Source organism: Kluyvera chengduensis, assembly GCF_044197065.1.
Lineage (GTDB): Bacteria > Pseudomonadota > Gammaproteobacteria > Enterobacterales > Enterobacteriaceae > Kluyvera > Kluyvera ascorbata_C.
This window is the reverse complement of record NZ_JBIQOI010000003.1, coordinates 1-57,671: the sequence shown is the minus strand read 5'-3', so window position 1 is coordinate 57,671 and position 57,671 is coordinate 1. Positions and strand designations below refer to the sequence as shown.

Sequence of the window (57,671 nt, the reverse complement as noted above, 5' to 3'; positions counted from 1 at the left end):
TGTTGTGGCAGTATCTGACTCCCGTTGAAATTGTGGCTGTTCATGACGGTAATACGATACTTGTCAGGCATTTTCCGTACCTGAAAAGCCGCCAGATAGCCTGGTGGGAAACCAATCGAGACATTATCCAGGCTAAGTATGGGATACCTCACAAATACGGTGATGGTAGTTATGGTGTTGTAATTATGGACTTTGGGGATGGATATCGTATCGACAGAGGTACGGACCAGGATTCGGATCTGCTGTGCTTCGATGAAATGGCCGTAGATGCACGATGTATCGAAAAACATCCTCGTCTATGGATTGATAGGAGCCCAAATACAGGGCTGCTTTATCGATAGGTGCACACTTTTCAAAAAGGATCTTCTTGAGATCTTTTTTTCGCGCGTAATCTCTTGCCCTGTAAACGAAAAAACCGCCCAGCAAGGCGGCTTTTTCGAAGGATCTTAGTGTCAGCAAACACTTTGAATCTGTGATAACTGGCTTGGTGGAGCGCAGATACCCAATACTGTCCTTCCAGTTCTGGCACGATCTGGCAGCTCCGATTGCGGTGGGAATTATCACCCGCGCGATTCTGAACTGGTGGCGTAACCGGAAATAACGTCAGCTGACGGGCGTCTGTCCGCCGCAGTGGCAGCATGCGCCGAACCGGGCCGCAGGGATAAAACCCTGCGGCCTTTTTCGTTTACTGCGGGTATGGCACCCAGGAACCGCCGTTCAGACGAACGTATGGTTTACCCTGATACTGAACGACGACGGCGTTAGAGTTCTCTGACACCGCGGCGGTCTGCGGCAGGTTGCCGGTAAAGGCCGACCAGTCGACGCTATCTTCGGTGAAGATTTTGCCGTCTACCGCACGGGCAACCAGTTCGGAAACTGCCAGGTAGCTGCTTGGTTGATTAATATCGATAGAGGCGCCCTGATGGGGTGCTTTCATCCCGAAGAATTTAATCGCCGCCGGTACGTGGGTAATCGACGGGCTTGGGATGTCGCGCAGGCCAGAAACCTGCATTTTATCGCCCTGCAGCGCCGCGCCGTGTTCCGGCACCACGACGACCATCACTCTACGACCAGACTTCTCCAGTTCGGTAAAGAAGGCGTCCAGTTCATCAAACAATTTTTGCGCGCGGGTCTTATAGTCCGCGGTTTTGCTCTGTCCTGGGTAATGGTTACCGTCGTGCAGTGGGAGAATATTGTAGAAGGTCGCGGAGCGCCCACCAGCCGGCATATCCGGTGATTGCAGCCAGCGGTCGAGTACCGCCAGATCGTCATACACCGGTGAACCATCGAAGGAGAGCAGGTTGACCGGCAGTTTGCTCTGGTCCATCAGTGGACTCTGCATACCGCCATTTTCACGCACCTCTTTGAGGAAATCACCGAACACGCCGTTGTGGTCCAGCATCAGGTGCTGCGTGAAGCCCAGTTTAGACAGGTTATCAAACAGATAGCATTGGTTACCCGCAGGCTGATATAGGTTGGTGTGTGACGGTTGGCCGCAGCTAGCGCGCAGCAGGCGAATCGCTGCCGGGCCGCTGTATGAGGTCGCGGAGTTGAAGTTGCTAAAGCGAATATCAAAGTGTGACCACAGCGGATGCTGCATCAGACCTGCGGCTTCTACATCGGAATTAGCCAAAGAGCAGATGTTGATAACCAGCAGGTCAAACGGCTGAGCATCTTCCGGTAGCTGTGCCGGGAAGGTGGTAGTCCGTTTGTTTTCAGAGGCATAAAAGCTGTTCAGCCAGGCGTTCAGGTTATCTGACGTTGGCGCAGCGGTCTGCGCGGGCATGTCACCGTTTGCTGCTGCGCTACCTGCCGCCGCGGCAGGTGCCGTGGTGGTAGCGGCGGTCGCATTCGTCGCTTGCCCCGTAGACCACAGGTTAAAGGAAGGGAGCAGCGGGCTGATGTTAACCCATACCATTGCGGCGACGACAAAAACGGTAATACGGATCCACTGATTTAAGAACAACCAGGCCACCACGAGCACAAAGAAGGCGCCGACCATCTGCCAGTTAATAAAGCGGGTGACGAGATCCCAGATGTAGTCAGCGCTAAAGCCTGCAATCTGCGACCCCTGGCTCATAATGCTTTCCGGGCCTGGCAGCCAGGTATCGTGCCAGAACAGCGCAAAGCCGAGTGGGATGGCTATCCAGTTACGCCAGCGGTGCAGCCGGCTGTTTGGCAGCGGGAAGATCAGGAACGCCATGAACACCAGGTTCATCATCGGATGAAAATTAAGGTATCCCGCCCACAGCAGGCCAAATTTGACCAGGAAATAGAGGTTCCAGCCAGACAGGCCCCGCCAATAGTGCCAAAGCGGTGAAGGGGTAGCGGCGTCTTTTTTCGTCGATTTAGTCATTTTTTGATTTTGCCCTGACGGCCAGACAGATCCCGGCGCAATACGCCGACGGGTTTAACATAGCGAGGTTTTAGAAACATCAAGCGGAACGTGTTCTCAATACGACGCTGATAATGACGCGCCAGATAACCCAGCGGGAAAAAGATCAGCGCGCAGAGGATCACGAGTTGAATAATATCGCTTATCGACATCATGATGATGTTCCTTTGGCATCCGTAGACAGGCGGCACGGCTCGGGATAGCGGCGCCAGCTGTTATCTTCGTAGGTCGCATTAATCACGTTTTTTGGCTTCGGCGAGATCCGCAGCGGCGGCGTCCAGAGCTCCTGCTTCACGTCGCGCATATCAACCAGTTCTGCGGCAATCTGCTTATCTTCGAACCAAATCATGCGGTTAGAGAATATATCCCCGGTTGGCAGCGGGAAAATATGGTTCAGGGCTTTGTCGAGGTCGTTGACGCGACAGAAGGAGAGGAACAGCACCAGGCGGCGATCGGCAATGGTCACGATATCACCCATACGGTGCGGACGGCATAGCGTCAACGCCTGCTCAACACGCAATCCCGGTGTGGGCCTTAGCGCCACCATCACGCCTTTACTGTCCGCAGGCAGCAGCGTGTTGTTGATGACTTTTTGCACCGCGTCGCAGAATACGTCCCACTTCTGGTAGCCTTTGAGCTTCAGCGGCTCAGTGTTGGCCAGCAGCGTCGTTAAATCTTCCGGTACGTGACGACTGAACTGCTGCGACTGAACACTTTCAATTAAGGTCAAGCTACGTGAGAGGGGCGCGCTGGCGGAGATAACGATGTTAGCCCCGCAGCTTAACAGCAGGCGTTCATCGGTGGCGCGCAGGCTAGGAGTAGTCTCTCGGACAACAATTTTTAATGCGCTGCCGCGCTGTCGACGCAGCGTATGAATATATCGGGCAAGCTGCTCTATCTGACTATTCTGGTTAAGCGAAAATATGACGGTTGCAGCCTGAGCGGTACGTGCAGCATTAAAAACGGCATCGTTGGTGTCGAATAAAGTCCAGTGCTCAGAAAGCGCTGGAGCACCTTCAAGAATAACAATGTTGCTGAGTACTTCTTTTTCGTCGCTACGTGGCTGGACGTTTGCAACCTCTTCTTGCGCTAAATGCCAGCCGTTGTCGTTCTGTTTAATTAAGAGCTGCTGGCGGGCGCTAACGCCTTTTTCATTAGACCAGTAAGATATATCAAATAGTTGGCTATCGCCCTGGTAACGTAAACTTGCCAGGCCAGAAAGGGCGCGATATTCGCCGAGTAAAACGGAAGTCTGGGCATCGGCATTGTTACCGGGGCTGAGTACCAGAAGCGTGCAGCCATAGTATTTCGCCCATTTTTGAGACTTGTTTACCCAATCGTGGATTTTATCCGCAGGAATATTTTCCCAGGCATTGTGGGCACATAGCAGAATGACGAAATAACCGTTGGGTTCTAGCGTGCGCAGCAGGTCGCGGCGCATAAAGTATAAACTATCTGCGCTACCCGGCATGGTAAACAGTGATATTTTTTCAGGGCCGGAAATTCCCTTTAATTCTATAAGGTTATTGGGGTTTTGGCCCATGCACACCACCGCCACTTTCGCCGTATCTTGCTGCACGGAGAGCGTCTGGTTGAGCAGGCTTACGGCATCTTCATGACGGTCAGTATTAATCCACCACACGCCGCCCGCAGGCATATGGCTCACTTCATCCCAAAGTGACTGGATACCAATAGAAAATATGGGGTTCATCGCGTCCCTCTTATCGACGATAATCCTGCGTCTAAGTTTACTAGTGTAAGCGCTAGAATAAACCTAATATTGAAATTAAATAGCATCAGATTTAGCATGTATACTCTTCATTATTAGAGTTATCGTCAGGTGATAAGAGAATCAACCCCCTGAAATCTGCATAACTATGTAGTTGATATGAGTAAATGCGAGATCATTCACCTACAATCTGAAGTATGACGAGTATAAACGAATTTCATGGAAAGGTTGCCCTTCGCGTGATGGGGTGCATTCGTACTTTGAATTCAGAGGGAGAAAAAAATGTCAGATAATGAACCGGTGACATCAGTTGATTCTCAACTTGGCTACACTTTCCAGAATGATTTTCTCGCACTAAGTCGAGCTTTCTCTCTACCCAATATAGATTACACTGATATTTCCCAGCGTGAAAAATTAGCCGCAGCGTTTAAGCGCTGGCCTTTGCTGGCAGAGTTTGCAGAACAAAAAGCCGAACAAAAATAAGGAAGCCATAATGGCTATTCTGGGATTACAGGGCGTACGTGGCGGCGTAGGTACAACGTCGATCACGGCGGCATTAGCGTGGTCATTACAGCTGCTCGGGGAGTCGGTGTTGGTCATCGATGCGTGCCCTGACAATATGCTGCGTCTGTCATTCAACGATGAGATTGGACGTCAAAGCGGCTGGGTGCGGGCGACACTGGACGGCCAGGACTGGCGCGACGCCGGTTTGCGTTACACCTCTCTGATTGATGTTCTGCCATTTGGTCAGCTTCAGCCGGGCGAGCTGGAACATACCGGAGCGCTGGGCGACACCCTATCGGTGATAGCGTCTCTGGTTCAGACCCTGGAGCGTGAAGGCCACTACCAGTGGATTCTGCTGGATCTTCCCCACGGTTTTTATCCCTGGACCGCACCGCTTGTCGAGGCCTGCCACTTTACGCTTACGATTCTTAAACCGGATGCGAACTGCCATATTCGCCTGCATCAACAACCTCAGCCTGCGAATACCCATCTTTTGATCAATGGGCTACGAATGAGTAGTCCGTTGCAGGAAGATCTTTACCAGGTCTGGCTGCAAACCCAGCGACGTCTTCTACCGGTGGTCATCCACCTCGATGAAGCGATGGCTGAAAGTCTGGCCAGCAAGCAACCACTGGGCGAATACCGCCATGATTCCCTCGCCGCCGAAGAGATGATCACCCTCGCGAACTGGTGTCTGATGCACTACGCAGGTCAGCATCCGGTATCGGAGCGCGAAGCATGATTCGCCTCGGTAGCTGGATTTTCGTTCCACCGGTGTATGCGCGATTACGCGCACGTTATCTTGGCTATCGACAGGCGGGGTCATCCTGGCTTTCCGCAACGTTGACCTGCCTGTGGGTGGGGTTGGCGTGGCTCTTTCTGCCGTTGGAGAACCCTCGCTGGCAGGCGCTAAGTGCCCGCCAGGATGAACTGTTCCCGCACATTAATTTTTCCCGACCGCGTCCGCTTGACCCGCTGCGCTTTGCGCTGCAGGCGGTCTGGCTCATCGCCACAAAACCGGCAGAACAGCGCAGCGCCCGCACCTGGCGGCCGTTGGCCGGCATTGACTGGATACGCGAGCGTTACAATCGCTGGGCAGACGAACTGCCAAGCCGCATGAACGCGCAAACCGGCCATCTCGATGCGAAAAAAGAGCTCGCGCACATCAACCCGCACCTCCGCCGCCTGATTCTCGGCGTGGTGGTCACGCTTTCGCTCATTCTGGCGCTGGTCTGTATTACTCAACCGTTTAACCCGCTCTCACAGTTTGTGTTCTTGATGCTGCTCTGGGGCGTGGCGCTGCTGGTGCGGCGCATTCCTGGGCGCTTCTCGGCGCTGATGCTTATCGTGCTCTCGCTGACGGTCTCCTGCCGCTACATCTGGTGGCGCTACACCTCAACGCTCAACTGGAATGACCCGGTCAGCCTGGTGTGTGGTCTGATCCTGCTGTTTGCCGAAACCTACGCCTGGATTGTCCTGGTGCTGGGCTACTTCCAGGTCGTCTGGCCGCTGAATCGACATCCGGTGCCGCTGCCGAAGGACATGAGCGAATGGCCTTCGGTCGATATCTTCGTACCGACCTATAACGAAGACCTGAATGTTGTCAAAAACACCGTTTACGCTTCGCTCGGCATCGACTGGCCAAAAGATAAGATAGAAATCTGGATCCTCGATGATGGCGGCCGCGAAGAGTTTAAGCAGTTTGCCAAAGACGTGGGTGTTCACTACGTGGCGCGTACTACGCATGAACATGCAAAAGCGGGGAACATCAACAACGCGCTGAAGTATGCCAAAGGCGAGTTCGTGTCGATCTTCGACTGCGACCACGTGCCGACGCGCTCGTTCCTGCAGATGACCATGGGCTGGTTCCTGAAGGACAAGAAGCTGGCGATGATGCAGACGCCGCACCATTTCTTCTCGCCTGACCCGTTCGAACGTAACCTGGGCCGTTTTCGTAAAACGCCGAACGAAGGCACGTTGTTCTACGGGCTGGTGCAGGACGGTAACGACATGTGGGATGCGACCTTCTTCTGCGGCTCTTGCGCCGTGATCCGTCGTAAACCGCTGGATGAAATTGGCGGTATCGCCGTGGAAACCGTGACCGAAGATGCGCATACCTCGCTGCGTTTGCACCGTCGTGGCTACACCTCTGCTTACATGCGTTTGCCGCAGGCGGCGGGGCTGGCGACGGAGAGTCTGTCGGCACACATTGGCCAGCGTATCCGCTGGGCGCGCGGCATGGTGCAAATATTCCGTATGGATAACCCGTTGTTTGGTAAAGGACTGAAGCTACCGCAGCGGCTGTGTTACCTCAACGCCATGTTCCACTTCTTGTCGGGCGTGCCGCGGCTTATCTTCCTTACTGCACCGCTGGCCTTCCTGCTGCTGCATGCCTACATCATCTATGCCCCGGCGCTGATGATTGCGCTGTTCGTGCTGCCGCACATGATTCACGCCAGCCTGACCAACTCGAAAATTCAGGGTAAATACCGCCACTCCTTCTGGAGTGAAATCTATGAAACGGTGCTCGCCTGGTACATCGCGCCGCCGACGATGGTGGCGCTGTTTAACCCGCACAAAGGCAAATTCAACGTCACCGCGAAAGGCGGGCTGGTAGAAGAAGAGTACGTCGACTGGGTTATCTCGCGCCCGTATATCTTCCTCGTACTGCTGAACCTGGTGGGCGTGGCGTTTGGTATCTGGCGCTATATGTACGGCCCGGCGGACGAAACGCTGACCGTCTGGATAAGCCTGGTGTGGGTGTTCTATAACCTGATTATCCTCGGCGGCGCGGTGGCGGTGTCGGTGGAAAGTAAACAGGTGCGTCGTTCGCACCGCGTTGAAATCAAAATGCCGGGGGCGATTTCCCGTGAAGACGGGCACCTCTTCTCTTGTACGGTGCATGACTTCTCTGACGGCGGCGTGGGTATTCGTATCAACGGTGACGCTCAGGTGTTGGAAGAGCAGAAGGTCAACCTGCTGCTCAAACGCGGCCAACAGGAGTATGTCTTCCCAACGCAGGTGGTGCGCGTGCTGGGCAGCGAAGTGGGTCTCAAGCTGCTGCCGATGAGCACCCGTCAGCATATCGATTTTGTACAGTGTACGTTTGCGCGTGCGGATACGTGGGCGCTCTGGCAGGACAGCTTCCCGGAAGATAAACCACTGGAAAGCCTGATGGATATTCTGAAGCTGGGATTCCGTGGTTATCGCCACCTGGCCGAATTTGCGCCACCGGTGGCGAAAGAGATTTTCCGGTCGCTCACCTCGCTGGTGGCGTGGGTGGCTTCGTTCATTCCGCGCCGTCCAGAACGTGAGGCGGTAATCGAGCATCCGCTATCGGCTATGGCTCAACAATAATGATGATGAACCAATGAAAAGAAAACTTTCCTGGATTTGTGCAGTGGCGGTGGGCATGGGCAGTTTACTGCCGCTCACGACGCATTCAGAACCGACAACAGAGGTGGCGGTAACGCCGGCTGTTCAGGACAACGCAGCGGCGCCTGCTCCTGCCGATGCGGCAACCACGTCGCCAGTGGTGGTGGAAGACGCGCCATCTCGCAACGTAAAGCTTTCTTTTGCCCAGATTGCGCCGCCGCCGGGTAGCATGGTCCTGCGTGGAGCGAATCCTGACGGTGGCATTGAGTTCGGCATGCGCAGCGACGAAGTGGTGTCGAAGGCGCTGCTGAATCTGACCTACACGCCGTCTCCATCATTACTGCCGACCGTCTCTCAGCTGAAGGTTTATCTTAACGATGAGCTGATGGGCGTGCTACCGGTTACCAAAGAGCAGTTGGGTAAAAAGGTGTCGACGCAGATCCCAATCGATCCGCTCTATATCACCGATTTTAACCGCGTGCGCCTGGAGTTTATTGGCCACTACCGCGACGTCTGTGAAAACCCGGCGAACACCACCGTCTGGCTGGATGTGGCGCGCAACAGCTCGCTGGATTTAACCTACCAGTCGCTGAAAGTGCGTAACGACCTGTCGCATTTCCCGGTGCCGTTCTTTGACGCTCGCGATAACCGCGCGCTGAATCTGCCGATGGTCTTTGCTGGTTCTCCGGATCTGCCACAGCAGCAGGCGGCCGGTATTGTTGCTTCATGGTTTGGCGCGAAGGCCGGCTGGCGCGGTCAGACCTTCCCGGTAATGTTTAACACCCTGCCGGAAAGTAACGCGATCGTTTTTGCTACTAACGATCATCGCCCAGACTTCCTGCGCGATCATCCGGCGGTGAAAGCACCGACGATCGAAATGATCGACCATCCGAATAACCCGTACATGAAGCTGCTGGTGGTCTTTGGTCGTGACGATAACGACCTGCTGAAAGCCGCTCAGGGCATTGCGGCCGGTAATATTCTGTTCCGTGGTGACAGCGTGACGGTGGATGAAGTTAAACCGCTGCTGGCTCGCGCGCCGTACGACGCGCCAAACTGGGTGCGTACCGACCGTCCGGTTACCTTCGGTGAGCTGAAAACCTACGAGCAACAGCTACAGTCCACCGGGCTGGAGCCGGCCTCTATCAACCTGTCGCTGAACCTGCCGCCGGATCTCTATCTGCTTCGCAGCACCGGTATCGACATGGATCTGAAATACCGTTACACCATGCCGTCGGTGAAAGACAGCTCGCGGATGGATATCAGTCTGAATAACCAGTTCCTGCAGTCGTTTAGCCTGAACAGCACGCAGGATGTGAATAAGCTGATGATGCGTCTGCCGGTGCTGCAAGGTCTACTGGACGGTAAGAATGACGTCAGCATCCCGGCACTGCGTCTGGGTGCGATGAACCAGTTGCGCTTCGACTTCCAGTATATGAACCCGATGCCTGGTGGCTCGGTGGATAACTGTGTGACCTTCCAGCCGGTACAGAACCATGTGGTGATTGGCGACGATTCCACTATCGACTTCTCGCACTACTATCACTTCCTGCCGATGCCGGACCTGCGTACGTTCGCCAATGCAGGCTTCCCGTTCACCCGAATGGCCGACCTCTCTGACACCGTTATTGTTATGCCGAAGCAGCCGTCTGAAGCACAGGTGAGCACGCTGCTGAATACCGTGGGCGTGATTGGCGGCCAGACCGGTCTGGCTGGGTCGAACATGACCATCGTCGATGACGGTAGCAAGATTCAGGACAAAGACGCCGATCTACTGTTGATTGGCTCTATCCCGCAACAGCTCAAGAACGACAAGCAAATTGACCTGCTGGTGGATGCGACCCAGAGCTGGGTGAAAACGCCGATGCGCCATAACGATCTGCCGAGTATCTATCTGGATACCGACGATCGTCAGGCTAGCGTCCAGGCCGGGATCACCTCTTCTGGCCCGATGGCTGCCGTGGTTGGCTTTGAATCACCGTATTTTAAACAGCGTAGCGTCGTGGCGCTGCTTGCCGATAGCGCCAGCGGATATGACCTGCTGAACAACGCGCTGAACGATAGCGGTAAACGTGCGGCGATGTTTGGCTCGGTGTCGGTGATCCGTGAGTCCGGTGTGAACAGCCTGCGTGTAGGCGACATTTACTATGTTGGTCACCTGCCGTGGTTCGAGCGCGTGTGGTTCGCACTCTCTAACCACCCGGTGTTACTGGCTATCTTTGCGGCGATTAGCATCGTGCTGCTGGCCTGGGTACTGTGGCGTCTGCTGCGTATCATCAGCCGTCGTCGTCTGAACCCAGAAGACGAGTAAGCCGCGATGAAAATGCTTCGCTGGATAGTTCTGCTATGCGCCCTCGGCGGTCAGGTACAGGCCGCCTGTCACTGGCCTGCCTGGGAGCAGTTCAAGCAAGATTTCGTGAGCGCGGAAGGCCGCGTTATCGATCCCAGCGATGCCCGTAAAATAACCACCTCGGAAGGGCAAAGCTATGCGCTGTTCTTTGCCCTTGCCGCGAACGACCAGCAAACTTTCGCCACGCTGCTGGGCTGGACGCAAAACAACCTCGCGCAGGGCTCGCTGCGCGAGCACCTTCCGGCGTGGCTGTGGGGCAAAAAGAGCGATGACGAGTGGACGGTGCTGGACAGCAACTCGGCCTCTGATTCCGATATCTGGATTGCCTGGACGCTGCTGGAAGCCGGTCGGCTGTGGAAAAACGAAGATTACACGGCAACGGGTAAAGCGCTGCTGGCGAAGATTGCTGATGGCGAAGTGGTGAAAGTCCCGGGTTTGGGGCTGATGCTGCTGCCCGGCCGAGTTGGCTTTGCCGAAGAAACGCGCTGGCGCTTCAATCCAAGCTATTTCCCACCGCAGGTGGCGCAGTATTTCAGCCGCTTTGGCGCGCCGTGGACGACGCTTCGCGATACCAACCTGAAAATGCTGTTGGATACCGCCCCGAAAGGCTTTTCGCCGGACTGGGTGAGTTATGACAAAAAAAATGGCTGGCTGCTGAAAGAGGCAAGTCTGGTCGGCAGCTACGATGCTATTCGTGTCTATTTATGGGTGGGCATGATGCACGATGCCGACCCGCAAAAAGCGCGTCTGCTTAAACGCTTTAACGCGATGGCGGCACAGACCGTGAAGCAGGGCGTTCCCCCCGAAAAAGTGGCGACGGCTACCGGGGCGGTGACCGGCGATGGTCCGGTCGGTTTTTCAGCTTCGCTGATTCCATTCCTACAAAATCGCGACGCGCAGGCCGTTTTGCGCCAGCGCGTGGCTGACCATTTTCCCGGCGCGGATGCTTATTATAATTTTGTTCTGACCCTCTTTGGTCAGGGCTGGGATCAACACCGTTTTCGCTTTAGCGCCCGCGGCGAATTACTACCTGACTGGGGCCAGGAATGCGCAAGTTCACATTAAGTTTAATCACCCTCTCTCTGGGGCTGACGCTGGTACAGCCGGGCTATGCAGACACCTCGGCAGAAGAACAGCTGCTCAACCAGGTGCGCCTTGGAGAAGCCAGCAAACGGGATGATTTGGTACAGCAATCGCTGTATCGGCTGGAGCTGATTAATCCCAACAATCCACAGGTGCTTGCAGCGCGTCTGCGTTACCTGCTGCGCCAGGGCGATACCGCTGGCGCGCAAAAGCAGCTGCAAAAACTGGCGCAGGTGGCACCAAATTCAACGGAATACAACACCGCCCGCGTGGAGATTGGCCTGAACACTGATGCCGGTCGTCAGGCGCTTCAGCAGGCACGTTTGCTGGCGACAACCGGGCATGTTCCAGAAGCGCTGGCTGACTATGAAAAAGCCTTTAACGGTGCGCCGCCGGACGGTGACTATGCGGTAGAGTACTGGACTACGGTCGCCAAAATTCCGGCGCGACGCGATGAAGCGCTTAAACACCTGCAAACGCTGAACAAACAGAACCCCGGTAACGTTGGCCTGCAAATGACGCTCGCCAATATGCTGCTTGCCGCTAACCAGCGTGATGACGCGTTTAACGTGCTGGAACAAATGGCAAAATCGTCAAGCGGGCGCGGACCGGCGAGTGACCTGTGGTTTAAGTCTATCAAAGACCAGGCCGTCAGCCCGTCCAGTGTACAGGCCCTGCAGCGCTATCTGATGATTTTCAGCAGCGGTGAATCGGCGGACAGCGCCCGGGCGATGCTGGCCGAACAGCAAAAACAGATGGCGGACCCGGTTCTGCGCGCTAAAGCGGTAGAACAGGAAAAAGTGGCGCAGGCCGCAGACAACACGCCGCAGACCTGGCAGCTCTACTGGCCGCTGATTCGCAAAGGCGACGCGGCGCTCAAGGCCAACAATCTGGCTCAGGCTGAAGGTTTCTACCAGCAGGCACGTAAGCTTGATGCAACGGACAGTTATGCAGTGCTGGGGCTGGGCGATGTGGCGATGGCGCGTAAAGATAGCGCCTCGGCAGAACGTTTCTATCAGCAGGCGCTGCGTCTCGACCGTGGCAACAGCAGCGCGGTGCGCGGGCTGGCGAACATCTACCGCGCCGAGTCGCCGGAAAAAGCCACTGCCTTTATCAACGGTCTTTCTGCGAGCCAGCGTCGTAGCATTGACGATATCGAGCGCAGCCTGACCAATGATCGTCTCTCTCAGCAGGCTGAAGCGCTGGAGAATAAGGGCAATTGGGCGCAAGCGGCTGAAATTCAACGCCGTCGACTGGCGCTCTCGCCGGATGACGTGTGGATAACTTATCGCCTTTCCCGTGACCTGGTGAGCGCCGGGCAGCGTGGTGAAGCCGACAATTTGATGCTTAATCTGGCGCGTAAAAAGCCAGCCGATGCCGATCAGGTCTACGCCAACGGGCTTTATCTTTCTGGCAATGGCCAGGACCAGGCCGCACTGGCGCATCTGGCGGCGCTGCCGCAGGCGCAGTGGAGCGATAACATTCGTGAGCTTGACCAGCGTCTGCGCAGCGACCAGTTGATTGCTCAGGCCAACCGTCTACGCGATGGCGGCCAGGAAGCGCAGGCGATTGCGCTGTTAAAACAACAGCCTGAATCCGCTCGTATTCACTCAACGCTCGCCGACTGGGCGCAGCAGCGGGGCGATAATGCCGCTGCGCTTACGGAATATAACGCCGTGCTGGCGAAAGACCCGCATAACGAAGATGCGCATCTGGGCATGGCGGAAGTCTATGCTGGCGAGGGCAATACGCTGGCCGCACGCCAGCAGTTGGCACAACTGCCTGCCGAGGGCGAACGTTCACTCAATACTCAGCGCCGTATCGCGCTGGTTAGCGCAAAACTAGGTGATACCGCCGCGGCTCAGCAAATGATGACCGCCCTGATCCCGCAGGCAAAATCGCAGCCACCGTCAATGGATACCGCGATGGTGCTGCGTGATGCCGCCCGTTATCAGGCGCAGGATGGCAACCCGAAACAGGCGCTGGAAACCTACAAAGATGCGATGGTGGCCGCGCAGGTTACGCCAACGCGGCCGGTGGATAACGACACCTTTACCCGTCTGACGCGTAACGACGAGAAAGACGACTGGCTCAAGCGCGGCGTGCGCAGCGATGCGGCGGATTTATACCGTCAGCAGGACCTGAACGTCACCTTGCAGCATGACTTCTGGGGTTCAAGCGGTACGGGCGGTTACTCCGACCTGAAAGCGCATACCACCATGTTCCAGGTCGATGCACCGCTGGCCGATGGCCGGATGTTCTTCCGCTCGGATCTGGTGAATATGGACGTCAGTAACTTCGAGACCGACAGTAAGAACCAGTACAACAACCAGTGGGGGACCTGTAACTTATCCGCCTGTCATGGTTCAACGCACCAGAGCGACAGCGGCGCCAGCGTGGCGATTGGCTGGAAAAATGACACCTGGAATGCGGACATTGGTACCACCCCGATGGGCTTTAACGTGGTGGACGTTGTCGGTGGCCTGAGCTACAGCAGCGACGTCGGCCCGCTGGGTTACACGGTTAACGCGCATCGTCGCCCGATCTCTAGCTCGCTGCTGGCATTTGGTGGGCAAAAGGATAACGACAATGGCGCGCATCCTGGCACCACTTGGGGCGGCGTGCGGGCGAACGGCGGCGGCATCAGCCTGAGCTACGATAAAGGTGAAGCTAACGGCGTGTGGGCGTCGCTGGGCGGCGACCAATTGACCGGTAAAAATGTCGCCGACAACTGGCGCGTACGCTGGATGACCGGTTATTACTATAAGGTTATTAACGAGAATAACCGCCGGGTGACCGTTGGCCTGAACAATATGATTTGGCACTATCAGAAGGATCTTAGCGGCTACACCCTGGGTCAGGGGGGCTACTACAGCCCGCAGGAGTATCTGTCATTTGCCATCCCGGTTAACTGGCGTCAGCGTACGGAAAACTGGTCGTGGGAGTTGGGCGGCTCTGTTTCCTGGTCGCATTCACGCTCCAGTACGGAACAGCGTTACCCACTGATGAACCTGATTCCGCAGGTCTGGCAGGATGACGCCAGCGACGATAAAAATCATGCGAGCAGCAGTACGGGTGTGGGCTACACCGCGAGAGCCATCATCGAACGGCGCGTGACCTCCAACTGGTTCGTGGGCGCAGGTGTCGATATCCAGCAGGCGAAGGATTACACCCCGAGCCACGCGCTGCTTTATGTGCGTTACTCTGCCGCCGGCTGGCAGGGCGACCTCGATATGCCACCGCAGCCGCTCACGCCTTACGCAGACTGGTAATCCTGCCGTTCCGAATATAGGTATTCGTCTTATATAACCCGGTACTACACCGGGTTATAATTATTGCGGCGGAGTCTATTTTGACTTTGCCGCCAGCCTCGTTATTCTCGATGCCTGAGCAATACGTTCGTATCAGTGGAGAGCTCTTTTGCGCGTTAGCCGTTCCCTTACAATAAAACAAATGGCCATGGTGGCGGTTGTTACCATGTTGTTTTTGTTCGTCTTTTGCTTCATCTTATTGTTCCACTTTGTCCAGCAGGATCGCTATAACACCGCGACGCAATTAGAGAGTATCGCCCGCTCGGTACGCCAGCCGCTGTCAGCGGCCATCCTTAAAGCCGATATTCCCGAGGCAGAGTCCATTCTCGGACGCATTCAACCCTCGGGCATCGTGAGCCGTGCCGACGTGGTACTGCCAAACCAGTTTCAGGCGCTGCGGATGAGCTTTATTCCAGAGCGCCCGGTTCCGGTTAACATCACGCGCATTTTTGAACTTCCGGTACAGATTTCACTGCCGCTGTATTCGCTGGAGCGTCCGGCAAACCCGCAGCCGCTGGCCTATCTGGTGCTCCAGGCCGACCCTTATCGTATGTACAAGTTCGTGATGAGCGCGCTGGCAACGATAGTGACCGCTTACTTTTTGCTCGTTTTGATGCTGACCGTGGCGCTGACCTGGTGTATCAATCGGCTGATTGTCAGGCCGCTGCGCAGCATTGCCTATGAGATTCACGACCTGCCGGGGGCCGATCGCATTGGCCATCAGCTCTCGCTACCGCGTCTTCATCACGACGATGAAATCGGTACGCTGGTGCGAAGCTACAACCGTAACCAGCAGGCGCTGCTGCGCCAGTATGACGAACTGAGCGGTCAGTCGACCCGTTTCCCGGTGTCAGACCTGCCGAATAAGGCTTTCCTGTTAGGGCTGTTGGAGCAGAGCCTGGTGCGTAAAACGCCGGTGGCATTGCTGACCATTGCCTGTGAAACCTTGCAGGACACCGCGGGCGTACTGAAAGAAGAGCAGCGAGAAATGCTGCTGCTGACGCTGGCTGAGAAGATTAAACAGGTGATTTCGCCGCGCATGGTGCTGGCGCAGGTGAGCGGCTACGACTTTGTGATTCTGGCCTACGACGTCAAAGAGCCGTGGCATGCGATCACATTAGGTCAGCAAGTACTCACTATCATTAATGAACGTTTGCCGTTGCAGGGTATTCAGCTACGCCCGAGCGCCAGCGTGGGTATTGCGATGTACAACGACGGGTTAACGGCAGAACAGTTCTATCGTCGCTCGCTCTCAGCGGCTTTCACTGCCCGCCGTAAAGGGAAAAACCAGATTGAGTTTTTCGACCCGGAGCAGATGGTAAAAGCGCAGAAGCGCCTGACTGAAGAGAGCGATATTCTGACCGCGCTCGATAATCAGCAGTTCTCTATCTGGCTGCAGCCGCAGGTGGCGACCACCACGGGCAAGGTGTGCAGCGCGGAAGTCCTGCTGCGTCAGCGCCAGCCGGACGGAAGCTGGGCGCTGCCCAACGATCTTATCGATAGCATTGAGTCCTGTGGTCTGATGGTGACGGTCGGGCACTGGGTGCTTGAAGAATCCTGCCGCCAGCTTGCCGTCTGGCAGTCGCACGGCATTATGTTGCCGATTTCAGTCAACATTTCTGCGCTACAGCTTCTGCATCACGATATGGTTTCTGACATGCTGGCGCTGCTCAACCGATACCGCATCGCGCCGGGTACGTTGATTCTGGAAGTGACGGAAAGCCGACGTATCGACGACCCGAAAGCCGCGGTGGCGATTTTACGTCCGCTGCGTAACGCTGGGGTCAGAATTGCGTTGGATGATTTCGGCATGGGCTACGCAGGCCTGCGTCAGCTACAGCATATGAAATCGGTCCCCGTGGACATTCTCAAAATTGACAAAATCTTTATCGACAGTCTGCCGGAAGATACCAGCATGGTGGCGGCTATCATTCAGCTTGGGCGGAGCCTTAACCTGAAAATGGTTGCGGAAGGTGTTGAAAGTAAAGAACAATATGCGTGGCTGCGTGCGGCGGATGTCGATATCCTGCAGGGCTTTTTGTTTGCGCGCGCCGTACCAATCGACGTTTTTGAACAAGATTATCTGGGTAAGGACAATTCACTGCTTCCGGGAGATCAGAGTTAGCGATTGTGCGTGTCAGCTCAAATTTTTAACAATTAAGTATCAAATTAACGTACAAATATTTCGATTATGTTTCTTGGATGTTATTTTGTGCCAACAGGTAAAAATAATCCCTACATTTCCTGTGGCTATAGCTTAAGGACATCCTATGAAAACCTCTTTCTTCAAAAGCCTCTATTTCCAGGTGCTGACGGCGATAGTGATCGGTGTGTTGCTCGGTCACTATTACCCGGAATTGGGCGCGCAAATGAAACCGCTTGGCGATGCCTTCGTTAAACTGATTAAAATGGTGATTGCGCCGGTTATCTTTTGTACGGTAGTCACCGGTATTGCGGGCATGGAAAGCATGAAAGCGGTAGGGCGCACTGGCGCCGTGGCGCTGCTCTACTTTGAAGTGGTCAGCACCATCGCGCTGATTATTGGCCTGGTCATCGTTAACGTGGTTCAGCCTGGCGCGGGCATGAACGTTGACCCGGCTACGCTTGATGCCAAGGCGGTGGCGATGTACGCCGAGCAGGCCAAAGACCAGGGCATCATTGCCTTCCTGATGGATATTATTCCTTCCAGCGTTATCGGTGCCTTTGCCAGCGGCAACATTCTGCAGGTGCTGCTGTTTGCGGTGATGTTTGGCTTCGCGCTGCACCGCCTGGGCAGCAAAGGCCAGCTTATCTTCAACGTCATTGAAAGCTTCTCGCAGGTTATCTTCGGTATCATCAACATGATCATGCGCCTGGCACCGATTGGTGCGTTCGGGGCGATGGCCTTCACCATTGGTAAATATGGCGTCGGCACCCTGGTGCAGCTTGGTCAGCTGATTATCTGCTTCTATATCACCTGTATTCTGTTCGTGGTGGTGGTGCTGGGCTCGATTGCCCGCGCGACCGGCTTCAGCATTTTCAAATTCATCCGCTATATCCGCGAAGAGCTGCTGATTGTGCTGGGAACCTCCTCTTCCGAGTCGGCGCTGCCGCGTATGCTCGATAAGATGGAAAAACTGGGATGTCGGAAGTCGGTGGTGGGGTTGGTTATCCCGACCGGTTACTCGTTTAACCTCGACGGCACCTCGATTTACCTGACGATGGCGGCGGTATTTATCGCCCAGGCCACCAACAGCCACATGGATATTTTCCATCAGGTGACGCTGCTGGTGGTGCTGTTGCTCTCCTCGAAAGGGGCCGCGGGGGTAACCGGTAGTGGGTTTATCGTGCTGGCGGCAACCATCTCTGCGGTCGGTCATCTGCCGGTTGCTGGTCTGGCGCTGATTCTGGGGATTGACCGCTTTATGTCAGAAGCGCGTGCATTAACCAACCTGATTGGTAACGGCGTGGCGACCATTGTGGTGGCAAAACGAGTGAAACAGCTGGACGCTCAACAGTTGGACGACGTGCTCAATAACCGTCCGACTGCTAAAAAACCGCACGAATTATCCTCTTAATCTCCTCACTTAAGCCCGTACTCCCTTGCTGGAGTGCGGGCTCCTGCGCATAATTAGGCGGCGTCATTATTTGGCTGCTTATAGCCTGTATTTTATTTTACTTAGCCATGTGACGTTTTTGCGATTGTGTGGTCTAACTGACGTATTTGCTTCATTATTTTAGGTAATCGCCCGCGGCGGTTGTCTTTTATACCCTAAAGATCCGCGCTCAAGCAGCTCGGACTCTGGCGGGGATAACCAGGAACGTTCATCAGGGGTTCACATGCAGGGCACAACAATTCGACTTTTAGCCGGTGGTTTGCTGATGATGGCAGCAGCCAGCTATGTGCAGGCAGAAGCGCTCCAGCCGGACCCGGCCTGGCAACAGGGTACGTTGTCTAATGGCTTTCAGTGGCAGGTCCTTGCCACTCCGCAGCGCCCGAGTGACCGTGTAGAAGTCCGGCTCTCGATTGATATTGGTTCATTAGATGAAAGCGCCCAGCAAACGGGCTATAGCCACCTTATTCCTCGTATCGCGCTAACCCAAAGCGGCGGCTTGCAGACGATGCAGGCACGCTCGATGTGGCAGCAGAGCATCGATCCAAAACGCCCGCTGCCGCCCGCGATCGTCTCATATGATTACACCCGATTTAACCTGAGCCTGCCAAACAACCGCAGCGACCTGCAAAAAGAGGCGTTGAACTGGCTGGCTACCTCGATTGGCAAATTGAGCATCACGCCGGACACCGTCAACTACGCGCTGGGCGTGCAGGATATGGTGGCAACCTGGCCGCAGGATACCAAAGAGGGCTGGTGGCGCTATCGCCTGAAGGGTTCTACCATGCTGGGTCACGACCCGGCAGAGCCGCTGAAGCTGCCGGTAGATGCGAAGCATGTGGCCGAGTTCTATCAAAAATGGTACACCCCGGATGCCATGACGCTGATTGTCGTTGGCAACGTGGATAGCCGTTCTACCATTGAACAGATCAGCAAGATTTTCGGTGAGCTGAAGGGCAAACGTGAAACACCTGCCGCGGTGCCAACGCTGTCGCCGCTGCACCCGGAAGCGGTGAGCATCATGACCAATGCGGTGCGCCAGGATCGTCTCTCCATTATGTGGGATACCCCGTGGCAGCCGATTCGTGAGTCCGCCGCGCTGCAGCGCTACTGGCGTGCCGACCTGGCGCGTGAAGCGCTGTTCTGGCATATCCAGCAGAAGCTGAGTCGTACTAACGTGAAGGATATTGGCCTGGGCTTTGACTGTCGCGTGCTGTATCTGCGCGCCCAGTGCGGCATTAACCTGGAATCTCCGGGCGAGAAGCTGGAGAGCAACCTGGGGCTGGTAGCCCGCGAGCTGGCAACCATTCGTGAGAAAGGTCTGCCGGAAGATGAGTTTGATTCGCTGATTGCGCAGAAGAAGCTGGAGCTGCAAAAACTGTTCGCCACCTACGCGCGGATGGATACCGACATGCTGATTAGCCAGCGTATGCGTTCATTGCAAAACCAGGTGGTGGATATTGCGCCGGAGCAGTACCAGAAGCTGCGTCAGAGCTTCCTCGAATCGCTGACCCCGGACATGCTTAACCAGGATCTGCGCCAGCAGCTGTCTCAGGATATGGCGCTAATTCTTCAGCAGCCGACCGGTGAGCCGGAGTACAACATGAAAGATCTGCAAGAGGTGTGGGGCAAGATTATGCTGACACCGACGGCGGAAGCGGCGACGGCGACGGAAGATAGCCATCAGGATGTGACGGATATTCCGCCAGCGCAGTAGCGGGTTCCCCTCACTCTAACCCTCTCCCCATAGGGGAGAGGGAACTGTCCGGTTTTCTCCCTCGCCCCTATGGGGAGAGGGCCGGGGTGAGGGGTAACCCAAAGACGAAAAAAAACCTCTCCCAACCGGAAGAGGTTTTTTTATACCCGCGAAACCTTATGCAGGCATCGCATCGCGTGGAATAATCGCCCCGCGGTGCTGAATTACGGTGCTCGCCGTCTGGTGACCACGCTTCGCTGCTGCCGCCGCATCGCCGCCGGTCAGGCGAACGGAAAGATAGCCTGCGCTGAAGGAATCGCCTGCCGCGGTGGTATCCACCACTTTCTCTTTTGGCAGCTTAACCGCCGGTACGTCAACCAGCGCTTCGCCGGTAATCGCTACCAGGCAAGAATCTGCGCCGCGTTTCACGACCACTTCGCTGACGCCAGCGGCCTGAGTACGAGCGATAACTTCTTCAACCGGCTTTTCGCCCCACAGCGCGTCTTCATCGTCCAGGGTCAGGAAGGCAATATCGGTGCACTGCAACATTTGTTGGTAGACCTGCTGAGTCTCTTCTTTACTGACCCACAGGCGTGGACGGTAGTTATTGTCGAAGATGACCTTACCGCCGTTAGCGCGGCACTGTTTCAGCAGCGCAATCAGCTTCTCACGGCTTGCCGGGCTGAGAATCGCCAGGCTGATACCGCTCAGGTAGAGGTAGTCAAAGCCCGCCAACTGTTCGCAGATGGCGGCAGACTGCTCGCTCTCCAGCCAGAACTTCGCCGCGGCTTCGTTACGCCAGTAGTAGAACGTACGCTCGCCGGTGTCATCGGTTTCGATGTAGTACAGGCCAGGCATACGGTCGCTCATGCGCTGAATCAGGTCGGTTTTGACGTTCTCTGCCTGCCAGGCATCCATCATCTGCTGGCTGAAGGTGTCGGTGCCGAGCGCGGTGACGTAATTGACGCTGAGTTCAGCAGGAGAAACCTGGCGAGCAATATAGACGGATGTGTTTAAGGTGTCGCCGCCAAAGCCGCGGTTAACTTGTGCGCCCTTCTCGGACAGCTCAATCATGCATTCGCCAATCACGGCAATTTTTTTGGACATAATCATCAACCTGATTCGGTAAATTTTTCGTAGTGTGCGCTGTGGCTAATCGTTGGTCAACTATATTAAAACAACGTTCCATTATTTTTTTTGAGCTAGCGCGTGTTACGACTGATTTCTTCATTTTAGCGGAAATAAAATGGCTAAAACTGAACATAAAGTTCTCACTTACCCCGCCGATAACTTTATCACTAGACCCTCTGACCCTCTCTTCACAGGAAGCTTAAATGACGTTAAAGCAGGTGAACCAGCGGGCGAGAGTACCTGATGCGGAGCTGGAAAGCCTAAAGCAGCTGCGATACTGGCAAGAGTGTGAGCGTGTCTATACCTACCAGCCTATCTACACTATTCAGGGCCGCTTGATGGCGATTGAAGTGTTAACGATAGTGACCCATCCCTCTCAACCACAAAAGCGTATTGCTCCGGATCGTTACTTCGCTGCGGTTTCTATTGGTCAGCGCATTCATGTCATCAAAGAACAGGTGACGATGCTGGCAAAAAGAAAGCCTTTCTTTGAGCAGAATAAGGTGCTGGCATCGGTGAACGTTGATGCGCTGACGCTGCTGGAAATGCGCCAGGACCGTATCCTGAAAACGATGATTGAAACGCTTCCCTGGCTGCGCTTCGAACTGGTGGAGCACATGGCCCTGCCGCAAGATTCTACGGTGGCCTCGCTGTGTGAGTTTGGCCCGCTATGGCTGGATGATTTCGGCACCGGCATGGCCAACTTCTCGGCGCTGAACGAAGTACGCTACGACTACATCAAAGTCGCCCGCGACCTGTTCATTATGCTGCGCAAAACCCCTGAAGGCCGCAAACTGTTTATCCTGCTGATTGAGCTGATGAACCGCTATTGTAAAGGGGTCATTGTGGAGGGCGTCGAAACGCTGGAGGAGTGGCGCGAAATCCAAAACTCACCTGCCGCCGCCGCGCAGGGCTATTTTCTTTCCCGACCGGTGCCGATGGATACCCTCGAAAATGTGTTAACGATATTGTGAACTGCCCGCATCCCTATGCCTGGACTATAGTTTTATAGGCAAGGTCATCAGGAAAGGGGATAACAATGTCAAAAACAGCCAGGGCGATATCCTGGACAGCAGGGATTATTGTGCTGTTGATTGTAGCCATCGCCATCTTTATTGCTACATTCGACTGGAACCGTCTTAAGCCAACCATCAACCAAAAGGTCTCAGCCGAGCTGAACCGACCGTTCGCGATACGCGGCGATTTGGGCGTGGTATGGGAGCGTCAAAAAGAGGAGACCGGCTGGCGGAGTTGGGTACCCTGGCCGCACGTTCATGCCGACGATATTATTCTCGGCAACCCGCCGGATATTCCTGAAGTGACGATGGTCCACCTACCGCGCGTTGAGGCCACGCTGGCGCCGCTGGTGCTGCTCACGAAAACGGTCTATCTGCCGTGGATCAAGCTTCAGCAGCCCGATGCGCGCCTTATCCGCCTGTCGGAGAAAACGAATAACTGGACCTTTAACCTCGCCAGCAGCGACGAGAAAGAGGCCAATGCGCAGCCCTCCTCATGGTCTTTCCGCCTCGACAATATTCTCTTCGATCGTGGTCGAATTGCGATTGATGACAAGATCAGCAAGGCTGATGTCGAGATCCTGGTCGATCCGCTGGGTAAGCCGTTGCCGTTAAGCGAAGTCACCGGTAGCAAAGCCAAAGGGGATAACGCCAAAGCTGGCGATTATGTTTTCGGCCTGACGGCGAAGGGGCGATACAACGGCCAGCCGCTAACCGGAACCGGTAAAATTGGCGGCATGCTGGCTCTGCGCAGCGGGGGTACGCCGTTCCCGGTACAGGCGGATTTCCGCTCCGGGAATACGCGGGTCGCTTTCACCGGGACGGTTAACGATCCCATGAAAATGGGCGGCGTCGATTTGCGGTTGAAGTTTGCCGGTGATTCTCTGGGGGCGCTGTACGCGCTGACCGGCGTATTGTTGCCGGACACCCCGCCGTTTGAAACCGATGGGCATCTGGTGGCGAAAATCGATGCGCAGAAATCCTCGGTCTTTGATTATCGCGATTTCAATGGCCGCATTGGCGACAGCGATATTCACGGATCGCTAACCTATACCACGGGCAAACCGCGACCTAAGCTGGAAGGCGATGTCGAGTCGCGCCAGCTACGCTTCGCTGACCTGGGGCCGCTTATTGGTGTCGATTCGGGTAAAGGCACGAAATCGAAAGAGGTGAAAAAGGACATTCAGCCTGCGGGTAAAGTATTGCCTTATGACCGCTTTGAAACCGATAAATGGGGCGTGATGGATGCCGATGTGCGGTTTAAGGGCGGAAAAATCGAGCACGGCAGTACGCTGCCAATCAGCAATCTCTCCACCCATATCATCCTCAAAAATGCCGACCTGCGTCTGCAACCGCTGAAATTTGGCCTGGCGGGAGGGACTATCTCGTCAAACATTCACCTGGAAGGCGATAAAAAACCGATGCAGGGACGAGCGGATATTCAGGCGCGCAGGCTGAAACTCAAAGCGCTGATGCCCAACGTTGAGCTGATGCAAAAGACCCTCGGCGAAATGAACGGTGACGCGGATATTCGCGGGGTGGGCAACTCGGTGGCGGCGCTGCTGGGTACCAGCAACGGTAATCTTAAGCTGCTGATGAATGACGGGCTGGTCAGCCGTAATTTGATGGAGATCCTTGGGCTTAACGTCGGTAATTTTATCGTTGGGCAAATCTTCGGCGATGATGAGGTGCGGGTGAACTGCGCGGCCGCAAATCTGGATTTGGTTAACGGCGTGGCGCGGCCGCAAATTTTCGCCTTCGACACGGAGAACGCGGTGATCAACGTGACCGGTACCGCCAGCATGGCTTCTGAGCAGCTTGATTTGACCATCGACCCGGAGAGTAAGGGGCTGCGTGTTATTACCCTGCGTTCGCCGCTTTACGTAAAGGGGTCGTTCAAAAACCCGCAGGCGGGGGTTAAAGTCGGGCCGCTGATTGCGCGTGGTGCGGTGGCGGCCGCTCTCGCGACGCTGGTAACGCCCGCTGCGGCGCTGCTAGCGTTGATTTCGCCTTCAGAAGGCGATGCTAATCAGTGCCGGAACATCTTGTCCCAGATGAAGAAATAATGAGGGGTTAGCGGGAGGGAACGGTAGGCCGGATAGCGGTGTAAATACCTTATCCGGCCTACTTGTCATTATGCTTTTATAACGAGTGATGTTTGGTTTCGTGGGTCAGCAGCAACGCAATCAGCGTCAGTGCTGCCATGGCTGCCAGATAGACACCCACGTAGAACAACCCATAGCTACTCTGCAACCACGCCGCGATATACGGTGCAACGGACGCGCCCAGAATTGATGACACGTTGTAGGAGAACGACGCGCCGGTATAACGCACTTCCGTCGGGAACAGTTCCGGCAGCAGTGCGCCCATTGGGCCAAAGGTCAGACCCATCAGGCTCAAGCCAACCAGCAGATACAGCATGATCAGCGCCGGATTACCGGAACCCAGCAGCGGTTGGAAGAAGAACAGCGCGAAGATAATAATCAGGCTGGTGATCACAATCATGCTTGGGCGACGACCGAAACGGTCCGCCAGCAGGCCAGCAATCGGCACCATCACGCCAAACCCAATCACCGCCAGCATTAACATCCACAGCACTTCGTTACGCGGCAGCCCCAGGCCATTCGGCGCGGCTGCGGTGCTGTAGGTCATCGAGTAGACGGTCATGATGTAGAACAGCGTATAGGTCGCCAGCATGATGAAGGTGCCGAGCACCGTCACGCGGACGTGTTTGCTCAGCAGGGTGCCCATGGGCACTTTCACCTGTTTCTTCGCGGCAGCGACTTTGGCGAATACCGGCGTTTCGTGCAACGAGACGCGCACGTACAGGCCGATGATGACCAGCACCGCAGAGAAGATAAACGGTACGCGCCAGCCCCAGGTCATGAACTGCTCGTCGGTCAGCAGCCAGGAGAGCAGCAGGAAGGTGCCGTTCGCAAAGAAGAAGCCAATCGGTGCGCCCAGCTGTGGGAAAGAGCCGTACAGCGCACGTTTGCGCGGCGGGGCGTTTTCCGTCGCCAGCAGCGCTGCGCCGCCCCATTCACCGCCCAGACCCAGACCCTGACCAAAGCGCGCCAGCGCCAGCAGGACCGGTGCCATAATGCCGATGGAGGCATAGCTTGGCAGCAGGCCGATAACCACGGTGGAGATCCCCATGGTCAGCAGCGAAGCGACCAGCGTGACCTTGCGCCCGACGCGATCACCGAAGTGGCCGAAGAGCGCGGAACCGATAGGACGAGCGACGAAGGCGATAGCGAACGTTGCCAGCGATTGCAGCGTGGCCGCTGTCGGATCGCCCTGTGGGAAGAAGATGTGCGGGAACACGATGACCGCGGCGGTAGCGTAAATATAGAAGTCGAAGAACTCAATGGCGGTGCCAATGAGTGAGGCCACGACGACTTTGTTACGCGAGTTAACCGGAGCGGAAGCTTGTTCGGTATCGAGTGTTGTGCTGGTCATAGTCTTTTCTAATATGTATAGCGAACGAAAGGCCATATTAGACATAGCAAAAGCGACATTTCAATCTGTAACAGGATTGTAAAATGGCGCAAAGAGCGGCAAAAAGTGGATAATTTCTATACCAGTAAATTATCAAACATGAAATGCTTCACATTTTTTTTAGATTAGATGATAAAACTGGTTTTTGGTTAAATAAAAGTTACAGGCTGGATTTATATGCTAATTCGTTGGGTTGGGCTGAAATTTTCAGCCCAACATGGCGTTTAGCGGTGGGTTTTTCCTGGCATTCTCGGGTCATCTTTGTACTCCGCCGTGGCAATCCACGCGGCGCAGAACAGCGTAAGGCGGGCGAAGAAGTAGAAGAATGCCATCAGGCCAAGCACCGAGCCAAATGCGGCGCCGGAAGGGGATTTCACCAGCGTCGGCAACGTCCAGGTCATGATGATTTTGATCACCTCAAAACCGATGGCCGCGATAAAGGTGCCGCGAATTAACGCTTTTTTACGCGGGCGATGGCGAGGTAAGCGCCAGAAAATCCAGAAGAACAGCAGGTAGTTGGCGAAAATTGAAATTGCCAGGCCAATCAATCGCCAGGCGGGCTTCAGCCACTCAATGCTGTCGAGATACAGCGCCGAGATAATCAATTGCTGTGCGGAACCTGCCACCGACGTAATCGAGAGAGTGACAATCAGCGCAATCAGCAGGCCAATCAACGATACGAAGTCACGCAGGTACTTAATCCAGATGGCTTCCTGGTCCAGCGGCGTACGCTCCCAGACGTCACGCGACTGGGCGCGAATAGCCTCGCGCAGGTTGCCCATCCAGTTTATCCCGGAGTAGAGCGCGATACACAAACCGACAAGGCCAACGGTGGTACGCTGTTGGACGGCGGTGTTGATGGTGCTTTTGAGCGTGGCGGCGAGCGTGGGGTCGCTGACGTTGGCCAGGATCTTATTGAAGATGTCCTGCAGCAGCGTCGGGTGCGAGGCAAGAATAAACCCGGCGGCGGCGAATGACACCATCAGAATGGGGATCATCGACAAGAATGAAAAATAGGTAATCGCCGCGCCGAACTGATTTCCCAGCCGATCGTTGAAGCGCTCGGCGGCGCGAATCAGGTGGGCGATAATCGGCTGGCGCTGAATCTTCTGCGCCGTGGTGGTGACGCTATCCAGCGCCTTGCTAGCCTTTTGCTGTAGACGTTTATCGTTGTTTTCCGACGTCATCAGGTTAATTTTCCTTTTAATTGCTTTTACTTAAGTATAGAAGGTTCCCCGGAGTCGGTGCGTTGCATCTCGTCCGGAACACCTGATGGCGCTACGCTTATCAGGCCTACAACGGATTACCGCCGTTTTGTAGGCCGGATGGCTCAATCCACATATCCCTGCAACACCCCGGTTAACCACTCCATAAACAGGTGCACCCGTCGCGAAAGATTTCGGCGGTGCGGATAAATCAGCGACACCGGCATCGGTTCTGCTCGGTACTGCGGGAGAATTTCAACCAGCTCGCCGCTATGCAGCGCCTCGCGCACGCCCACCCGTGGCACCTGAATAATCCCCAGCCCTGCCAGACAGGCGGCGTGGTAAGTTTCGGTGCTGTTTACTGTCAGCACTCCGCCGGTTTTGACCCATTGGGTGCCGTTCTCTTTGGCCACTTCAAACCCCTGCGGCCGTACGCCGAGATTGGTGGCGTAGTGGACCAACGCGTGGTTGCTGAGGTCGTCCAGCGACTCCGGGTAGCCAAAGCGCGACAAATAGCCTGGGCTGGCGCAGTTGATGACGGTCAGCTTGCCGAGCGGGCGGGCAATCAACCCAGAATCTTTCAGCGAACCCACGCGCACCACGCAGTCGAAGCCTTCCCGAATAACGTCCACCAGGCGATCGCTGCTGCTGAGTTCGATCTCAATACCGGGATAGTGCTGCAAAAAAGCGGGCAGTTTTGGGATCACGATTTTGCGCGCTACGCTGACCGGCATGTCCACGCGCAGCCGCCCGCTGACGCTGCTGGGGTCGCTCTGAAACATGCTGTCCAGCTCGTCGAGGTTGCTGAGCAGATCCTTCGCCCGCTCGTAATAGACCATACCATCCTGAGTCAGCAGCACCCGCCGGGTGGTGCGATGTAGCAGGCGGCAGCCCAGATGGTTTTCCAGCGCCTGAATTTGTCGCGATACGCTACCTTTAGGAAGGCCCAGGGTATCCGCCGCGCGCGAAAAACTCTCCAGTTCAGCGACGCGGATGAACAGTTGCATTGCGTGAATTTTATCCATCAGAATGCCCTATTGTTGTTCCAGATGAGACAGTGAAGCGTAATCAGGGATATTTATTGTTCTTTTATCACCTAATAAGCTTGTTCTCAACGAACACACCCACTGAAATGAGGTTTCCCATGACTCAACCTATTGCGTTAGTAACCGGCGGTAGCCGCGGACTCGGCAAAAATGCGGTGCTGAAACTTGCCGCGCAGGGAACGGATATTATCTTCACCTACAATAGTCAGCGTGATGCCGCACTGGACGTTGTGGCCGAAATTGAGCAAAAAGGGGCAAAAGCAGTGGCATTGCAGCTGAACGTCAGCGATGTTGCGAGCTTTGTTACTTTCACCCAACAGGTGAAAGAGGCACTGAACCAGGTCTGGGGTCGCGAGACGTTTGATTATTTAGTGAACAATGCCGGAATTGGGCTCTACGCCTCCTTTGCCGAGACGTCAGAGGCGTTATTTGATGAGCTGATGAATATCCACTTCAAGGGGCCATTCTTCCTGACCCAGGGGCTGCTGCCGCTGATGGCTGAAGGGGGGCGTATTCTGAACGTCTCGACCGGGCTGGCGCGTTTTGCCCTGCCGGGTTACGCCGCTTACGCTTCAATGAAAGGGGCGATGGAAGTGCTGACCCGCTATCAGGCCAAAGAGCTGGGCGCGCGCGGTATTTCGGTTAACAGCATTGCGCCAGGGGCGATTGAAACGGATTTCGGCGGCGGGCGCGTTCGTGATAATGACGACCTGAACAAGTATGTCGCTTCGCAGACTGCGCTGGGCCGTGTAGGCCTGCCGGATGACATTGGCGATGCGATTGCCGCACTGCTCAGTGACAACTTGCGCTGGATGACCGCGCAGCGTATTGAGGTCTCGGGCGGTATGTTCCTGTAAGCCACCGGATAACGCCTTTGGTCCGCAAAGGCGTTATTGCACATCGTGCTAAATAATGTCCTATTCAGGACTCGCGCTTCCTATTCTCCCGCGAATAATCTATATTTCGCTCAATTAATATTATCTTATCGACAGCCATATCATCCTTTTCTTAATTAAAATGTGATAACTTATTTGAATGCGTAATCGCATTGAGAGGGTTGTAAACATTCATAATTGTGATGTTTAGATTGCCAGATATCTACGTAAAATGACCCAGGCCAAACGACGGGTTCTTATTTCATGTCGTGGGGATTACTCTTCACGCCATTAGAATCCGTTTTACATTTTTATGGGGAATCCATTATGCAGGTAGTGATGTTTGACAGGCAGTCAATATTTATTCATGGAATGAAAATAAGCCTACAGGAACATATTCCAGGAATTGATATTTCTGCTGTTAGTCAGGCCGATGACCTGTGGCGGCAGCTGTTACAGCACCCAGATGCGATACTGATTCTGGATGGCGGTCTGGATCACGATTTCTGCCAATGGCTATTGCAGGAAAAACATCAGCAGTTCCCGGAGTCAAAAGGTATCATTATTGTGAATGATTATAACCGCACCTGGCTGAATGATATGATGGCCTATAACGTACAGGCTATTATTCCACGAGATGCCAGCGTTGAAATATTTGTGCATACCATCAAAAGCGTGATGCGAGGGCTTATTTGCCTGCCGGGCGACTGGCGTATGGATTATGAGCATGATAAGCAGGGTTTGGATAATCTCAGCCAGCGTCAGCGTGAAATATTATTGCTGTTGGCAAACGGTGAATCGAATAAAGAGATCAGCCGGGCGCTGGATATTAGCGCCGGAACGGTGAAGGCGCACCTGGAGTCGTTGTACCGCCGGCTTGGCGTTAAAAACCGCACGCAGGCGGCCATGCTGCTGAATAATCGGAAAGCTTCAGGCAATATCTGCCTGGAATAGTTCGGCTTCAGCCTGGCGCTCTGCCGCCAGGCTGCTCCGCCGTTTTCCTTCCCGTTGCCAGCCAGCAACGGCGTGAGCGAACTGACCTTGATTAATGCTATGCAAGATAGGGGATTGTTGTAACGCCTCGGGCCCAAGACTGAACGCCAGCGACAGCAGGGCATCAAACTGGCGTTGGCTGACTGGCACCTGTAAACATTGATGGAGCAGATGCTGGTATTCTGCGACATCTTGCTGAAAGAGCATTTCGGCTTGGTAGAGGGTTATTGCGGTCTCGAAGCGCTCATGGCCGCGTATCAGATGCCCGTAGCCTATCACCCACAGACCCTCTTCATCCTGGTATTGTTCCAGCGACAACCCTTGATAACGCTTAATAAACTCTAAGCCTGACAGGCTCGGTGTAGCGGTATTTAACATTTTTGCCCCTCATTTAACAGGATGAGGAGTGTAAAAGAGTCGTTCTGACGCCGCTATTAGCCAGATGCCTGAGAATGATTATATTCATGACTCAATAGGCCGAAAAGCCAGTCATTTTGCCACTCTCCTGCCAGGAAGTAGCTTTCTCTTAGCTCGCCTTCAAGCACAAATCCCATTTTTTCAAGCGTACGCCGTGAGGCGATATTGCCCGCGGTGACCGTTGCCGTCAGGCGGCGTATACCGCCGTGTTGAAAGGCGTAGTCACATACCGCGCGAAGCGACTCGCTGCCATAACCTTTCCCCTGTGCCTCGGGGGCAAATAAAAAACCCACTTCCGCACTGTCGCTGTCACGGTGGATATAGCCGGTCACGCCCAGCGGCGTTTGCTGGCTATCGCGCACTACCAGGCATAGCCAGTGCTCCGCGCCGGGTGACCAGGGGGCAAGGCGGGTGTCAAAAGCGGCCCTGATATCCTCTTCGTGTCGGTTATCAGCCACATAGCGCATGACCTGTGGATTCTGCTGTAGCGATAAGAAAAAAGACCAGTCGCCTTCGACGATTGGTGTACAGGCTAAACGTTCTGTGGTGAGCGCGATCATAATTTCACATTCTGGAGGGTGGGCCGGGACTGTTAATTTGCCTGAATTGATCTATGGTGTAACGACAAAAATAACAAATAAGTAACCTATTAATCCTAAGGCGAAAAACCTTGCTGTTGATTAAGGAATGGGAAGATGTCGACGTTATCGCGACAGGTTGGCCAGCAGTATGAGCATTGCCTGAGCGTGATACGTCAGGCTTCGTTAGAAATCCTCACGCTGCTAAAGCTGCGCGTGACGGAAGGTAAAGATCCTCGTTGGTTTCTGGAGCAGCTTGATCAAGCGCGACTTAACCTCGGCGGCTGGGGCGCCGTGGCCAAGCGGCTTAATATCAACGACAGCCAGTTGAGTGAATTTATGCTCCAGCTGAGGCATCTCCAGCAGGGGATCCCCTCCTATGAGCATGGCATCACGGCAACGGAAAATCAGCTGATTGCCGCCGAGCGGTTTGTGGTGACGCTGGAGCAAATCAAGCAGCAGCAACCGTTGCTGATGTTTAATACCGGCTATGCTGGCGATGCCGAGCAGTTGCAGGAACAGGCCGAACGGCAGATTCGCACCATTCAACTCATGCTGCGCGGGCTGGTGATGCAGGTCTGGCCGGATATTCCCCATCTCCACCAGTATCTGAGCGTTCAGTTTGGTTCGCACGATGTGATGCGCTGGCGTTCGCGTAGCCCGACGGAAAACGTCCTTGATGGCATGACGTTTAGCGAGCTGGCGCTGTTGATTGTGGATAAAAAGGCGTTCACCCGTTACTACTCTTCGCTATTTAACCATTCTGCCTCGCTGACTTTTCTCGCTGAGCAGCGTCTGACTCTGCATACCTTCCTCGAGGATGTGCGCCGGATGCGCAATACGATGCTGGCACACCATCCGTTGACGGAAATAGAGTGCCAGCTGTTAGATCTCTATACCGAGCAAATCACCACCCCGGTCCAACACGCCTACGAGCAGGGGCGCACGCGGGTTAACCCTGCCAGCCTGATGGCGGCGGACGGCAGTGAAGTTCAGCGCTACTGGACGCTTGCGCGGGACTATGCCCATGCCTGGGGCGTTGATGGAAAACCGATTGCCGACAGCATTGAGCGTCTTTCGCATAAAGCACGTGAACGCGCTGACACCCGCGAGCGGATTGCCGCAGCGGTACTGTGGGGAGCGGTTGCGGTATCGGTGTTAGGGATGGCGCTTGGCGGTATCAGTCTGCTGACATCATCGCCAGAGCCGCGGCCCTACGTTGAACCTCCGCAGCCGGTTGTCGTTACCGAAGCCGAAAGCCCTTCGCCGGCATCGCCTCGTGAGATGTTGGCTCGTCGTGGGATCCTGTGGGATCGCAATGCGCTGCGCTCAGCCATTGACCGTAATGATACTGAAGTGACCACGCTGTTTTTACGCGCCGGTATGACCTGGCAGCTGGCGTGGACGGATGCCGCGATGGCGGCCCAGCATGAGGACGTGTTGAATCTGTTGCTGCGCTACCATTTGCAGATGGATGAGCCGAAGCCCTGTCGGCGGTTTATCAACACGCTGACGCACGAGCTTTCGCAGGGTGCGCAGCTTACCGCGATTCGTAAATCTTACCTTCAGTCTTTCTGTACCACGCCTGCGGTGGTGGCGCGTCAGCGTCTGGCTGTGGATAACGCCCAGCGGCGCAGTAAAGCGACGGGGGATGCCGATAGCAAAAAATGGTTGGCGATTCAGAAGTCGGTCTACGATGTCATCCGCTGAAGACAGATGCTGTGTCGTTCTCTCCCCGTCAGGAGAGAGAACAGTCAAATCAGCCGGAAGTTCGCGTCAGGCGTCAGTTTTGCCGGTACCAGGCTGTCTTTCACCATTTCCCTCAGGTCTATCTCAATGGCGTTGCAAATGGCATTGAGCGGCAGGTCGTTATCCTCGGTACCGAAGGGGTCCTCGAGCTCGGTGGCGATAGCGTCTAGCGCCAGCAGCGCATAGGTGGTGAAAATAGAAAACAGCAGCGTCATAAAGCCAAAATCATGAATCAGCAGTAGCGGATAGACGGCGCAAAAAATACCGACCGTCCGGTGAAGCAGCAACGAATAGGCATAGGGAATGGGCGTATTGCTGATACGCTCGCAGCCCCCCTGAATGGTGCTCATCTGGTTCAAATAATCATTGAAATTACGGTACACAAACTCGTTCGGCCGATGCTGATAAAGCCACTGCCCGATATTTTGCAGCAGGGCGTTGCAGGGCGTCGTGAGGTGCTGGTAGTCCAGCGCGCGTGAAACCGGGACTGGCCCATGACGCAGCTTGGCTTTTAACGTTGCGCAGTAGGTGACAATCAGATCCAGTATCACCATTTTCTCTTCCGGGCTGGCCTTGGTGGTGTTGATCACTTCCCGCATGAGCGACCGGCTTGCGATGAGCAGGTCCCCCCACAGTTTGCGCGCCTCCCAGTAGCGCAGCCACGCCGTGTTGTTGCGAAACCCGATAAAGACCGAGATTGAAATCGACACGCCGATAAAATAAAACGAGCTCTCTTTGGCAATGATACCGTGCAGATGTATAAGCGGCAGCAAATACAAATACGCAATATTTAGCATGATAAAGAAACAGAGCTGGGGGGAAATTTTTCTCATGATCGACCCGCGCCATGAGAATAACTTACGCAACCAGGTTTGCTGCGGCCTGACTATCATGGTTTACGCCTTCTCTGGAGACAACGCTAAGATTGAGTCGTAAACCATCTGCAGGCGATCCAGGTAATGGGCAAACACGCGGGTTTTGTCATTAAGGGGAATATGGCGGTCCAGATTACCCTGCATGTCGATGCAGGCGGACGGTAGCTCAATACGACCAAGCTCGGCGGATTCCACTGCGAAGTGGATCTCTATTTCACCAAAAATACGTGAACGAATAATATTGATGTAGACCCCATCGAATACGCACACGCAGAGACGGCCTTTTTCACTTGGTTGAATATAGTGATGGTACAAACGACCCGTTGTGGTGATTTGGGTGATCAGTTCCATGGAATAGAGATTCCAGTATTTATCCATTTTATTTTTCTGATTGAAAATCAGAAGCGATTTTTCTTCCGCAGAAATAGCGCGAGTGGTCATCTTATTTACTTATCGATATTGGTGGTTTAGGGATATGTAATGCGGCGACGCGACATTACATGGCATTAGGGATAACGTCGTACTGGGTCACAAAATTGATATAGTCACGAAGTACCGCAGGGTTATGCGTTTTGCTTTGATAAATCATCCAGAGATCTATTTTCTGTACTTCCCATGGCGGTAGTAACGCCGTGAGCTGGCCACTTTGCAGATAGGGTTTAACGATATATTCGGGCAGAATCGCGACGCCGGTTCCCTGTAGCGTTTGCTGCAGGATATAGGTCAGATTGTCGCTGGTATGGCGCAGCGGCATCGTCAATTCATAGGACTCATCGCGCTGGAAGAGCGTAATACTTTTCCAGGTGCGATGGGTTATCAACTCGCAGGTCTTCAGCGCGTCGGGGTGCTGGATATCATGCTGTGACTGGTACCCTGGCGTGCAGACGACAAAACGGTTAAACGTCCCAAGAAAGCGACCAATGCAGGTATCATCTGAGGGTTTACCGATGCGGTAGGCTACATCAAACTCACTGCCTACCGAGCCATAAAAGGAGTCGGCGGTTAACAGCTCAAGCTCAATATCCGAATGCGTCTGCAAAAACTGATGGTGTACCGCGGGAAGAATACTCGCCATAAAACCCGGTGGGGCGATGATTTTCAGCTTTCCACCAGTCTTACTGTGCAGCGCCTGTACCGTTTTGTCTCCGCGAACGCTGGCGTCCACTATCTCATGGCAGTAGGCGAGGTAGCGCTCTCCGTCCGCCGTCAGCGATATTTTGCGCGTCGTACGATTCAGTAATCTGAGGTTAAGATACTCCTCAAGCGCGCTAATTCTCTGGCTGATACGAGATTTTGTCATACCCAGTTCAGCGGCGGTTTTTGTAAATGAACCGTTTTCAACCAGTAGCGCAAAAAGCGCCATATCCTGAACGTGCTTGAGCATAACTTAACCTTAATATATGACAGCGCGAAATTATACGGAGGGGTAATTGCCCTGTATATACCGGATTGTTTAATTTCGCGGGGCGAATTGTTTAATTAACCGCACTTACAAAATAACATACTTCCGATATGAAGAACGTGGCAATAAGCGTAAATAATAAAGTAGTTGTTGAATGCCTCTTACTGGTTATAAATATAATCAATGATGATTATATTTGCTGGTTATTATCTTCGCCGTGATAGCCAGGTTAAAAATAAATACATGTTTCTAAAGCGTAAATAAGGTAGGGCGGATAAGCGAAGCACCATCCGGCGCGATGTTGCACCGTGCCGGATGTGCCACTCTGACAGGTTAGTTCAGCGTAATACGCGCGACGCTATCCGGCCCTTTGGTGGAGTTATCTTTGTTGAAGTCCTGCTTCAGCGTCACGTATAACGTGTTGCCATCATCAGACAGCAGCAGGCTGTTCGGGCGCGTGCTGAAGTCCCAGCTCTGCTTCACAGCGTAGCTGGTGGCATCAAGACGCAGGACTTTTTTCGACTCGCGCTGGCTGATGAAGATCTCATTGCGCTTCGCGTCAAACTTAATGCCCAGCGCATCGCCGTCAATGCGTTTAATCACTTTGCCGGTGTGTTCATCAAAGACCAGCGTGGTCTTGGCCTTAGAGTCATCGGTGACAAACAGACGGCCGGTTTTTGGGTCTTCCGCCATGTTCAGCAGCAGATATTCTTTGCCGTCGCCCGGCGTCCAGCGCTGCTCAATTTTGTAGCTTTGTGGGTTGATGACCAGCACTTCGCCGCCGCCGTTGGTCGCATAGATGCGTTTGGTCACCGGTGAGTAGATGATGCCGGTAACCCATTTTCCTGCGTTATCAATACGCGCCTTCACGGTCATGGTTTTAGCATCGACCACCGAGATATAGCCCGGCTCGGCGACGCGGCCGATAAACAGCAGACCCTCGTGGAACAGCACTTCACGTGCGCCCGCTGGGTCACCGTCCTTGTCTTTGCCGTCGAGCATCAAACGCTGCAACACCTTGCCGCTTTTCGCGTCCACTTTTGATACCCCGCCGTCCAGCGAGTTGGTGACGTAGAACGTTTTGCCGTCGCTATCCACCGCCATGCCAAAGTTTTTCAGATCGGTATGGGTGATACCGGTGACGGCAAGCGAAGTCGGGTCCACGCGATAAATCACGCCGCCGTTCACATCTTTAAAGCTTTGTGCGCTGGCGACAAACAGTGATTTCTCGCCGGAGAACAGGGCCATTTCATACAGACCATCGCCCAGCGCGTTTTGCGTGACGCCAGCAGCGGTCTTCAGCGCCGCGGCGCTCTCGGCAGGCTGCGCATTTTCGGCAAGGGCAGGCAGCGAGTGGAGGGTAAAAGCGGCGACGAGTGCGGCGCAGAGCGCCGTTTTGCGCGGGCTGAATAACGATACCATTCGAAACTCCATCATTGGATAAGCGGTTCCCGGCAGAGGCGGTGCGGTGACGGGATATTTTAATAAGAATGAGAATCATAATTATTTATCACAAATGCGCAAATTCGCCGATCCCATTTTTCGGTGGTAGCGCGCCCACACCCCGGCAAATTTAGTGCAGGTGATGTGGAAAATGAGAACAACGCTTTGATAATAAATATGTATACATTTGCTTACATTTAACTGACAAAACAAACTGCGTCATTTAAAGCGAGTGATTATCATTGGCGTTCTCATTTGTGGTCATTATCGCTTTTTTATGCAGCTCAAAAGCTTATGGAAAAGCGCGTCATATCCTGGCGCTGCGAGCGGAACGGCCAACTCACAACAACAAGATCTGATGGGACCCAATATGTTTTTTAACGGCAGGGAAATCAGCGGGAAACCGCTCACCGTTTCGCTTCTTGCGCTAGCGATCCACGGCTTCGTTCACCAGGCTCAGGCCGCAGAAACCAGTCAGGAGATGGTGGTCTACGGTAGCGGAGAAAGTACGACCGATGCGCAACAAGACTACGCGGTAAAAACCACGCACGCGGGCACCAAGATGAATCTGGCGCCGCGCGATATTCCGCAGTCCGTCAGCGTCGTCACTCGCCAGCGTATGCAGGACCAGGACCTGCAAACGGTAGATGAGGTTCTGACCAACGCGACCGGCGTCTCATCGCAGCAGATTGACTCTGAGCGCAGCTATTACTACTCGCGCGGTTTTGAAATCACCAATTTCTCCTACGACGACATTCCTACCTCGCTGGGCGATGCCTGGAACTATGGCGATGCGGCGGAAGATACCGCTATCTATGACCGTATTGAGGTGGTGCGCGGCGCTAACGGGCTGATGACCGGCGCGGGCGACCCGGGCGCGACGGTGAACATGGTGCGCAAGCGGGCGGACAGCAAGGTGGCAACCGGTAATATCAGCGCCAGCTACGGCAGCTGGAATAAGCAGCGCTATGTCGCCGACCTCTCTACGCCGCTGAACGCTGACGGCAGCCTGCGTGGCCGCATCGTCACCGGCTATCAGGATCAGGACAGCTGGCTCGACCGATATCATAAAACCAAGAAATTCTTCTACGGCGTGGTGGATGCGGATCTTACCGACAGTACCACCGTGTCGCTGGGGTGGGACTACCAGAAATCGAACACCGGCAATCCTACCTGGGGCGGGCTGCCGAGTCTTTACAGTAACGGCTCGCGCACGCACTACGACCGCAGCACCAACACGGCGGCAGACTGGACGCGCTATCAGGTTGAGTCTCGCAAGGTGTTTGTCGACCTGACTCACGAATGGGATAACGGCTGGTCATATCGCTTCAACGGTACCCACGGCGAGCAGACCTTCAACGACACGCTGCTGTACGTGATGGGCAACCCCGATGCCGATACCGGCGATGGTGCCACCGGGTGGGGCAGTAAAGATAAAGGCAAGCGTACCGTCGACTCCTTCGATACCTACGCCAACGGGCCATTCAAGCTATTGGGACGTCAGCATCAGTTGATGGCCGGCGCGAGCTACAGCCGTCAGCACAATGCCACCTTCAGCCAGGATGGGCCGATGGATGCCAGCCAGATTGGCATCTTTGATAACAACTGGAACGGCAGCGTGGCGCAGCCGGAGTGGGGCGACTGGTATCAAAATGCTGACGACATTGTGCGGCAGAAATCCGCCTATACGGCGGCTCGTCTGTCGATTGCCGACCCGCTATCGCTGATTATCGGCGCGCGCTATACCCAGTACAGCACTGACGGCAGCAGCGGTGATATGCGTAAATACAACATCACGCCGTACGGCGGGCTGGTCTATGATCTGACCGAAAGTCTGTCGGCTTATGCCAGCTATACTTCGATTTTCGCGCCGCAGACCAAACGTTCCGCCGATGGGTCATGGCTGTCGCCGGTGACCGGCAAGAACTATGAAACGGGTCTCAAGGCTGACTGGGCGGACGGGCGTTTAACCACCAACTTCGCGGTGTTCCGTATTGAGCAGGATAACGCGCCAGAAGCGGTGAGTGGTGAGTTCGTCAACGGCTCCAGTGAACAAGCGTATCGTTCGACCAGCGGCGCGGTGAGCAAAGGGGCGGAATTTGAGGTTAACGGTGCAGTCACTGACAACCTGCAACTGACCTTCAGCGCCACGCGCTACGTTGCCACCGATAGCGATGGTCGCTACAACAGCTTTGCGCCGCAGACGCAGCTCAAACTGTTCACCCGCTACCGCGTGCCGGTGATGCCTGAGCTGACCGTCGGCGGCGGTGCGACCTGGCAAAACCGGGTCTATCAAGACGTGACCGGGCCGGACGGCGAAACTCAGCGCCTCTACCAGAGCAGCTACCCGCTGGTGAGCCTGTTCGCGCAGTATCAGGTCACCAAACAGCTGGCGGTACAGGCAAACGTCAACAACCTGTTTGACCGTGAATACTACTCGTATCTGGATGATTCCGCGGTCTACGGCGAGCCGCGTAACGTCTCGGTCAGCATGACCTACGCTTTCTAAAATCACGCCCCGGCTTCGTGCCGGGGTTAATCTTCTCGCGGCTGCGCCACCTGGCGGCGAAGCTCCTCCAGAACTTCATCAAGAATAAACTGCACTCGCCATGGCTGATATTCACGTTTGCGGTAGATAGCCACGAGATCGAGCCACCATTCGTACTGTTCGGCGAAACAAGGCGCGAGCACCCCGGATTGAACATCGGCCAGTACGCTACTTTTAGGCGCAAAAACAATCCCAAGCCCGTTGCGCGCCAGTTCCAGCGCCGACTGCGTGTTATCGCAGATATAGTTGCCGGTGACGCGAAAGTCGCGAATCTCCTGACTTCCGGCGAGGCTAAAACGCCAGATATTGGCGTCATTGATCAGCATCGAATCCATCAGAATGCAGGAGTGTTTGTCGAGATCGTCCGGCGAGTTGATAGGGTGCTCGGCAAGATACTCGGTGCTGGCATAGGCGCTGACCGCATATTTTGCGATAAAACTCGCCACTAAGGATTCATTTTTTGGCTGAACGCAGGAAATTAAAATATCGCAGTTGTCGGGAAATTCGGAACCTTCATAAAATGATTTTCGTTCCAGATTAAATGTTTTCAGATATAAGCTGATGTTGCCAATATCTTTTATGGTATTTACCACGTTACGTGCCAGATAGGCATTAATCATTGTCGGCGAGTAAATCGTGACGCGGCCATTTTTTTCATGCTTATAGTCAGCCACGAAATTATTAAGCTGGTTCTCTTTTTCCAGCAGGTCGTTAACGTAGGGAAGCAGCGACTCACCAAAGCGGGTTAGCGTGAGCTTACGCGAGCTGCGCTCAAAGATTTTAAGCCCGACTTTTGCTTCAACGTCAGAGAGGTAGCGGCTAACGTTGGCCTGCGCCATGCCTAGCACGGTGGCGGCATGGCTGATATTTTCGCTAGCGGCCACCACCGATATTATTTTTAATTCCTGAGGCTTAATCTGAAGTTTCTTCATTGCCCGGCTCTATATATAAATTGATATAGATCTATATAAATATTGAGATTGCAACAATCTTAATACGAATATTATCATATTTGACATCAGGATATTATATTAGGTTGGAATATCGGGAATGTCAATTAAGCGTAATGCTACGCTGCTTTTAATCCTATCTTTTATTTCAGGGGCATCATCGGCAGCACTATCGGTTGGGGTGGGGGCGGTATTTAATGAATCTATTTATCGCGGATATAATGAAAATACTCACGCGGTGCCTATCATTAATTATGAAGGCGATTCATTTTATATTCGTCAAACCACGTTAGGTTACGCCTTATTTAAAAATCAGCGTGATGAAGTCAGCCTGACGGCCTCCTGGCTGCCGCTGACCTTCGACCCGTCGGATAACGACGATAGCGCTATGAAGCAGTTGGATAAACGCAACAGCACGGCAATGGCGGGTGCCGCGTGGTATCACCATGAAAAGTGGGGCAGCCTGAAGGTTTCAGCGGCGGCGGATATTCTGGATAACAGCAACGGCTGGGTCGGTGAGCTCTCTTATTTCCGCGTACTGCCCATGGGCAGGCTGGCGATTATCCCTGCGCTGGGGATTTATTACTATGACGATAGCTTCAACCGCTATTACTACGGCGTATCGGGGGCGGAATCTCGCCGCAGTGGATTAGCGCAGTGGTCGCCGGGCAGTAGCTGGATGCCGTACGTTGGGGTGACGATGAAGTACCCGCTGACCAACAACCTGATGCTGACGGCCAACGCAAGCTATAGCGTGCTGCCGGATGAGATTAAAAATAGTCCGATGGTCGATCGTGATGGGAGTTTTACCGTGCTGACTGGGGTGAGTTGGCGGTTTTAGTGCTCGGTGCAGTCCCGGCGGCGCTTCGCTTGGCCGGGCTACATGCTACACGCTCATGTAGCCCGGGCGAGGCGTTTACGCCGACCCCGGGGGAAGCCCGCATAAAAAAAGCCAGACATGTGTCTGGCTTTTTGTCGTTCAGGCAATGCGCCTTAGCGCATGGTGACGAACTCTTCCGCCGCCGTAGGGTGAATTGCCACGGTGTTGTCGAAGTCTTTCTTGGTCGCGCCCATTTTCAGCGCCACGGCGAAGCCCTGCAGGATTTCATCCATGCCGAAGCCAATACCGTGAATACCGACGATCTTCTCTTCCGGGCCAACGCACACCAGCTTCATGCGGCACGGCTGACGGTGCGAGGTCACGGCGGTGTACATGGCGGTGAAGGAGGATTTATAAACCTTCACGGCGTCGTCGCCGTACTGCTCACGCGCCTGTGGCTCGGTTAAGCCCACGGTACCGATTGGCGGGTGGCTAAAGACCACGGTCGGGATATTGCTGTAGTCCAGATGCTCGTCTGGCTTGTTGTTAAACAGACGCTCGGAGAGACGACGGCCTGCGGCTACCGCTACCGGAGTCAGCTCTACCGCACCGGTGTTATCGCCAACGGCATAAATGCCCGGAACGTTGGTGTTCTGGAACTTATCAACGACGATGTAGCCTTTATCGTTGGTTTTCACGCCGGTTGCTGCCAGGTTGAAGTTATCGTTCGCCGGTTCGCGACCAATCGCCCAAATCAGGCAGTCGACGGTCTGGCTGCGGCCATCTTCCAGCTCCAGGGTCAGGCTGCCATCGGCATTCTTGACCACCGCTTTTGGAATCGCGTTGGTGTGCAGCTGCGGGCCTTCGGCGTTCATCACCTCAAGGAGTGTCTCGACGATTAACGGGTCGAAGCTGCGCAGCGGCGCGTGTTTACGCACGAACAGGTGGGTTTCAGAACCCAGCCCGTTGATAACGCCCGCTAATTCTACGGCGATATAACCTGCGCCCACCACGGCAACGCGCTTCGGCAGCGCTGGCAGCTCGAAGAAACCGTCGGAGTCGATACCGTATTCCACGCCCGGAATATTCGGATGGCTTGGACGGCCGCCTGTCGCGATCAGGATATGATCGGCGGTGATCGTCTCACCGTTCACTTCGATGGTTTTGGCATCAACAAAGCGCGCAAAGCCCTTGATCACGTCAACCTTGTTCTTACCCAGCACGTTATCGTAAGAGGTATGAATACGGTCGATGTAGGCGGTGCGGCTGGCAACCAGCTTGTCCCAATCGAAGTTGTTGATGGTGGTGTCAAAACCGTAGTCCGGGCCATACATGTGAATCGCTTCGCGGATCTGCGCGGCATGCCACATCACTTTTTTCGGTACGCAGCCGACGTTCACGCAGGTGCCGCCAAGATCTTTGGCTTCGATTAACGCGCACTTCTGGCCATACATGGCCGCGCGGTTAATGGAGGCGATACCGCCGCTGCCGCCGCCAATGGCGATGTAGTCGTAATGTTTGGTCATGGCCGCTCCTCAAACGTTCAATGTTGAGCGGGTGAGCCTCATGCTCCCCGCCAAAATACTCGCGATTGTATACCTGAAACTGATAGGTTCCACCGATGCCTGCAATTACTCCGGCACGATCCAGTTTACCAGCGTATGACCGGTACCTGTCGGAACCAGCTTGCTGTGCAGCCACGGCAGCACGTTGTTCATCTGCGCTTCCAGCTTCCACGGCGGGTTGATAACAATCATGCCGGAGGCGGTCATACCGCGCTGATCGCTGTCCGGACGTACCGCCAGCTCAATTTGCAGGATTTTGCGAATGCCGGTCTCTTCAAGGTCGCGGATCATGCGCTTGATTTGCTGGCGCAGCACCACCGGATACCACAGGGCGTAGGTGCCGGTGGCAAAACGCTTGTAGCCATCGTTGATGCCGCTCACGACCGCCTGGTAGTCGGTTTTAATTTCGTACGGCGGGTCGATAAGGATCAGGCCGCGGCGAGAAGCCGGTGGCAGCTTGGCTTTCAACTGCTGGTAGCCGTCGGCACGGTCAACGCGGGCGCGGTTATCTTTCTGGAATTCAGCGCGCAGCAGCGGGAAATCGCTTGGGTGCAGCTCGGTCATCTGCAGGCTGTCCTGCTCACGCAGCAGCTGACGGGCAATCAGCGGGGAGCCTGGGTAGTAGCGCAGCTGGCCGGTGCGGTTGAAGTGTTCCACCACCGAGATATACGGCACCAGTTCTTCCGGCAGGTCGTCCTGCTGCCAGATGCGGGCGATCCCTTCCAGGTATTCCCCGGTTTTTTCGGCGTGCTCGCCACTCAGCTGATAGCGGCCAGCCCCGGCGTGGGTGTCCAGATAGAGAAACGGTTTTTCTTTCTCTTTCAGCGATTCGATGATCAGACTCTGAACGGTGTGTTTTAAAACGTCGGCGTGGTTGCCTGCGTGAAAGCTGTGGCGATAACTGAGCATGGATGCGGATATTCCGGGAATTAAACAAGATAGCTGACAGTTTACCGCAGATCCGGGCAGATTACCGCTGTAGCGCTGCGTCGTTTCCATCTGTGGCAATAATGTTGCAAAACGTGAACGTGTCATAAAAACGTCAAGCGACAGGTTTAGCGTCAACGGTAGGCAAGGTAATTGTTTGAATAAAAGGAAAATAATGAAACTGCAAATCACACTGCTGGCCGCTGCGATGGCGCTGGCATTGCCGGTACTGGCAAAAGACGTTTCCGTGAATCAGGCGGCGGCTATCGCCAACACCGTTACCCCAACGGCGGTCAGCCCGGCGTTTGACGCGCTGGAAGGGCAATCGCTGACGGCGCTACGTGCGGCGCTGAAAGGGGATGCGCCGACGCTCACCCGCGACCAGCTAGAAAAAGCGAAACAGAACAAAACGCAGGCCGACAAAGCCTGGCTGAAGGCCAGCGGCTATGACTTCCAGACCAAAGCCAATCAACAGGCCGGTATCGAACTGCTCTCGGCGTTCAGTACTCTGCCGGAGACGGTAGTGAAGCAGAACCTGGCGACGGTGACCGATATTAACCGTGATGCGACCCAAACCGCCCGCCACCAGGCGCTGGCGGATGCGGAAGGTATCAACTACCTCTACTTCCTGAGCGATGCGATGGGGCCCCGTTTAGGCAAAGCGTTTATCGCGGCCTACGACAAGGGTGAGCTGAGTAAAGCGGCGGCGCTGATTAAAGCCTCCGAAGTGAGTACCAGCGCGGCGAAAAAACACTTTAATAACCCGCGCCCGTTCCTGATTCAGGGCAACACCATTCACCTGGTGCCGGACGACGTGGTGATTAAAGATAACCATCCGTATACCGCCGATGGCGGCTCGTTCCCAAGCGGTCACACCAATACCGGCTACACCGACGCGCTGCTGATGGCGGAGATGATCCCGGAGCGTTTTGACGCGCTGGTCACCCGCGGCGCGCGCTATGGCTACTCGCGTATTGTGCTTGGCGTGCACTACCCGCTGGACGTGATGGGCTCCCGCATGGTGGCGCAGCGTAACGTCGCCCACTACCTGAACGATGCGAAGTACCGCACGCTGTTTAACGAAGCTCGCGACCAATTGCGTGCGGCGTTGGAGCAAGAGTGCGGCACAACGCTTGCTGAGTGTGCGAAAACGGCAGGTAAAGATGACCCGTACCGCGACCCGGCGATGCGTGATTTCTACCGCTTCACCATGACCTACGACCTGCCGCAGCAGAAGGGTGAGAAACAGAGCATTACGGTGCCGCAGGGTGCAGAAGTGCTGCTGGAAGCGGCGCTGCCGAATCTCTCCGCCGCGCAGCGTCGTGCGTTGATGGTGAAAAGCGCGCTGCCGGCGGGTTATCCGCTGTCAGGCACCACCGCTGACCAGCAGTTCTGGCAGCGTCTGAATCTGCCTGCCGCCTATGAAATGGCGAAAAAACCGCACTAATTAGCGCAGCATTGTGAGGGAAGGCGGTACCGGCTGCGGTATCGCCTTTTTTAAATGCTCATGTAGCTTCTCAATCTCCGGCGATTGCGCCGAAGCCTGCGGCCACACCAGCCAGTAACCATCCCCGGTGGCGACGGCGTCGTTAAACGGCAGCGTCAGCAGCCCGCTGGCGAGCGCTTCCTGGCTCAACAGTAAATCGCCCATGGCGACCCCATGCCCGCCAATCGCCGCCAGATAGCCGTGCTCAAGGGTATCGAATACCTTACCGCGTGCGGTATTCAGCGTCGGGAATTGCCCGGTTCGTTTTAGCCAGCGCCGCCAGTCGCGACGGTCCGGTGAGGGGTGAATCAGCTCGCAGCGCTCGAGATTTTCCCTTGCCTGTGCGTTGAGTGGGGGGGCGCAGATAGGTACCAGCCACTCCTCGAACAGCAACTGACTTTGCGTTCCGGGGCCAAATTGACCGTCGCCCAGTAAAATCGCGCAGTCGTAGGGTTCCCGGCTGAAATCAACCGTATCGGTATCCATCCATACGCTGGAGAGGGCAATTTGCGGTGAGGTGAGTGGTTGCAGTGCGGCCAGCAGCCAGCGCATGGTCAGCGTCGACGGCGCTTTCAGGCGAAGCTCGCGACGACGACGGCCAAACGCTTCGCAGGCACGTTCCAGACTTTGAAAACCTTCACCAAGCTGCGCCGCCAGCGTTTGCCCGGCATCAGTCACGGTGACACGCGGCCCGTGGCGCTGAAAGAGCGCACAGTCGAACCATTGCTCTAGCGTACGGACATGGCGACTCACCGCGCCGGGCGTAACGTTGAGTAATTCAGCGGCTTTGCTGAAGGAGCCTAAGCGAGCAGCGGCTTCAAAGGCGCGCAGAGCGTACAGCGGCGGTAGCGACATGGTGATTTTCTATGGTGAGTTTAACTCACATTGAAGCGTAGTTTTTTCCGTTTTTCAACGCGCGTGTCCCACCCAATAATGGGCATCACGTTGTAGGCCGGATAAGCGTAGCGCCATCCGGCATGCTGTCGCCGATTGCCGGATGGCGGCGTAAACGCCTTATCCGGCCTACCTAAGGAAAAAACCATGAATCTAACGTTACTTGCCGCCTATATGCTGGCGGTACTCTTGCTGCTGGCTACGCCCGGCCCGGTGGTAGCGCTGGTCACGGGAACCGCCGCACGTGAAGGCAGTCGCCGGGCGTTTATCACGGTGATAGGCACTAACGCCGCATCGCTGGTGCTGATTGTGCTGGCAACCTTGATGCTGCTCGGCGTGGTGGCACTGTCGCCGGTCATGCTATCGCTGCTGGGGATAGCGGGGTCGCTCTATATCGGCTGGAGCGCCATCAGCAGCTTGATGCGCAAAGTACAGGAGGCGCAGATTACCCCCGCGCGCGGCGGCCTGCTGAAGGGCTTTCTGATGGGAATTTCAAACCCGAAGGACATTCTGTTTTTTGTCGCCTTCTTCCCGCAGTTTATTGCCGTCACGCAGGATTTCACGCTGAGCATGCTGACGCTCTCGCTGGTGTGGGTGGTATTTGATATTACCGTTCTGTCGCTCTATATCCTGATAGTTCAACGCCTGCTGTCGGGAAAGTATGCGCTCCGCCTCGAACGCCTCTCCGCGCTGTTTTTACTGGCGGTGGCGCTGTTCGGCATTGTTTACAACGTCGGTGAAATGAGTACCCACTATCATTGAAATTCCCCCAACTATCCCCCATTCTAGATCTATCGCTAAAGCGCCGATGAGCGCTTCATTTCTTTCTTAGACCAGGACTGCGTATATGACCAATCCATTACTGACCCCCTTCGAACTACCGCCGTTTTCCCAGATTCAGCCCGAACATGTTGTCCCTGCCGTGACCAAAGCACTGAACGACTGTCGTGAGAATGTGGAACGCGTAGTGGCGCAGGGCGGGCCGTATAGCTGGGAAAACCTCTGCCAGCCGCTGGCGGAAGTGGACGACGTGCTGGGGCGTATCTTCTCGCCGGTGAGCCACCTGAACTCGGTGCAGAACAGCCCGGAACTGCGTGAAGCCTATGAGCAGACGCTGCCGCTGCTGTCGGAATACAGCACCTGGGTCGGTCAAAACGAAGGGCTGTACAACGCCTACCGCGACCTGCGCGACGGCGATAACTACGCCACGCTGAACACCGCGCAGAAAAAAGCGGTCGATAACGCGCTGCGTGATTTTGAATTGTCCGGCATCGGCCTGCCGAAAGAGAAACAGCAGCGCTACGGCGAAATTGCGACCCGTCTATCCGAGTTGGGCAACCAGTACAGCAACAACGTGCTCGATGCCACCATGGGCTGGAGCAAACTGGTTACCGATGAATCTGAACTCTCTGGCATGCCGGAAAGCGCGCTGGCCGCGGCGAAAGCCCAGGCTGAAGCCAAAGAGCAGGAAGGTTACCTGCTGACGCTGGATATCCCGAGCTACCTGCCGGTGATGACCTACTGCGACAACCAGTCACTACGCGAAGAACTGTACCGCGCCTACTCCACTCGCGCCTCCGACCAGGGGCCGAACGCCGGTAAGTGGGATAACACCCCGGTGATGGAAGAAATTCTGGCGCTGCGCCACGAGCTGGCTCAGCTGCTGGGCTTTGAAAGCTACGCCTTTAAATCGCTCGCCACTAAAATGGCGGAAAACCCACAGCAGGTGCTCGACTTCCTGACGGATCTGGCCAAACGTGCCCGTCCGCAGGGTGAGAAAGAGCTGGCTCAGTTGCGCGCCTTCGCCAAAGCCGAATTCGGTGTAGACGAGCTGCAGCCGTGGGATATCGCCTACTACAGCGAAAAACAGAAACAGCATCTCTACAGCATCAGCGACGAACAGCTGCGCCAATATTTCCCGGAAAACAAAGCCGTTAACGGCCTGTTCGAAGTGGTTAAGCGCATTTACGGCATCACCGCTAAAGAGCGTACCGACGTTGACGTCTGGAACCCGGAAGTGCGCTTCTTCGAGCTGTATGACGAAAGCAACGAACTGCGCGGCAGCTTCTACCTCGACCTGTACGCTCGCGAGCACAAACGCGGCGGGGCGTGGATGGATGACTGTGTCGGCCAGATGCGTAAACTCGATGGCACGCTGCAAAAGCCGGTCGCCTACCTGACCTGTAACTTTAACCGCCCGGTGAACGGCAAGCCTGCGCTGTTTACCCATGATGAAGTGATCACCCTGTTCCACGAGTTCGGTCATGGCCTGCACCACATGCTGACCCGCATTGAAACTGCCGGTGTGTCCGGTATCAGCGGGGTGCCGTGGGATGCGGTCGAGCTGCCGAGCCAGTTTATGGAGAACTGGTGCTGGGAGCCGGAAGCGCTGGCGTTTATCTCCGGTCACTTTGAAACCGGCGAACCGCTACCGAAGGAACTGCTGGATAAAATGCTGGCGGCGAAAAACTACCAGGCGGCGCTGTTTATCCTGCGTCAGCTGGAATTCGGTCTGTTCGACTTCCGCCTGCACGCCCAGTACGACCCGCAGCAGGGCGCGAAAGTGCTCGAGACGCTGGCCGAAATCAAGAAACAGGTCGCCGTGGTACCCGGCCCAACCTGGGGTCGCTTCCCGCACGCTTTCAGCCACATCTTTGCCGGTGGCTACGCGGCAGGCTACTACAGCTACCTGTGGGCAGATGTGCTGGCGGCGGATGCCTTCTCTCGCTTTGAAGAAGAGGGGATCTTCAACCGTCAGACCGGACAGTCGTTCCTCGACAACATCCTGACCCGCGGTGGTTCTGAAGAGCCAATGGCGCTGTTCAAACGCTTCCGTGGCCGTGAACCTCAGCTGGACGCGATGCTTGAGCATTACGGGATCAAAGGCTGATTGTTGTCGTGAAAATCTGCTTACTTGATGAAACGGGCGCCGGAGACGGCGCCTTATCTGTTCTTGCCGCCCGCTGGGGACTGGAACAGGACGACGACAACCTGATGGCGCTGGTGATGACGCCGGAGCATCTGGAACTGCGTAAACGCGATGAACCAAAGCTTGGCGGCATCTTCGTTGATTTTGTTGGCGGGGCGATGGCGCACCGACGCAAATTCGGCGGCGGTCGCGGTGAAGCGGTGGCAAAAGCTGTGGGCGTGAAAGGCGGTTATCTGCCGGACGTGGTGGATGCGACGGCGGGGCTGGGGCGCGATGCATTCGTGCTGGCCGCCGTTGGCTGCCGTGTGCGGATGCTGGAGCGTAACCCGGTAGTTGCCGCGCTGCTCGACGACGGTCTGGCGCGCGGTTACGCGGACCCGGAGATCGGTCCGTGGTTACAGGAGCGGTTACAGCTGATTCATGCATCCAGCCTGACGGCGTTAACCGATATCAGCCCGCGCCCGCAGGTGGTGTACCTTGATCCCATGTTCCCGCATAAGCAGAAAAGCGCGCTGGTGAAAAAAGAGATGCGCGTGTTTCAGTCGCTGGTGGGACCGGATCTGGATGCGGATGGTCTGTTGGAACCGGCGCGTCAGTTGGCAACCAAACGCGTGGTGGTGAAACGCCCGGATTACGCGCCGCCGTTGGCGGACGTGGCGACACCGAACGCGGTGGTCACCAAAGGGCATCGGTTTGATATTTATGCGGGGACGGCGGCGTAATTTCGCTACCCAATGTAGCCCGGCCGAGCGAATGCGACGCCGGGAATTGGCTCCGAGCCACCCCGGGGTCGGCATAAATGCCTCGCCCGGGCTACCGCGTGTTGTAGGCCGGATAAGGCGTTAGCCGCCATCCGGCATTACCGACTAAACAAACGGCGCCAGCGGGTCCGCAATTTCAAACGCCACTGCACGATCCGCTTTCGGCGGGTAAATGAGCTCGCTAACAATCGACACCTTCAGCTTTTTCGCTTCTTCGCGCTTCAGTTTCACCTGCTGATCCCAGCCTTCGCTGTACACCGCACCCCACGCGCCCAGATCCAGACAGGTGACGTACATCTCCTGGCGATACGGCAGCGGTGCTACATCCAGCACGCTTGCCGCGGCGTTGTTCCCGGCGAACTTGCCCAGCAGAATGGCATGCTGGCAGGTCATCAGCGCGTGGTTGCCTTTGTCATCGGTCGCGGCGTAGGCCACATCGCCGGTGGCGTAGATATCATCATGGCCCAGCACCTGCAGATTACCGTTCACGTGCAGACGCCCCTGACGGTCACGCGGCGCATCAATCTGCGCGGTCAGCCCGTTGGCCTGAACGCCGACGGTCCAGATAACGGTCTGGGAGGCGATAACCTGGCCATCTTTCAGCGTGACGCCGGAGGCATCCACGCTCTCCACTTCCGCATTCACCAGCCACTCCACGCCCAGCTCGGCAGAAGCTTCGATAATCACATCGCGTAATTCTTTGCTCCAGCGGCCGCCCGGCTGTGCGCCGCGCTCAACTACGACAACTCTGGTCTTAGCATCTTGACCCAGGATTTCACGCAGACGGCCCGGAAGCTCCAGCGCCATCTCAATCCCGGTGAAGCCGCCGCCGCACACCACTACGGTATTACGTGCTTCGCTCTCAGGCTGTCCGGCCAGATCTTTCAGATGCTGCTCCAGTACCGTCGCGCTTTCCAGCTGGTCGAGGTCGAACGCGTGCTCGGCGGCACCGGCAACGATATCGCGGTTAACGTGGCTGCCGCTGGCAAGCACCAGACGGTCGTAGCGGCGCAGACGCACTTCACCGTTCTCGTCTTTCCAGCTCACCTCTTTCGAGGCTGGAAGGATCTGCTCAACGGTGCCGCGCAGGAACTTAACGCCGGTGACGTCGAACAGCGGCATCAGCGGGGAAACCAGCGTCTGAACGTGGCTTTCATAAAAACGCGGACGAACGCGCAGCTCTGGCTGTGGCGCAATCACCGTAATATCAACGTCCTGCTGGTGTTTGTCAGCCAGACGCGCGGCGCTCAGCGCTGCCCACATACCGGCAAAACCGGCACCGACGATCAGAATTTGTTTACGCATTAGGTTTGTCTCACTGTTCACTACGATTAATTGACTCGGATTTTATTGGTCGTAGTTAAAGATTGCAACGTGATTCGCTTTAGCAAGCACACTGAAAGCCACATTTTGATTTTATCTATTTGATATTTAATTGTTTAAATTTTTACTCGATCAGTATTTATGCTTGCTATCTGGAATGCGTCAGGCGAAAAAGCTACAATAACTCAGATTAATTTTTGCTGAGATAAGAGCGTATGGCATTCTACAGTTCTGGGGTTGAGTACGGCATACATAGCCTGATGTGCATGGTGGACGGCAAAGGTGACGCCCGCGATATGAGCGTGCGCGAAATTGCTGAACTGCAAAGCGTGCCCTATGACTATCTGGCCAAAATCTTTACCCGCCTGTCTAAGGCCGGGCTGGTGCGCAGCATCGAAGGGAAGGGCGGCGGTTTTCAGCTGGCGAAACCGGCTGAGGACATTACGGTGCTGGACGTGGTCAACGCGATTGACGGCGATAAGCGTATTTTTGAGTGCCGGGAAATTCGTCAGCGGCTGGCGGTCTTTGATGAACAGCCGCCGGAGTGGGCCTGCGAAGGTATCTGTGGCGTGCGTTCGGTGATGGACATGGCGCAGCAGCGCATGGAAGAGGCGTTAGGCCAGCATACGATTCTGGACCTGGCGCGTAAGATGTACCGCAAAGCGCCGGACACCTTCGTGGTGGAAGTGCAAGAGTGGATTGCCGGGCGGAAAAACGCTTGAACTAAGTAGACCGGCCGAACGCAGTGACGCCGGGGAAAACCCCGGAGTCGGCGCTGGCGCGCCTCGTCCGGGCTACCGACTGCGTGTTACTCTTCTTCGTCGTCGCGCAGCGGAACAATCAGCATATCAACGTGAACGGTGTTGATAAGCTGACGAGCAGAAGACATCAGTTTGCTCCAGAAGTCCTGGTGATGACCGCAGACCACCAGGTCCATATCGTATTTCTTGATAGCATCAACCAGCACCTGGCCCAGGTCGCCGCTACCACTCAGGGTTTCGGTGATTGGGTAGCCCGCACCGGTAGAGAGTTCACTCAGCGCGTGGTGAGTCTCCTCGGAAATTCGTTTCTGCATATCGCCCAGATTGACGTCAATCAGCCCGGTGTAGAGATCGGAATAGTTCACGTCTACGTGAATCAGAGAGACTTTCGCATTGTAAGGGCGAGCCATTGATACCGCTTTCTCTACCAGAACTTTGCTTTCTGGTGAAAGGTCGACGGCGATAAGAATGTGTTTGTAAGCCATAGTGTTACTCCTTCCATAAAGTTGTCGATGACTGTTGGACCAGACAGCCCATGCGCTGTCCCTTGCCCGCGTCCTGCGTGCTATCTGCGCGGGGTTTGCCCTTAAAGACCTAATTGTAGAAGATATTTCTACCTTATAGTGGCCTTGGGGCGCCGTCAATGCATCCGGTTCGCCAATTAGTTAAACAAATTTTTCCATCTTACGTATTGATAACGATTAACCTTGTGGTAAAAAATTTAACTGATCTCCTACACTATTTAATGAGCCGATCGAATAAATAAACGTGATCGGAATCGCACTCTTTTACTGAGGTGTTGGTGGGAAATTGGGGAGCGGTATGCCCTGGGGGATATCTCTGAGGGCTGGTCGCCGGGGAGGAGTTATGATCAGCACAATTGCGCTGTTTTGGGCCCTGTGTGTCGTTTGTGTGGTGAATATGGCACGTTACTTCTCATCGTTACGTGCGTTATTGGTTGTACTACGAGGTTGCGATCCCTTGCTCTATCAGTATGTCGATGGCGGTGGCTTTTTCACCTCTCACGGCCAGCCGGGCAAGCAGATGCGTCTGGTCTGGTACATTTACGGGCAGCGTTACCGCGATCATCACGACGATGAGTTTATTCGTCGCTGCGAGCGGGTTCGCCGTCAGTTTATTTTGACCAGTTCGCTCTGTGGATTGGTGGTCATTAGCTTAATTGCTTTGATGATTTGGCACTGAGTAAAAAAAACGGGCCAGTTTCCTGACCCGTTTTTATGTTTTTATCGCCGCGAGCTTAGATAAGCTTCAGCGAGATCCAGTACAGCACGCCGGACAGAATGATAGAGGCCGGCAGGGTGAAGACCCAGGCCATCAGGATGTTGGTCACGGTTTTACGCTGTAACCCGCCGCCATCAACCAGCATGGTACCCGCCACGGAAGAGGAGAGTACGTGCGTTGTGGAAACCGGCATCCCGGTATAGCTTGCCAGACCGATGGAGACCGCAGAGGTCATCTGTGCGGACATACCCTGAGCGTAGGTCATGCCTTTCTTACCGATTTTTTCACCGATAGTCGTGGCAACGCGACGCCAGCCGATCATGGTACCAATGCCCAGCGCCAGTGCGACCGCCATAATAATCCAGATTGGCGCGTACTCAATGGTACTCAGCATGTCGGTTTTCAGTTTCTTCAACAGACGCTGATCGTCGGCATTCACTTCCGGCATCTTGGCCACTTTATCGGTGGTATCAGAGATGCAGAGCATGATGCGACGAAGCTGACCACGCTGCTCTACCGAGAGTTTATCGTAGCTCTCGATTCCCGACAGCATCGTCTTCGTGCGGTCAAGCGCATTCATGGTGTTAGCCGGATGACAATGGAACTCGGTGGCTTCCAGTGCCGCAGGGGTTAACGGGTCAGCGCTGTTTTGCACTTTCAGCAGCAGTTCAGGACGTTGCTGGAAGAAGGTTTCAACGTTGTTGACTGCATCGCGGGTACGGGTGATTTCGTAGCCGGAAGCGTTCATGTTAACCACGAAGCCTGCCGGAGCAACGCCAATCAGCACCAGCATGACCAGACCAATGCCTTTCTGACCGTCGTTCGCGCCGTGAGAGAATGCCACGCCAATTGCGGAGAGGATCAGCGCAATACGGGTCCAGAACGGCGGCTTTTTCTTACCGTCTTTCTTTTCACGTTCAGCAGGCGTCAGGTGGATACGGGCGCGCTTTTTGGTGCCGCTCCAGAAACGACGCAGCAGGAAAATCAGACCGCCAGCAAACACCAGACCCACAATTGGCGACACGATCAACGACGCGAAAATGTTAATCACTTTCGGGATGTTGAGTGCATCAACCACAGACGTTCCGGTCATCATCGCATTGGTTAAACCAATACCGATAATGGCGCCGATAAGCGTGTGGGAGCTGGACGCAGGCAGACCAAAATACCAGGTGCCGAGGTTCCAGATAATAGCCGCCAGCAGCATGGAAAAGACCATGGCGAGGCCGTGAGCGGAGCCCATATTGAGCAACAGATCCGTCGGCAGCATATGCACGATGGCATAAGCTACACTCAGGCCGCCCAACAGAACGCCGAAGAAGTTAAAGATCGCGGCCATCGCAACAGCAAGCTGCGAACGCATGGCGCGGGTATAAATTACGGTAGCCACTGCGTTAGCCGTATCATGGAAGCCGTTAATCGCTTCGTAGAAAAGAACAAACAACAGTGCCAGTACTAATAACAGCCCGGTATGTAAATCCAGACCAGCAAACAAATGTAACATAGGACGTTACGCCATTTTGAGGACATGAACGCGCGGCATTATCAGGGACATTGGCGGCGCGGGCAAAGTGAAATCTCTATTTTTTTTGATATTTATCCATGTAATTTTAAAGGTCGAAAAGAATTATTTATTTTGTATCAATCGGATAAGTCGGGTTTGTGGATATTTCACTGGTACGACTTCGGTGAAAAATTTACAATTCCCGACAATACCTAAGTTGAGGATAGTGCGTGGAAAGGTTTGATGCCATTGTAGTCGGTGCCGGAGCGGCAGGAATGTTTTGTGCCGCTATGGCTGGGCAGGCGGGGCGCCGCGTTTTACTGCTGGATAACGGCAAGAAACCGGGGCGTAAAATCCTCATGTCCGGCGGCGGTCGCTGCAATTTTACTAACCTTTATGTCGAACCCGCGGCATATCTGAGCCAGAACCCGCATTTCTGCAAATCTGCGCTGGCGCGCTATACCCAGTGGGACTTTATCGACATGGTCGGTAAACACGGCATTGCCTGGCATGAAAAGACCCTCGGGCAGCTTTTCTGCGATGACTCCGCCGATCAGATCGTGGCGATGCTGGTTGCCGAGTGCGAAAAGGGCAATGTCACCACGCGCCTGAGAAGTGAAATCCTCAGCGTTACCCGTGATGACGAGGGCTACACGCTTCAACTTAACGGCGATGACGTGTCGGCCGATAAGCTGGTGATTGCCAGCGGTGGCCTGTCGATGCCGGGACTTGGGGCGACACCTTTCGGCTATAAGGTGGCCGAGCAGTTTGGTCTGAAGGTACTGCCAACCCGCGCAGGCCTGGTGCCATTCACTTTGCATAAACCGATGCTCGAACAGCTACAGGTATTGTCTGGCGTGTCGGTGCCGTCGGTCATCACCGCGCAGGACGGTACGGTATTCCGCGAAAGCCTGCTTTTCACCCACCGCGGCCTATCTGGTCCGGCAGTGCTGCAAATTTCAAGCTATTGGCAAGCGGGTGAGTTTGTGAGCATCAATTTACTGCCGGATATCGACCTGGCGGACTTCCTCGACGTGCAGCGCGCCGAGCACCCGAACCAGAGCCTGAAAAATACGCTGGCGATGCAGCTGCCGAAACGTCTTGTCGAATGCCTGCAACAGCTTGGGCAAATCCCTGACGTCACGCTCAAGCAGCTTAACATCCGCGATCAGCAAACGCTGGTCGATACGCTGACCGACTGGCGCGTGCAGCCTAACGGCACCGAGGGCTATCGCACGGCGGAAGTGACGCTGGGCGGCGTCGACACCAACGAACTCTCGTCGCGTACCATGGAAGCGAAGAAAGCGCCGGGGCTGTACTTTATCGGCGAAGTCATGGACGTGACCGGCTGGCTGGGCGGTTATAACTTCCAGTGGGCGTGGTCGAGCGCCTGGGCGTGTGCGCAGGCGCTAGCGGAATTGTGAAACAACAATAAAGTTTGCCCGCAGACAATAAAGATTGCCCGTAATAGCGTAAAAATACAATAAAGTTTGCCCGTAAGAGAATTTTGCCCATCAGCGAGCTGCATTCTATACTTAAACATCGGGGTATATATGGGTCGTCTCAATGGCTAGCGGTAGAAGGTTAAAAACCTTAGATGACTTTAATCGGTCGTTAAAAAATAAGTACGGGGTAGGTGCAGGTACTGAGTATAAACCTTGGCTCCGTATTCAAGATGTGGCCTCTAAGGGCATTCGCTCCCAAATTTGGGGGCGTAAAACCAATCGTGTACACCATCTGTTGTCTTCGATTGAGAGCCAGTTTTTTTACCTAGCTGAATTTAGTGATTCAGTAACCGATATCAGGGAGCAATTTCCACTGCTCCCTATTACTCTGTCAAACAAGATAGCGGTAACTTTGGGGGGGGGGAGCACCCAAAGATCCCTGTAAATGGGGAACTCAACATTATGACGACGGATTTCCTGCTGATGTGTCAAAAAGACGGCCGTAAGTTCTATCATGCAGTTTCTGTAAAACCAGAGAATGGTATTGACCAGAGAACTGCTGAGAAACTGGATATTGAGCGTGTATGGTGGGAATTGCTGGGTGTCAAGTATTCGTGCTTTATGGGAAATGAGCTAACAAAGATCCAGAGCGACAATATTAGGTGGGCAACAGCACCGTTCAGATCTGGTATTACTGTATACGATTCTTCTCTAGTTCAGCGGGTTTTAACAGTTGTTGAACCGGGCAAATATTTATTATCTGATTTATGTAAAGATCTTGCCCTCATGTTTGATAGAGAGCGTGAGGATGGTCTAAACATGCTGCGCTATCTTATCGCAGATAAATTTATAAATGTTAATTTGGATTATTCGATCGAGGCTTGTGGAGGAGTTGAAATTCAGTCTGTTAGCAGTGATAAAAGGCTAGTTTCTAATGGCTATTGATATAAATAGTGTATGGGATTTGAATGATGTAGACGGTCTGAAGGATGGACCTTACCGTATCATCGATATTATTCCTCATTTGGACTGTATTATCCTGTTTCCCTTAACGAACAATCACTGCTTGCGAAGACCCACTGTAATATTGTTGTCATCTTTTGAAAGTTACATGGCTTCAGGCAGTGTTGTGCTGATTGATTTTCAAATTCCAGGCTTTCTTTTGCTTGCAGAGGAGAATCTTCCACCTTCTTTTAAAGAAAAGAGAGATGCTAATTTTAGTTTAATTAGTGTTCTGGTTTCAGATCGTGACTTTTTGTTTACTTACGCTACCTCAAAAAGGATGACCAGTTTAGCTCAATATGCTCAAGAAAAAGGTACTGATCGGAAGAAGTTATCTCGACTACTGAATGCTTTTTGGCAATATGGTCAGACGAAAAATGCATTAATACCTGCCTACCCAAATAGTGGAGGGGCTGGGAAGACTCGGCAAGAAAAGAAAGGAACGCTTGGTGCCCCCAAAATATCAAGAACACTCAGTATTCAACGTGCCGATAAATATGTGCTTACCGTGATGGATAAAAAGAATATTCGTAAATCACTGACGGTGAATTATTTAAGAGTCAATGGTAAATCTCTTGCCGAATCCTATAAAGAGTATCTTCGTAAATACCATGAAGATGAATTGATAATGGCAAGCATCAGTCATAGATGCACCTAGTCTACCTTCGTTTCGCCAGTTTTCATACTGGAAAGAACGTTTATTTTCAGATGATATAGTCATGCGCAAGCGTTCAACTGAGCGTGACTACTTACTAAATAAACGTAGTGTGCTTGGTTATGCCGCCCAGGATGATTTAGTTCCTGGTAGCTGTTTTGAAATTGATGCAACAGTAGCTGATGTGCATATCGTATCCAGTTTTGGTGAGCAATATATTCTCGGACGGCCCACTATTTACTCTATTGTCGATCGGGCGACGCTTATGGTAGTTGGACTGCATGTCTCATTATATTATGCCTCTTGGCGTGCTGCTCGCCAGGCATTGGTTAATTGTTTCTCACCCAAATCTGAATACTGTGCTCAGTATGGGATTTCTATTGATGAGTCTGAGTGGCCTTGTGCGCATGTTCCTAGGCGCTTCATCTGTGATAATGGTGAAATGATTGGTCTAAAACCACAGGAAAAAGTTGTACCTTTTACTGAACTGAGTTTTGCTCCTGGACTGACCCCACCCCGGTAGACGATCCTGCCCTATAGTTGGACTGACCCCACCCCGGTAGACGATCCTGCCCTATAGTTTGAGTATAGGAGG

General features: G+C 54.6%; 48 protein-coding genes (1 of these 48 running past the window's edge). 28 read left to right on the top strand and 20 right to left on the bottom strand.

What is annotated here, in order from left to right; translation table 11 throughout:
• A protein-coding gene (locus ACH1XZ_RS11270) for a DUF943 family protein (protein ID WP_395595634.1) crosses the window boundary here: on the top strand, nucleotides 1-341 show its 3' portion. 52 nt of this gene lie to the left of the window's left edge; only the last 341 of its 393 coding nucleotides appear in the window; its start codon lies beyond the left edge, outside the window; its stop codon occupies nucleotides 339-341.
• A 164-nt stretch (nucleotides 342-505) separates the two neighbouring features.
• The gene (locus ACH1XZ_RS11265; protein ID WP_395595831.1) at nucleotides 506-601 is read left to right on the top strand and encodes a type I toxin-antitoxin system toxin Ldr family protein; all 96 of its coding nucleotides are present in this window, start codon (nucleotides 506-508) and stop codon (nucleotides 599-601) included.
• A gap of 84 nt (nucleotides 602-685) precedes the next feature.
• Here the strand turns inward: ACH1XZ_RS11265 and bcsG are convergent, their stop codons facing one another.
• From bcsG to bcsE, 3 genes are read right to left on the bottom strand one after another with little or no spacing between them, the layout of a single operon-like run.
• On the bottom strand, nucleotides 686-2,356 hold the full coding sequence (gene bcsG, locus ACH1XZ_RS11260) for a cellulose biosynthesis protein BcsG (RefSeq protein WP_395595633.1): 1,671 nt from the start codon (nucleotides 2,354-2,356) through the stop codon (nucleotides 686-688).
• Entirely contained in the window at nucleotides 2,353-2,550 is a 198-nt protein-coding gene (bcsF, locus tag ACH1XZ_RS11255; protein ID WP_395595632.1) for a cellulose biosynthesis protein BcsF, read from the bottom strand. The genes bcsG and bcsF overlap by 4 nt, the downstream gene beginning before the upstream one ends.
• On the bottom strand, nucleotides 2,547-4,106 hold the full coding sequence (gene bcsE, locus ACH1XZ_RS11250; protein WP_395595631.1) for a cellulose biosynthesis protein BcsE: 1,560 nt from the start codon (nucleotides 4,104-4,106) through the stop codon (nucleotides 2,547-2,549). The genes bcsF and bcsE overlap by 4 nt, the downstream gene beginning before the upstream one ends.
• A gap of 300 nt (nucleotides 4,107-4,406) precedes the next feature.
• Between bcsE and bcsR the strand changes: the two genes are divergently transcribed.
• The 9 genes from bcsR (at nucleotide 4,407) to ACH1XZ_RS11205 (ending at nucleotide 20,057) form a co-directional block, all read left to right on the top strand.
• Complete coding sequence (bcsR, locus tag ACH1XZ_RS11245) at nucleotides 4,407-4,607, top strand: cellulose biosynthesis protein BcsR (protein ID WP_395595630.1); 201 nt, start codon at nucleotides 4,407-4,409, stop codon at nucleotides 4,605-4,607.
• A gap of 10 nt (nucleotides 4,608-4,617) precedes the next feature.
• Nucleotides 4,618-5,370, top strand: a complete 753-nt coding sequence (bcsQ, locus tag ACH1XZ_RS11240) for a cellulose biosynthesis protein BcsQ (protein WP_395595629.1) — start codon at nucleotides 4,618-4,620, stop codon at nucleotides 5,368-5,370.
• On the top strand, nucleotides 5,367-7,985 hold the full coding sequence (gene bcsA / locus ACH1XZ_RS11235; protein ID WP_395595628.1) for a UDP-forming cellulose synthase catalytic subunit: 2,619 nt from the start codon (nucleotides 5,367-5,369) through the stop codon (nucleotides 7,983-7,985). The genes bcsQ and bcsA overlap by 4 nt, the downstream gene beginning before the upstream one ends.
• Nucleotides 7,986-7,998: 13 nt before the next feature.
• The gene (gene bcsB / locus ACH1XZ_RS11230) at nucleotides 7,999-10,314 is read left to right on the top strand and encodes a cellulose biosynthesis cyclic di-GMP-binding regulatory protein BcsB (RefSeq protein WP_395595627.1); all 2,316 of its coding nucleotides are present in this window, start codon (nucleotides 7,999-8,001) and stop codon (nucleotides 10,312-10,314) included.
• 6 nt (nucleotides 10,315-10,320) lie between these two features.
• Nucleotides 10,321-11,418, top strand: a complete 1,098-nt coding sequence (bcsZ, locus tag ACH1XZ_RS11225) for a cellulose synthase complex periplasmic endoglucanase BcsZ (RefSeq protein ID WP_395595626.1) — start codon at nucleotides 10,321-10,323, stop codon at nucleotides 11,416-11,418.
• Nucleotides 11,400-14,708, top strand: a complete 3,309-nt coding sequence (gene bcsC, locus ACH1XZ_RS11220; RefSeq protein WP_395595625.1) for a cellulose synthase complex outer membrane protein BcsC — start codon at nucleotides 11,400-11,402, stop codon at nucleotides 14,706-14,708. Before bcsZ ends, bcsC begins: the two co-directional genes overlap by 19 nt.
• Before the next feature lie 148 nt (nucleotides 14,709-14,856).
• Nucleotides 14,857-16,872, top strand: a complete 2,016-nt coding sequence (gene hmsP, locus ACH1XZ_RS11215) for a biofilm formation regulator HmsP (protein ID WP_395595624.1) — start codon at nucleotides 14,857-14,859, stop codon at nucleotides 16,870-16,872.
• A 145-nt stretch (nucleotides 16,873-17,017) separates the two neighbouring features.
• Complete coding sequence (locus tag ACH1XZ_RS11210; protein ID WP_395595623.1) at nucleotides 17,018-18,304, top strand: dicarboxylate/amino acid:cation symporter; 1,287 nt, start codon at nucleotides 17,018-17,020, stop codon at nucleotides 18,302-18,304.
• A 262-nt stretch (nucleotides 18,305-18,566) separates the two neighbouring features.
• The gene (locus ACH1XZ_RS11205; RefSeq protein ID WP_395595622.1) at nucleotides 18,567-20,057 is read left to right on the top strand and encodes a M16 family metallopeptidase; all 1,491 of its coding nucleotides are present in this window, start codon (nucleotides 18,567-18,569) and stop codon (nucleotides 20,055-20,057) included.
• A gap of 156 nt (nucleotides 20,058-20,213) precedes the next feature.
• Here ACH1XZ_RS11205 and kdgK read toward each other — a convergent pair whose 3' ends face one another.
• Nucleotides 20,214-21,143, bottom strand: a complete 930-nt coding sequence (kdgK, locus tag ACH1XZ_RS11200; RefSeq protein ID WP_395595621.1) for a 2-dehydro-3-deoxygluconokinase — start codon at nucleotides 21,141-21,143, stop codon at nucleotides 20,214-20,216.
• Nucleotides 21,144-21,370: 227 nt separating this feature from the next.
• Between kdgK and pdeH the strand changes: the two genes are divergently transcribed.
• Nucleotides 21,371-22,141, top strand: coding sequence for a cyclic-guanylate-specific phosphodiesterase (gene pdeH / locus ACH1XZ_RS11195; RefSeq protein WP_395595620.1), 771 nt, complete (start codon nucleotides 21,371-21,373; stop codon nucleotides 22,139-22,141).
• A gap of 65 nt (nucleotides 22,142-22,206) precedes the next feature.
• Nucleotides 22,207-24,249: an AsmA family protein gene (locus ACH1XZ_RS11190; protein WP_395595619.1), complete on the top strand. Its 2,043-nt coding sequence runs from the start codon at nucleotides 22,207-22,209 to the stop codon at nucleotides 24,247-24,249.
• A 76-nt stretch (nucleotides 24,250-24,325) separates the two neighbouring features.
• Here ACH1XZ_RS11190 and ACH1XZ_RS11185 read toward each other — a convergent pair whose 3' ends face one another.
• The 3 genes from ACH1XZ_RS11185 to ACH1XZ_RS11175 form a co-directional block, all read right to left on the bottom strand.
• Entirely contained in the window at nucleotides 24,326-25,642 is a 1,317-nt protein-coding gene (locus ACH1XZ_RS11185; RefSeq protein WP_395595618.1) for an MFS transporter, read from the bottom strand.
• A gap of 263 nt (nucleotides 25,643-25,905) precedes the next feature.
• Nucleotides 25,906-26,868, bottom strand: coding sequence for an inner membrane protein YhjD (gene yhjD, locus ACH1XZ_RS11180; protein ID WP_395595617.1), 963 nt, complete (start codon nucleotides 26,866-26,868; stop codon nucleotides 25,906-25,908).
• Between the two features lie 143 nt (nucleotides 26,869-27,011).
• On the bottom strand, nucleotides 27,012-27,911 hold the full coding sequence (locus ACH1XZ_RS11175; protein ID WP_395595616.1) for a LysR family transcriptional regulator: 900 nt from the start codon (nucleotides 27,909-27,911) through the stop codon (nucleotides 27,012-27,014).
• 119 nt (nucleotides 27,912-28,030) lie between these two features.
• Here ACH1XZ_RS11175 and ACH1XZ_RS11170 point away from each other — a divergent pair, with 119 nt between their 5' ends.
• Together ACH1XZ_RS11170 and ACH1XZ_RS11165 are read left to right on the top strand one after the other, a co-directional pair.
• Nucleotides 28,031-28,789, top strand: coding sequence for an SDR family NAD(P)-dependent oxidoreductase (locus ACH1XZ_RS11170; protein ID WP_395595615.1), 759 nt, complete (start codon nucleotides 28,031-28,033; stop codon nucleotides 28,787-28,789).
• A 345-nt stretch (nucleotides 28,790-29,134) separates the two neighbouring features.
• Entirely contained in the window at nucleotides 29,135-29,761 is a 627-nt protein-coding gene (locus ACH1XZ_RS11165; protein WP_395595614.1) for a response regulator transcription factor, read from the top strand.
• On the opposite strand, the gene ACH1XZ_RS11160 is transcribed toward ACH1XZ_RS11165, so the two are convergent.
• Nucleotides 29,738-30,178 (bottom strand): lysozyme, encoded by a 441-nt coding sequence (locus ACH1XZ_RS11160; protein WP_395595613.1) that lies wholly within the window; start codon nucleotides 30,176-30,178, stop codon nucleotides 29,738-29,740. The two genes, ACH1XZ_RS11165 and ACH1XZ_RS11160, sit on opposite strands and share 24 nt — an antisense overlap.
• 56 nt (nucleotides 30,179-30,234) lie before the next feature.
• Entirely contained in the window at nucleotides 30,235-30,777 is a 543-nt protein-coding gene (locus ACH1XZ_RS11155; protein WP_395595612.1) for a GNAT family N-acetyltransferase, read from the bottom strand.
• A 135-nt stretch (nucleotides 30,778-30,912) separates the two neighbouring features.
• On the opposite strand from ACH1XZ_RS11155, the gene ACH1XZ_RS11150 reads away from it, so the two are divergent.
• Nucleotides 30,913-32,505, top strand: a complete 1,593-nt coding sequence (locus ACH1XZ_RS11150; protein ID WP_395595611.1) for an STY4199 family HEPN domain-containing protein — start codon at nucleotides 30,913-30,915, stop codon at nucleotides 32,503-32,505.
• A gap of 44 nt (nucleotides 32,506-32,549) precedes the next feature.
• Here ACH1XZ_RS11150 and ACH1XZ_RS11145 read toward each other — a convergent pair whose 3' ends face one another.
• The 4 genes from ACH1XZ_RS11145 to ACH1XZ_RS11130 all read right to left on the bottom strand — a co-directional run bounded on the left by ACH1XZ_RS11145 (nucleotide 32,550) and on the right by ACH1XZ_RS11130 (nucleotide 36,243).
• The gene (locus ACH1XZ_RS11145; RefSeq protein WP_395595610.1) at nucleotides 32,550-33,437 is read right to left on the bottom strand and encodes a bestrophin family protein; all 888 of its coding nucleotides are present in this window, start codon (nucleotides 33,435-33,437) and stop codon (nucleotides 32,550-32,552) included.
• 3 nt (nucleotides 33,438-33,440) lie between these two features.
• Nucleotides 33,441-33,860 carry a hypothetical protein gene (locus ACH1XZ_RS11140; RefSeq protein ID WP_395595609.1) on the bottom strand — a complete coding sequence of 140 codons (420 nt, stop codon included), beginning with the start codon at nucleotides 33,858-33,860 and terminating at the stop codon, nucleotides 33,441-33,443.
• Between the two features lie 55 nt (nucleotides 33,861-33,915).
• Nucleotides 33,916-34,803 carry a LysR family transcriptional regulator gene (locus tag ACH1XZ_RS11135; protein ID WP_395595608.1) on the bottom strand — a complete coding sequence of 296 codons (888 nt, stop codon included), beginning with the start codon at nucleotides 34,801-34,803 and terminating at the stop codon, nucleotides 33,916-33,918.
• Between the two features lie 351 nt (nucleotides 34,804-35,154).
• Complete coding sequence (locus ACH1XZ_RS11130; protein WP_395595607.1) at nucleotides 35,155-36,243, bottom strand: YncE family protein; 1,089 nt, start codon at nucleotides 36,241-36,243, stop codon at nucleotides 35,155-35,157.
• A gap of 391 nt (nucleotides 36,244-36,634) precedes the next feature.
• Between ACH1XZ_RS11130 and fhuE the strand changes: the two genes are divergently transcribed.
• Nucleotides 36,635-38,773, top strand: coding sequence for a ferric-rhodotorulic acid/ferric-coprogen receptor FhuE (fhuE, locus tag ACH1XZ_RS11125; protein ID WP_395595606.1), 2,139 nt, complete (start codon nucleotides 36,635-36,637; stop codon nucleotides 38,771-38,773).
• 26 nt (nucleotides 38,774-38,799) lie between these two features.
• Here the strand turns inward: fhuE and ACH1XZ_RS11120 are convergent, their stop codons facing one another.
• The gene (locus ACH1XZ_RS11120) at nucleotides 38,800-39,744 is read right to left on the bottom strand and encodes a LysR family transcriptional regulator (protein WP_395595605.1); all 945 of its coding nucleotides are present in this window, start codon (nucleotides 39,742-39,744) and stop codon (nucleotides 38,800-38,802) included.
• A gap of 118 nt (nucleotides 39,745-39,862) precedes the next feature.
• Between ACH1XZ_RS11120 and ACH1XZ_RS11115 the strand changes: the two genes are divergently transcribed.
• Nucleotides 39,863-40,603 (top strand): MipA/OmpV family protein, encoded by a 741-nt coding sequence (locus ACH1XZ_RS11115; RefSeq protein WP_395595604.1) that lies wholly within the window; start codon nucleotides 39,863-39,865, stop codon nucleotides 40,601-40,603.
• Nucleotides 40,604-40,755: 152 nt separating this feature from the next.
• Here ACH1XZ_RS11115 and gorA read toward each other — a convergent pair whose 3' ends face one another.
• Both gorA and ACH1XZ_RS11105 read right to left on the bottom strand, forming a co-directional pair.
• Nucleotides 40,756-42,108 carry a glutathione-disulfide reductase gene (gene gorA, locus ACH1XZ_RS11110; protein ID WP_035893896.1) on the bottom strand — a complete coding sequence of 451 codons (1,353 nt, stop codon included), beginning with the start codon at nucleotides 42,106-42,108 and terminating at the stop codon, nucleotides 40,756-40,758.
• 105 nt (nucleotides 42,109-42,213) lie between these two features.
• On the bottom strand, nucleotides 42,214-43,056 hold the full coding sequence (locus ACH1XZ_RS11105; RefSeq protein WP_395595603.1) for a 23S rRNA (adenine(2030)-N(6))-methyltransferase RlmJ: 843 nt from the start codon (nucleotides 43,054-43,056) through the stop codon (nucleotides 42,214-42,216).
• Nucleotides 43,057-43,249: 193 nt separating this feature from the next.
• Here ACH1XZ_RS11105 and ACH1XZ_RS11100 point away from each other — a divergent pair, with 193 nt between their 5' ends.
• On the top strand, nucleotides 43,250-44,521 hold the full coding sequence (locus ACH1XZ_RS11100) for an acid phosphatase (RefSeq protein WP_395595602.1): 1,272 nt from the start codon (nucleotides 43,250-43,252) through the stop codon (nucleotides 44,519-44,521).
• Here the strand turns inward: ACH1XZ_RS11100 and ACH1XZ_RS11095 are convergent, their stop codons facing one another.
• Nucleotides 44,522-45,415 (bottom strand): LysR family transcriptional regulator, encoded by an 894-nt coding sequence (locus ACH1XZ_RS11095; RefSeq protein ID WP_395595601.1) that lies wholly within the window; start codon nucleotides 45,413-45,415, stop codon nucleotides 44,522-44,524.
• A gap of 186 nt (nucleotides 45,416-45,601) precedes the next feature.
• On the opposite strand from ACH1XZ_RS11095, the gene ACH1XZ_RS11090 reads away from it, so the two are divergent.
• The 3 genes from ACH1XZ_RS11090 (at nucleotide 45,602) to rsmJ (ending at nucleotide 49,105) form a co-directional block, all read left to right on the top strand.
• Nucleotides 45,602-46,216 (top strand): LysE family translocator, encoded by a 615-nt coding sequence (locus ACH1XZ_RS11090; RefSeq protein WP_395595600.1) that lies wholly within the window; start codon nucleotides 45,602-45,604, stop codon nucleotides 46,214-46,216.
• Between the two features lie 85 nt (nucleotides 46,217-46,301).
• Entirely contained in the window at nucleotides 46,302-48,344 is a 2,043-nt protein-coding gene (gene prlC / locus ACH1XZ_RS11085) for an oligopeptidase A (protein ID WP_395595599.1), read from the top strand.
• Between the two features lie 8 nt (nucleotides 48,345-48,352).
• A complete protein-coding gene (gene rsmJ / locus ACH1XZ_RS11080) occupies nucleotides 48,353-49,105 on the top strand; it encodes a 16S rRNA (guanine(1516)-N(2))-methyltransferase RsmJ (protein WP_395595598.1) in 753 nt (250 codons plus the stop codon).
• 144 nt (nucleotides 49,106-49,249) lie between these two features.
• On the opposite strand, the gene ACH1XZ_RS11075 is transcribed toward rsmJ, so the two are convergent.
• The gene (locus ACH1XZ_RS11075; RefSeq protein ID WP_395595597.1) at nucleotides 49,250-50,449 is read right to left on the bottom strand and encodes an NAD(P)/FAD-dependent oxidoreductase; all 1,200 of its coding nucleotides are present in this window, start codon (nucleotides 50,447-50,449) and stop codon (nucleotides 49,250-49,252) included.
• 233 nt (nucleotides 50,450-50,682) lie between these two features.
• Between ACH1XZ_RS11075 and ACH1XZ_RS11070 the strand changes: the two genes are divergently transcribed.
• Nucleotides 50,683-51,189, top strand: coding sequence for an RrF2 family transcriptional regulator (locus ACH1XZ_RS11070; RefSeq protein WP_185667386.1), 507 nt, complete (start codon nucleotides 50,683-50,685; stop codon nucleotides 51,187-51,189).
• A gap of 86 nt (nucleotides 51,190-51,275) precedes the next feature.
• Here ACH1XZ_RS11070 and uspA read toward each other — a convergent pair whose 3' ends face one another.
• Nucleotides 51,276-51,713: a universal stress protein UspA gene (gene uspA, locus ACH1XZ_RS11065; RefSeq protein WP_035894835.1), complete on the bottom strand. Its 438-nt coding sequence runs from the start codon at nucleotides 51,711-51,713 to the stop codon at nucleotides 51,276-51,278.
• A gap of 382 nt (nucleotides 51,714-52,095) precedes the next feature.
• On the opposite strand from uspA, the gene uspB reads away from it, so the two are divergent.
• A complete protein-coding gene (gene uspB, locus ACH1XZ_RS11060; RefSeq protein WP_035894834.1) occupies nucleotides 52,096-52,431 on the top strand; it encodes a universal stress protein UspB in 336 nt (111 codons plus the stop codon).
• A gap of 55 nt (nucleotides 52,432-52,486) precedes the next feature.
• On the opposite strand, the gene pitA is transcribed toward uspB, so the two are convergent.
• Entirely contained in the window at nucleotides 52,487-53,974 is a 1,488-nt protein-coding gene (pitA, locus tag ACH1XZ_RS11055; protein WP_395595596.1) for an inorganic phosphate transporter PitA, read from the bottom strand.
• 230 nt (nucleotides 53,975-54,204) lie between these two features.
• Here pitA and ACH1XZ_RS11050 point away from each other — a divergent pair, with 230 nt between their 5' ends.
• The 4 genes from ACH1XZ_RS11050 to ACH1XZ_RS11035 all read left to right on the top strand — a co-directional run bounded on the left by ACH1XZ_RS11050 (nucleotide 54,205) and on the right by ACH1XZ_RS11035 (nucleotide 57,599).
• A complete protein-coding gene (locus ACH1XZ_RS11050) occupies nucleotides 54,205-55,398 on the top strand; it encodes a BaiN/RdsA family NAD(P)/FAD-dependent oxidoreductase (protein ID WP_395595595.1) in 1,194 nt (397 codons plus the stop codon).
• Between the two features lie 483 nt (nucleotides 55,399-55,881).
• The gene (locus tag ACH1XZ_RS11045; protein ID WP_395595594.1) at nucleotides 55,882-56,364 is read left to right on the top strand and encodes a TnsA endonuclease N-terminal domain-containing protein; all 483 of its coding nucleotides are present in this window, start codon (nucleotides 55,882-55,884) and stop codon (nucleotides 56,362-56,364) included.
• The gene (locus ACH1XZ_RS11040) at nucleotides 56,354-57,079 is read left to right on the top strand and encodes a hypothetical protein (protein WP_395595593.1); all 726 of its coding nucleotides are present in this window, start codon (nucleotides 56,354-56,356) and stop codon (nucleotides 57,077-57,079) included. The genes ACH1XZ_RS11045 and ACH1XZ_RS11040 overlap by 11 nt, the downstream gene beginning before the upstream one ends.
• Before the next feature lie 61 nt (nucleotides 57,080-57,140).
• Nucleotides 57,141-57,599 (top strand): hypothetical protein, encoded by a 459-nt coding sequence (locus ACH1XZ_RS11035; protein ID WP_395595592.1) that lies wholly within the window; start codon nucleotides 57,141-57,143, stop codon nucleotides 57,597-57,599.
• The last annotated feature ends 72 nt before the right edge of the window (nucleotides 57,600-57,671 follow it).

Bases quoted from the DNA above. Each gene is read 5' to 3' on its own strand.
- bcsG (WP_395595633.1), bottom strand. From the start codon at position 2,356: ATGACTAAATCGACGAAAAAAGACGCCGCTACCCCTTCACCGCTTTGG.
- bcsF (WP_395595632.1), bottom strand. From the start codon at position 2,550: ATGATGTCGATAAGCGATATTATTCAACTCGTGATCCTCTGCGCGCTG.
- bcsE (WP_395595631.1), bottom strand. From the start codon at position 4,106: ATGAACCCCATATTTTCTATTGGTATCCAGTCACTTTGGGATGAAGTG.
- bcsR (WP_395595630.1), top strand. From the start codon at position 4,407: ATGTCAGATAATGAACCGGTGACATCAGTTGATTCTCAACTTGGCTAC.
- bcsQ (WP_395595629.1), top strand. From the start codon at position 4,618: ATGGCTATTCTGGGATTACAGGGCGTACGTGGCGGCGTAGGTACAACG.
- bcsA (WP_395595628.1), top strand. From the start codon at position 5,367: ATGATTCGCCTCGGTAGCTGGATTTTCGTTCCACCGGTGTATGCGCGA.
- bcsB (WP_395595627.1), top strand. From the start codon at position 7,999: ATGAAAAGAAAACTTTCCTGGATTTGTGCAGTGGCGGTGGGCATGGGC.
- bcsZ (WP_395595626.1), top strand. From the start codon at position 10,321: ATGAAAATGCTTCGCTGGATAGTTCTGCTATGCGCCCTCGGCGGTCAG.
- bcsC (WP_395595625.1), top strand. From the start codon at position 11,400: ATGCGCAAGTTCACATTAAGTTTAATCACCCTCTCTCTGGGGCTGACG.
- ACH1XZ_RS11210 (WP_395595623.1), top strand. From the start codon at position 17,018: ATGAAAACCTCTTTCTTCAAAAGCCTCTATTTCCAGGTGCTGACGGCG.
- ACH1XZ_RS11205 (WP_395595622.1), top strand. From the start codon at position 18,567: ATGCAGGGCACAACAATTCGACTTTTAGCCGGTGGTTTGCTGATGATG.
- kdgK (WP_395595621.1), bottom strand. From the start codon at position 21,143: ATGTCCAAAAAAATTGCCGTGATTGGCGAATGCATGATTGAGCTGTCC.
- pdeH (WP_395595620.1), top strand. From the start codon at position 21,371: ATGACGTTAAAGCAGGTGAACCAGCGGGCGAGAGTACCTGATGCGGAG.
- ACH1XZ_RS11190 (WP_395595619.1), top strand. From the start codon at position 22,207: ATGTCAAAAACAGCCAGGGCGATATCCTGGACAGCAGGGATTATTGTG.
- ACH1XZ_RS11185 (WP_395595618.1), bottom strand. From the start codon at position 25,642: ATGACCAGCACAACACTCGATACCGAACAAGCTTCCGCTCCGGTTAAC.
- yhjD (WP_395595617.1), bottom strand. From the start codon at position 26,868: ATGACGTCGGAAAACAACGATAAACGTCTACAGCAAAAGGCTAGCAAG.
- ACH1XZ_RS11175 (WP_395595616.1), bottom strand. From the start codon at position 27,911: ATGGATAAAATTCACGCAATGCAACTGTTCATCCGCGTCGCTGAACTG.
- ACH1XZ_RS11170 (WP_395595615.1), top strand. From the start codon at position 28,031: ATGACTCAACCTATTGCGTTAGTAACCGGCGGTAGCCGCGGACTCGGC.
- ACH1XZ_RS11165 (WP_395595614.1), top strand. From the start codon at position 29,135: ATGCAGGTAGTGATGTTTGACAGGCAGTCAATATTTATTCATGGAATG.
- ACH1XZ_RS11160 (WP_395595613.1), bottom strand. From the start codon at position 30,178: ATGTTAAATACCGCTACACCGAGCCTGTCAGGCTTAGAGTTTATTAAG.
- ACH1XZ_RS11155 (WP_395595612.1), bottom strand. From the start codon at position 30,777: ATGATCGCGCTCACCACAGAACGTTTAGCCTGTACACCAATCGTCGAA.
- ACH1XZ_RS11150 (WP_395595611.1), top strand. From the start codon at position 30,913: ATGTCGACGTTATCGCGACAGGTTGGCCAGCAGTATGAGCATTGCCTG.
- ACH1XZ_RS11145 (WP_395595610.1), bottom strand. From the start codon at position 33,437: ATGATAGTCAGGCCGCAGCAAACCTGGTTGCGTAAGTTATTCTCATGG.
- ACH1XZ_RS11140 (WP_395595609.1), bottom strand. From the start codon at position 33,860: ATGACCACTCGCGCTATTTCTGCGGAAGAAAAATCGCTTCTGATTTTC.
- ACH1XZ_RS11135 (WP_395595608.1), bottom strand. From the start codon at position 34,803: ATGCTCAAGCACGTTCAGGATATGGCGCTTTTTGCGCTACTGGTTGAA.
- ACH1XZ_RS11130 (WP_395595607.1), bottom strand. From the start codon at position 36,243: ATGGTATCGTTATTCAGCCCGCGCAAAACGGCGCTCTGCGCCGCACTC.
- fhuE (WP_395595606.1), top strand. From the start codon at position 36,635: ATGTTTTTTAACGGCAGGGAAATCAGCGGGAAACCGCTCACCGTTTCG.
- ACH1XZ_RS11120 (WP_395595605.1), bottom strand. From the start codon at position 39,744: ATGAAGAAACTTCAGATTAAGCCTCAGGAATTAAAAATAATATCGGTG.
- ACH1XZ_RS11115 (WP_395595604.1), top strand. From the start codon at position 39,863: ATGTCAATTAAGCGTAATGCTACGCTGCTTTTAATCCTATCTTTTATT.
- gorA (WP_035893896.1), bottom strand. From the start codon at position 42,108: ATGACCAAACATTACGACTACATCGCCATTGGCGGCGGCAGCGGCGGT.
- ACH1XZ_RS11105 (WP_395595603.1), bottom strand. From the start codon at position 43,056: ATGCTCAGTTATCGCCACAGCTTTCACGCAGGCAACCACGCCGACGTT.
- ACH1XZ_RS11100 (WP_395595602.1), top strand. From the start codon at position 43,250: ATGAAACTGCAAATCACACTGCTGGCCGCTGCGATGGCGCTGGCATTG.
- ACH1XZ_RS11095 (WP_395595601.1), bottom strand. From the start codon at position 45,415: ATGTCGCTACCGCCGCTGTACGCTCTGCGCGCCTTTGAAGCCGCTGCT.
- ACH1XZ_RS11090 (WP_395595600.1), top strand. From the start codon at position 45,602: ATGAATCTAACGTTACTTGCCGCCTATATGCTGGCGGTACTCTTGCTG.
- prlC (WP_395595599.1), top strand. From the start codon at position 46,302: ATGACCAATCCATTACTGACCCCCTTCGAACTACCGCCGTTTTCCCAG.
- ACH1XZ_RS11075 (WP_395595597.1), bottom strand. From the start codon at position 50,449: ATGCGTAAACAAATTCTGATCGTCGGTGCCGGTTTTGCCGGTATGTGG.
- ACH1XZ_RS11070 (WP_185667386.1), top strand. From the start codon at position 50,683: ATGGCATTCTACAGTTCTGGGGTTGAGTACGGCATACATAGCCTGATG.
- uspA (WP_035894835.1), bottom strand. From the start codon at position 51,713: ATGGCTTACAAACACATTCTTATCGCCGTCGACCTTTCACCAGAAAGC.
- uspB (WP_035894834.1), top strand. From the start codon at position 52,096: ATGATCAGCACAATTGCGCTGTTTTGGGCCCTGTGTGTCGTTTGTGTG.
- pitA (WP_395595596.1), bottom strand. From the start codon at position 53,974: ATGTTACATTTGTTTGCTGGTCTGGATTTACATACCGGGCTGTTATTA.
- ACH1XZ_RS11045 (WP_395595594.1), top strand. From the start codon at position 55,882: ATGACGACGGATTTCCTGCTGATGTGTCAAAAAGACGGCCGTAAGTTC.
- ACH1XZ_RS11040 (WP_395595593.1), top strand. From the start codon at position 56,354: ATGGCTATTGATATAAATAGTGTATGGGATTTGAATGATGTAGACGGT.
- ACH1XZ_RS11035 (WP_395595592.1), top strand. From the start codon at position 57,141: ATGCGCAAGCGTTCAACTGAGCGTGACTACTTACTAAATAAACGTAGT.